This window comes from Pseudomonas sp. G(2018) (genome assembly GCF_005502415.1).
Classification (GTDB): Bacteria; Pseudomonadota; Gammaproteobacteria; order Pseudomonadales; family Pseudomonadaceae; genus Aquipseudomonas.
Genome location: NZ_SCOO01000022.1, coordinates 1 through 55,907, shown reverse-complemented (window position 1 = coordinate 55,907; position 55,907 = coordinate 1). Strand labels below are relative to the sequence as shown.

53 protein-coding genes and 2 pseudogenes (1 of these 55 running past the window's edge) are annotated in these 55,907 nt (G+C 60.9%); 27 read left to right on the top strand and 28 right to left on the bottom strand.

The features are described from left to right. Positions 1 to 487: the 3' portion of a glutathione S-transferase gene (locus FFS64_RS20025; RefSeq protein ID WP_137806851.1), read on the top strand. The gene continues 125 nt to the left of window position 1, outside the view; the window shows 487 of its 612 coding nt (coding positions 126–612); its start codon lies beyond the left edge, outside the window; it ends in the stop codon at positions 485 to 487. A 183-nt stretch (positions 488 to 670) separates the two neighbouring features. On the opposite strand, the gene FFS64_RS20020 is transcribed toward FFS64_RS20025, so the two are convergent. After that, positions 671 to 1,603 carry a hypothetical protein gene (locus FFS64_RS20020; RefSeq protein ID WP_137806850.1) on the bottom strand — a complete coding sequence of 311 codons (933 nt, stop codon included), beginning with the start codon at positions 1,601 to 1,603 and terminating at the stop codon, positions 671 to 673. A gap of 269 nt (positions 1,604 to 1,872) precedes the next feature. On the opposite strand from FFS64_RS20020, the gene FFS64_RS20015 reads away from it, so the two are divergent. Further along, entirely contained in the window at positions 1,873 to 2,556 is a 684-nt protein-coding gene (locus FFS64_RS20015; protein ID WP_137806849.1) for a response regulator transcription factor, read from the top strand. After that, a complete protein-coding gene (locus tag FFS64_RS20010) occupies positions 2,534 to 3,928 on the top strand; it encodes a HAMP domain-containing sensor histidine kinase (protein ID WP_137806848.1) in 1,395 nt (464 codons plus the stop codon). Before FFS64_RS20015 ends, FFS64_RS20010 begins: the two co-directional genes overlap by 23 nt. A gap of 73 nt (positions 3,929 to 4,001) precedes the next feature. On the opposite strand, the gene FFS64_RS20005 is transcribed toward FFS64_RS20010, so the two are convergent. Genes FFS64_RS20005 through FFS64_RS19995 form a run of 3 tightly spaced genes read right to left on the bottom strand, consistent with a single transcriptional unit; the run spans position 4,002 to position 6,257 of the window. Then, complete coding sequence (locus FFS64_RS20005) at positions 4,002 to 4,412, bottom strand: SRPBCC family protein (RefSeq protein WP_137806847.1); 411 nt, start codon at positions 4,410 to 4,412, stop codon at positions 4,002 to 4,004. 28 nt (positions 4,413 to 4,440) lie between these two features. Then, entirely contained in the window at positions 4,441 to 5,238 is a 798-nt protein-coding gene (locus FFS64_RS20000) for an SDR family NAD(P)-dependent oxidoreductase (protein ID WP_137806846.1), read from the bottom strand. 2 nt (positions 5,239 to 5,240) lie between these two features. Next, a complete protein-coding gene (locus FFS64_RS19995) occupies positions 5,241 to 6,257 on the bottom strand; it encodes an aldo/keto reductase (RefSeq protein ID WP_137806845.1) in 1,017 nt (338 codons plus the stop codon). Positions 6,258 to 6,370: 113 nt separating this feature from the next. Here FFS64_RS19995 and FFS64_RS19990 point away from each other — a divergent pair, with 113 nt between their 5' ends. After that, positions 6,371 to 7,273, top strand: coding sequence for a LysR substrate-binding domain-containing protein (locus FFS64_RS19990; RefSeq protein ID WP_137806844.1), 903 nt, complete (start codon positions 6,371 to 6,373; stop codon positions 7,271 to 7,273). A 231-nt stretch (positions 7,274 to 7,504) separates the two neighbouring features. Here FFS64_RS19990 and FFS64_RS19980 read toward each other — a convergent pair whose 3' ends face one another. Continuing rightward, positions 7,505 to 8,848, bottom strand: coding sequence for an MFS transporter (locus FFS64_RS19980; protein WP_137806843.1), 1,344 nt, complete (start codon positions 8,846 to 8,848; stop codon positions 7,505 to 7,507). Positions 8,849 to 9,134: 286 nt separating this feature from the next. Between FFS64_RS19980 and FFS64_RS19975 the strand changes: the two genes are divergently transcribed. Beyond that, positions 9,135 to 10,568 (top strand): aldehyde dehydrogenase, encoded by a 1,434-nt coding sequence (locus FFS64_RS19975; RefSeq protein ID WP_137806842.1) that lies wholly within the window; start codon positions 9,135 to 9,137, stop codon positions 10,566 to 10,568. Positions 10,569 to 10,842: 274 nt separating this feature from the next. Then, complete coding sequence (locus tag FFS64_RS19970) at positions 10,843 to 11,718, top strand: RHS repeat-associated core domain-containing protein (protein WP_256660496.1); 876 nt, start codon at positions 10,843 to 10,845, stop codon at positions 11,716 to 11,718. A 145-nt stretch (positions 11,719 to 11,863) separates the two neighbouring features. On the opposite strand, the gene FFS64_RS19965 is transcribed toward FFS64_RS19970, so the two are convergent. After that, positions 11,864 to 13,129: an OprD family porin gene (locus FFS64_RS19965; protein ID WP_137806840.1), complete on the bottom strand. Its 1,266-nt coding sequence runs from the start codon at positions 13,127 to 13,129 to the stop codon at positions 11,864 to 11,866. A 309-nt stretch (positions 13,130 to 13,438) separates the two neighbouring features. On the opposite strand from FFS64_RS19965, the pseudogene FFS64_RS32235 reads away from it, so the two are divergent. Then, positions 13,439 to 13,831, top strand: a pseudogene (locus FFS64_RS32235) (RHS repeat-associated core domain-containing protein); the annotation flags it as partial. 557 nt (positions 13,832 to 14,388) lie between these two features. Here FFS64_RS32235 and FFS64_RS31750 read toward each other — a convergent pair. Next, positions 14,389 to 14,568 (bottom strand): annotated as a pseudogene (locus FFS64_RS31750) (OprD family outer membrane porin); the annotation flags it as partial. Positions 14,569 to 14,723: 155 nt separating this feature from the next. Between FFS64_RS31750 and gcvA the strand changes: the two are divergent. The 8 genes from gcvA to FFS64_RS19915 all read left to right on the top strand — a co-directional run bounded on the left by gcvA (position 14,724) and on the right by FFS64_RS19915 (position 22,234). Beyond that, positions 14,724 to 15,629 carry a transcriptional regulator GcvA gene (gene gcvA / locus FFS64_RS19950; RefSeq protein ID WP_137806838.1) on the top strand — a complete coding sequence of 302 codons (906 nt, stop codon included), beginning with the start codon at positions 14,724 to 14,726 and terminating at the stop codon, positions 15,627 to 15,629. Positions 15,630 to 15,722: 93 nt separating this feature from the next. After that, positions 15,723 to 16,628, top strand: a complete 906-nt coding sequence (locus FFS64_RS19945; protein WP_137806837.1) for an NAD(P)-dependent oxidoreductase — start codon at positions 15,723 to 15,725, stop codon at positions 16,626 to 16,628. Positions 16,629 to 16,815: 187 nt separating this feature from the next. Further along, positions 16,816 to 17,166, top strand: a complete 351-nt coding sequence (locus tag FFS64_RS19940; protein WP_137806836.1) for a Zn-ribbon domain-containing OB-fold protein — start codon at positions 16,816 to 16,818, stop codon at positions 17,164 to 17,166. Beyond that, positions 17,163 to 18,308 (top strand): thiolase family protein, encoded by a 1,146-nt coding sequence (locus FFS64_RS19935; RefSeq protein WP_137806835.1) that lies wholly within the window; start codon positions 17,163 to 17,165, stop codon positions 18,306 to 18,308. The genes FFS64_RS19940 and FFS64_RS19935 overlap by 4 nt, the downstream gene beginning before the upstream one ends. Before the next feature lie 4 nt (positions 18,309 to 18,312). Beyond that, positions 18,313 to 19,071, top strand: coding sequence for an SDR family NAD(P)-dependent oxidoreductase (locus tag FFS64_RS19930; RefSeq protein WP_137806834.1), 759 nt, complete (start codon positions 18,313 to 18,315; stop codon positions 19,069 to 19,071). A gap of 10 nt (positions 19,072 to 19,081) precedes the next feature. Next, positions 19,082 to 19,888: an enoyl-CoA hydratase/isomerase family protein gene (locus FFS64_RS19925; protein WP_137806833.1), complete on the top strand. Its 807-nt coding sequence runs from the start codon at positions 19,082 to 19,084 to the stop codon at positions 19,886 to 19,888. A gap of 18 nt (positions 19,889 to 19,906) precedes the next feature. Beyond that, complete coding sequence (locus FFS64_RS19920) at positions 19,907 to 21,118, top strand: CaiB/BaiF CoA-transferase family protein (protein WP_137806832.1); 1,212 nt, start codon at positions 19,907 to 19,909, stop codon at positions 21,116 to 21,118. A gap of 195 nt (positions 21,119 to 21,313) precedes the next feature. Continuing rightward, positions 21,314 to 22,234 carry a LysR substrate-binding domain-containing protein gene (locus tag FFS64_RS19915; protein ID WP_137806831.1) on the top strand — a complete coding sequence of 307 codons (921 nt, stop codon included), beginning with the start codon at positions 21,314 to 21,316 and terminating at the stop codon, positions 22,232 to 22,234. On the opposite strand, the gene FFS64_RS19910 is transcribed toward FFS64_RS19915, so the two are convergent. The 4 genes from FFS64_RS19910 to FFS64_RS19895 all read right to left on the bottom strand — a co-directional run bounded on the left by FFS64_RS19910 (position 22,155) and on the right by FFS64_RS19895 (position 26,304). After that, a complete protein-coding gene (locus FFS64_RS19910) occupies positions 22,155 to 22,748 on the bottom strand; it encodes a DinB family protein (RefSeq protein ID WP_137806830.1) in 594 nt (197 codons plus the stop codon). The two genes, FFS64_RS19915 and FFS64_RS19910, sit on opposite strands and share 80 nt — an antisense overlap. Positions 22,749 to 22,866: 118 nt before the next feature. After that, a complete protein-coding gene (locus FFS64_RS19905; protein ID WP_137806829.1) occupies positions 22,867 to 23,970 on the bottom strand; it encodes an NAD(P)/FAD-dependent oxidoreductase in 1,104 nt (367 codons plus the stop codon). A 33-nt stretch (positions 23,971 to 24,003) separates the two neighbouring features. Continuing rightward, a complete protein-coding gene (locus tag FFS64_RS19900; RefSeq protein WP_137806828.1) occupies positions 24,004 to 25,317 on the bottom strand; it encodes an MFS transporter in 1,314 nt (437 codons plus the stop codon). A 198-nt stretch (positions 25,318 to 25,515) separates the two neighbouring features. After that, complete coding sequence (locus FFS64_RS19895) at positions 25,516 to 26,304, bottom strand: SDR family oxidoreductase (protein ID WP_137806827.1); 789 nt, start codon at positions 26,302 to 26,304, stop codon at positions 25,516 to 25,518. Positions 26,305 to 26,464: 160 nt separating this feature from the next. Here FFS64_RS19895 and FFS64_RS19890 point away from each other — a divergent pair, with 160 nt between their 5' ends. From FFS64_RS19890 to FFS64_RS19880, 3 genes are all read left to right on the top strand, one after another. Next, complete coding sequence (locus tag FFS64_RS19890) at positions 26,465 to 27,631, top strand: iron-containing alcohol dehydrogenase (protein WP_137806826.1); 1,167 nt, start codon at positions 26,465 to 26,467, stop codon at positions 27,629 to 27,631. A gap of 28 nt (positions 27,632 to 27,659) precedes the next feature. After that, positions 27,660 to 27,974, top strand: a complete 315-nt coding sequence (locus FFS64_RS19885; protein WP_095192554.1) for an NIPSNAP family protein — start codon at positions 27,660 to 27,662, stop codon at positions 27,972 to 27,974. A 148-nt stretch (positions 27,975 to 28,122) separates the two neighbouring features. Further along, a complete protein-coding gene (locus FFS64_RS19880) occupies positions 28,123 to 29,100 on the top strand; it encodes a cyclase family protein (protein WP_137806825.1) in 978 nt (325 codons plus the stop codon). Here the strand turns inward: FFS64_RS19880 and FFS64_RS19875 are convergent. The 3 genes from FFS64_RS19875 to FFS64_RS19865 form a co-directional block, all read right to left on the bottom strand. Beyond that, positions 29,093 to 30,037: a LysR family transcriptional regulator gene (locus FFS64_RS19875; RefSeq protein WP_137806824.1), complete on the bottom strand. Its 945-nt coding sequence runs from the start codon at positions 30,035 to 30,037 to the stop codon at positions 29,093 to 29,095. The genes FFS64_RS19880 and FFS64_RS19875 overlap by 8 nt on opposite strands. A gap of 69 nt (positions 30,038 to 30,106) precedes the next feature. Further along, the gene (locus FFS64_RS19870) at positions 30,107 to 31,045 is read right to left on the bottom strand and encodes a cyclase family protein (RefSeq protein ID WP_137806823.1); all 939 of its coding nucleotides are present in this window, start codon (positions 31,043 to 31,045) and stop codon (positions 30,107 to 30,109) included. 241 nt (positions 31,046 to 31,286) lie between these two features. Continuing rightward, positions 31,287 to 32,489, bottom strand: coding sequence for an NAD(P)/FAD-dependent oxidoreductase (locus tag FFS64_RS19865; RefSeq protein WP_137806822.1), 1,203 nt, complete (start codon positions 32,487 to 32,489; stop codon positions 31,287 to 31,289). A gap of 190 nt (positions 32,490 to 32,679) precedes the next feature. On the opposite strand from FFS64_RS19865, the gene FFS64_RS19860 reads away from it, so the two are divergent. Both FFS64_RS19860 and FFS64_RS19855 read left to right on the top strand, forming a co-directional pair. Then, a complete protein-coding gene (locus tag FFS64_RS19860) occupies positions 32,680 to 33,699 on the top strand; it encodes a GlxA family transcriptional regulator (RefSeq protein ID WP_137806821.1) in 1,020 nt (339 codons plus the stop codon). 124 nt (positions 33,700 to 33,823) lie between these two features. Next, entirely contained in the window at positions 33,824 to 34,132 is a 309-nt protein-coding gene (locus tag FFS64_RS19855) for a DUF2388 domain-containing protein (protein WP_137806820.1), read from the top strand. 84 nt (positions 34,133 to 34,216) lie between these two features. On the opposite strand, the gene FFS64_RS19850 is transcribed toward FFS64_RS19855, so the two are convergent. Together FFS64_RS19850 and FFS64_RS19845 are read right to left on the bottom strand one after the other, a co-directional pair. Then, a complete protein-coding gene (locus FFS64_RS19850; protein ID WP_137806819.1) occupies positions 34,217 to 35,125 on the bottom strand; it encodes a pyridoxal-phosphate dependent enzyme in 909 nt (302 codons plus the stop codon). A gap of 154 nt (positions 35,126 to 35,279) precedes the next feature. Next, positions 35,280 to 36,071: an SDR family oxidoreductase gene (locus FFS64_RS19845; protein WP_137806818.1), complete on the bottom strand. Its 792-nt coding sequence runs from the start codon at positions 36,069 to 36,071 to the stop codon at positions 35,280 to 35,282. A 124-nt stretch (positions 36,072 to 36,195) separates the two neighbouring features. Here FFS64_RS19845 and FFS64_RS19840 point away from each other — a divergent pair, with 124 nt between their 5' ends. After that, the gene (locus tag FFS64_RS19840; protein WP_137806817.1) at positions 36,196 to 37,143 is read left to right on the top strand and encodes a GlxA family transcriptional regulator; all 948 of its coding nucleotides are present in this window, start codon (positions 36,196 to 36,198) and stop codon (positions 37,141 to 37,143) included. 92 nt (positions 37,144 to 37,235) lie between these two features. On the opposite strand, the gene FFS64_RS19835 is transcribed toward FFS64_RS19840, so the two are convergent. From FFS64_RS19835 to FFS64_RS19815, 5 genes are all read right to left on the bottom strand, one after another. Next, the gene (locus FFS64_RS19835; protein ID WP_256660495.1) at positions 37,236 to 37,904 is read right to left on the bottom strand and encodes an HAD family hydrolase; all 669 of its coding nucleotides are present in this window, start codon (positions 37,902 to 37,904) and stop codon (positions 37,236 to 37,238) included. Positions 37,905 to 37,961: 57 nt separating this feature from the next. After that, complete coding sequence (locus FFS64_RS19830; RefSeq protein ID WP_137806815.1) at positions 37,962 to 38,366, bottom strand: response regulator; 405 nt, start codon at positions 38,364 to 38,366, stop codon at positions 37,962 to 37,964. A gap of 201 nt (positions 38,367 to 38,567) precedes the next feature. After that, positions 38,568 to 38,834: a pentapeptide MXKDX repeat protein gene (locus FFS64_RS19825; protein ID WP_137806814.1), complete on the bottom strand. Its 267-nt coding sequence runs from the start codon at positions 38,832 to 38,834 to the stop codon at positions 38,568 to 38,570. A gap of 52 nt (positions 38,835 to 38,886) precedes the next feature. Further along, positions 38,887 to 39,672 carry a molybdopterin-dependent oxidoreductase gene (locus FFS64_RS19820; RefSeq protein ID WP_137806813.1) on the bottom strand — a complete coding sequence of 262 codons (786 nt, stop codon included), beginning with the start codon at positions 39,670 to 39,672 and terminating at the stop codon, positions 38,887 to 38,889. Further along, on the bottom strand, positions 39,669 to 40,286 hold the full coding sequence (locus FFS64_RS19815; RefSeq protein WP_137806812.1) for a cytochrome b/b6 domain-containing protein: 618 nt from the start codon (positions 40,284 to 40,286) through the stop codon (positions 39,669 to 39,671). Before FFS64_RS19815 ends, FFS64_RS19820 begins: the two co-directional genes overlap by 4 nt. A gap of 211 nt (positions 40,287 to 40,497) precedes the next feature. Between FFS64_RS19815 and FFS64_RS19810 the strand changes: the two genes are divergently transcribed. Further along, entirely contained in the window at positions 40,498 to 41,433 is a 936-nt protein-coding gene (locus FFS64_RS19810; RefSeq protein ID WP_137806811.1) for a class I SAM-dependent methyltransferase, read from the top strand. 7 nt (positions 41,434 to 41,440) lie between these two features. On the opposite strand, the gene FFS64_RS19805 is transcribed toward FFS64_RS19810, so the two are convergent. Continuing rightward, positions 41,441 to 42,232, bottom strand: coding sequence for a helix-turn-helix transcriptional regulator (locus tag FFS64_RS19805; protein ID WP_137806810.1), 792 nt, complete (start codon positions 42,230 to 42,232; stop codon positions 41,441 to 41,443). A gap of 110 nt (positions 42,233 to 42,342) precedes the next feature. On the opposite strand from FFS64_RS19805, the gene FFS64_RS19800 reads away from it, so the two are divergent. After that, the gene (locus FFS64_RS19800) at positions 42,343 to 43,446 is read left to right on the top strand and encodes a polyamine ABC transporter substrate-binding protein (RefSeq protein WP_137806809.1); all 1,104 of its coding nucleotides are present in this window, start codon (positions 42,343 to 42,345) and stop codon (positions 43,444 to 43,446) included. A 105-nt stretch (positions 43,447 to 43,551) separates the two neighbouring features. Beyond that, a complete protein-coding gene (locus FFS64_RS19795; protein WP_137806808.1) occupies positions 43,552 to 44,682 on the top strand; it encodes a P1 family peptidase in 1,131 nt (376 codons plus the stop codon). A 238-nt stretch (positions 44,683 to 44,920) separates the two neighbouring features. Here the strand turns inward: FFS64_RS19795 and FFS64_RS19790 are convergent, their stop codons facing one another. Continuing rightward, positions 44,921 to 45,547 carry a TetR/AcrR family transcriptional regulator gene (locus FFS64_RS19790; protein WP_137806807.1) on the bottom strand — a complete coding sequence of 209 codons (627 nt, stop codon included), beginning with the start codon at positions 45,545 to 45,547 and terminating at the stop codon, positions 44,921 to 44,923. 162 nt (positions 45,548 to 45,709) lie between these two features. Between FFS64_RS19790 and FFS64_RS19785 the strand changes: the two genes are divergently transcribed. Next, positions 45,710 to 46,150, top strand: a complete 441-nt coding sequence (locus FFS64_RS19785; protein ID WP_137806806.1) for a hotdog fold domain-containing protein — start codon at positions 45,710 to 45,712, stop codon at positions 46,148 to 46,150. A 147-nt stretch (positions 46,151 to 46,297) separates the two neighbouring features. Here the strand turns inward: FFS64_RS19785 and FFS64_RS19780 are convergent, their stop codons facing one another. Continuing rightward, complete coding sequence (locus FFS64_RS19780) at positions 46,298 to 47,020, bottom strand: GNAT family N-acetyltransferase (protein WP_137806805.1); 723 nt, start codon at positions 47,018 to 47,020, stop codon at positions 46,298 to 46,300. Positions 47,021 to 47,418: 398 nt separating this feature from the next. Here FFS64_RS19780 and FFS64_RS19775 point away from each other — a divergent pair, with 398 nt between their 5' ends. Further along, positions 47,419 to 50,823 carry an Ig-like domain-containing protein gene (locus tag FFS64_RS19775; protein ID WP_137806804.1) on the top strand — a complete coding sequence of 1,135 codons (3,405 nt, stop codon included), beginning with the start codon at positions 47,419 to 47,421 and terminating at the stop codon, positions 50,821 to 50,823. 74 nt (positions 50,824 to 50,897) lie between these two features. Here the strand turns inward: FFS64_RS19775 and FFS64_RS19770 are convergent, their stop codons facing one another. Further along, entirely contained in the window at positions 50,898 to 51,968 is a 1,071-nt protein-coding gene (locus tag FFS64_RS19770; RefSeq protein ID WP_256660494.1) for a hypothetical protein, read from the bottom strand. 315 nt (positions 51,969 to 52,283) lie between these two features. Between FFS64_RS19770 and FFS64_RS19765 the strand changes: the two genes are divergently transcribed. Beyond that, on the top strand, positions 52,284 to 52,889 hold the full coding sequence (locus tag FFS64_RS19765; RefSeq protein WP_137806803.1) for a M15 family metallopeptidase: 606 nt from the start codon (positions 52,284 to 52,286) through the stop codon (positions 52,887 to 52,889). Positions 52,890 to 52,928: 39 nt separating this feature from the next. On the opposite strand, the gene FFS64_RS19760 is transcribed toward FFS64_RS19765, so the two are convergent. The 3 genes from FFS64_RS19760 to FFS64_RS19750 all read right to left on the bottom strand — a co-directional run. Beyond that, the gene (locus FFS64_RS19760) at positions 52,929 to 53,498 is read right to left on the bottom strand and encodes a YceI family protein (protein ID WP_137806802.1); all 570 of its coding nucleotides are present in this window, start codon (positions 53,496 to 53,498) and stop codon (positions 52,929 to 52,931) included. A gap of 161 nt (positions 53,499 to 53,659) precedes the next feature. Beyond that, positions 53,660 to 54,331, bottom strand: coding sequence for a phosphoribosyltransferase (locus FFS64_RS19755; protein ID WP_137806801.1), 672 nt, complete (start codon positions 54,329 to 54,331; stop codon positions 53,660 to 53,662). Positions 54,332 to 54,566: 235 nt separating this feature from the next. Beyond that, positions 54,567 to 55,907: MATE family efflux transporter (locus FFS64_RS19750; protein WP_218571092.1), on the bottom strand; the 1,341-nt coding region annotated here is incomplete at its 5' end.

Sequence of the window (55,907 nt, the reverse complement as noted above, 5' to 3'; positions counted from 1 at the left end):
AATCAACCCGGTGGTCAAGGCCCCCACCCTGGTGCTGGATGACGGTGAAGTGTTGATGGATTCCACACTGATCATCGATTACCTGGAAGCACTGGCTGGCCCGGAACGCAGTTTGATGCCCGCGGGCATCGAGCAGCGCCTGCGTGCATTGCGCCTGATCGGCCTGGCATTGGCGGCCAGCGAAAAGTCGGTGCAGCTATATTACGAGCGCAACTTGCGGCCGACGGAAATTCAGTATGCGCCGTGGGTTGAGCGGGTCGAGGGGCAATTGGCGGCAGCGTATTCGGCGCTGGAGCGGGAGCTGGAAAAGCAACCGCTGAGAACCGATGGCTTGATTGATCAGGTGGGCATCACCCTGGCGGTGGCGTGGAGCTTTACCAACTATGTGGTGCCGGATCAGGTGTCGACTGAGCGGTTTCCGAGGATCGCTGCGTTCACCGGGTATGCCGAGGGGCTTGAGGTGTTTGTCAGTACACCGATTGATTGAGGGTTCCAGATCAAAAGATCGCAGCCTGCGGCAGCTCCTACGAGGATTGTGCAGGAGCTGCCGAAGGCTGCGATCTTTTTGTCTTGAAGTATCAACTCACGTGAACAACGCAATCAGAATAATGATCGGGATCGGTACGCCGAGAAAGAACAGCAGTAATGAACGCATGATGATTCTCCTGGGTTAGCGAACAGGTGGTGCGGTGACGTAAGTGTCGGTTTCCACATACACCACGGCATCCCGGCGACGACCGCCGAAAGTTGCGGCAAGGCTGGCGAAGAACGCACCGGCCAATAACGCAACAAACATCCACAGGGTGGTCATGGCGGCAACCTTGGCGGCTGTGTCCGCAGCCTGTTGTGCGGCCAGCTTTGCGTCGGCCACGGCTTTTTGCGTGCGGGCGTAAACTTCATCGACACGACGCTCGGCATCCGCCTGAGTGAAGTTGGTGCGTTGCGCTACCAGTTGTGCCAGATAGGTACGGTCTTCAGCAGCCAGTTGACCATCGTTGGCCAGAGAGCGAACGAAGATGCGGGTGACGGTCCCGTGCACCGCGTCATCGCTGACGGCGGCCGGACGATCATCGCGGAACAGGCTGTCGATGTAATAACCGTACTGATCGCTATCGATATTGGCCGCTGCAGTACCGGCCACTTGAGTCACGGCACTGGCGGCACCCCCGGCGACCTGCGCCCCGGCTTGCACACCACCGCTGATGATGCCGCTGACCGAACCGGCCACCAGCGTGGCCGTCACCAGCGTCGCCACGCACCAGGCGAGAAAACCGTGGGCGGTGTCGCGGAAATAGACTTCATCGCTGTGCATGCAGGCCCACTTCACCCGCAACCGGCCAGCTATATAGCCACCGAGCCCGGAGGCCACGATTTGTGTGAAAGCCAGCCAGACAATCGTGGTAATGCCCAGACTCTTGGCGCTGACACCTTCATTGGCCCACGGCGATACCGCGGAAAACCCCAGGCCAAAACCCAGCAGCACCAGAATCAGCGACAACGCCGCCGCAGCCGCGGCCCCGGCAAAGATCGCGCCCCACGACACGCCGGACAGCGTGGTCGATTCATCCAGGGCGGGATAGAAACCATCAGAGGATCTATTCATCGTTGTATCGCTCCAGGCAAAAAGATGGTGTTACAACGCTTCGTAATCAGCAGTTGCAGTCACCGTGCCAGTCGCGGCTTTTGAATAAATCGTTGTCTGTCAGCCAGTTATAAAGATTGAACTTCCTCGGCTCTTGCAATATGCAACCAACACGTATGCTCAGCGGGTTTTCTGCATTGGCAGGTCCATGAAGTTTTATTTAGAAAGCTGGCGAACATTTCTTGGCAAAATGTCGCCTATCGTTGTGAACACCTAATCAGGCCAGCCCTATGACCCGCATCTTGACCATCGAAGACGACGCTGTGACCGCCCGGGAAATCGTCGCCGAACTGAGCAGCCACGGCCTCGACGTCGACTGGGTCGACAACGGGCGCGAGGGGCTGGAACGTGCGGTCAGCGGCCACTACGATCTGATCACCCTCGACCGCATGCTGCCCGAGCTCGATGGCCTGGCGATTGTCACCACGCTGCGGACCATGGGCGTAGCCACGCCTATCCTGATGATCAGCGCCCTTTCCGATGTCGATGAACGTGTGCGCGGCTTGCGCGCCGGGGGCGACGACTACCTGACCAAGCCCTTCGCCACCGATGAGATGGCCGCCCGGGTCGAAGTCCTGCTGCGCCGGCAGAACACCGTGACCGCCCAGGCCACCACGCTGCGGGTGGCAGACCTGGAGCTGAACCTGATCAGCCACGAAGCCAGCCGGAATGGCGAGCTGCTCACGCTGCTGCCCACCGAATACAAGTTGCTGGAATTCCTGATGCGCAACACCGGGCAAATCCTCTCGCGGATGATGATTTTCGAAGAGGTCTGGGGTTATCACTTCGATCCCGGCACCAACCTGATCGACGTGCACATCGGCCGCCTGCGCAAGAAGATCGACCCACCTGGCAATGTTCCACTGATTCGGACCGTGCGAGGCTCGGGTTATGTCATTGCCGAACCCGTCTAAAGGCTGGCGCTCTTCCACCAGTCGCCTGCTGGCGCTCTACAGTGCGTTGTTCGTGGCCTGGAGCGGCATTCTCATGGGTGTCATGTACTACGAGGTGTCCGCTTACCTGGACAACCTGGCCAAGCATTCGCTGATGCAACGTCAGCATCTGTTTTCGCACTTCCAGGGCGAACAACTGGCAGATGCCCTCGCCGTCAGCATGACCTTCGACATTCGCGGCATCGACGCCTATGGCCTGTTCGATGCCGAGCATCGTTACCTCAGCGGCGCCCTGCGCCACATCCCCAAGGACCTGCCGCTGGACGGCAAGATCCACATGCTCAACGATTGCGCCGAATCCGACGACCCGACCCTGCCCATCGACAGCTGCGACGCCGTGGCGACCCAGACGAAAGATGGCCACTGGCTGATCCTGGTGCGGGACAACGGTTCGTTGTTTGCCGTGACCCGGATCATTCTCCATGCCTTGTTCTGGGGCGTGACCTTGACCATCCTGCCGGGCATCGTCGGTTGGCACCTGCTTCGCCGTCGGCCGCTGCAGCGCATTCGCGGGATTCAGGCCAGCGCCGAAGCCATCGTCGCCGGTGACCTGACCCGGCGCCTGCCGCTGTCCAATCGCCGCGATGAACTGGACATGCTTGCCGCCATCGTCAACGCCATGCTCGAACGCATCGAGCGGTTGATGAACGAGGTCAAGGGCGTGTGCGACAACATCGCCCATGACTTGCGCACGCCCCTGACCCGCCTGCGCGCGCAGCTTTACCGCATGCAACAACAGGCCGGCGAAGGCTCGGCGCAAGCGACGCAGCTTGACCTGGTATTGGCCGAAGCCGACACGTTGATGGCGCGCTTTCGTGGGCTGCTGCGGATTTCCGAACTGGAGGACCGCCAGCGCCGCTCCGGTTTCGTGCAGCTGGACCCGGTGCCGTTGCTGCAAGAACTGCATGAGTTCTATCTGCCGTTGGCCGAGGACGATGGCCTGACGTTTCAACTGCAACTGCCCGCATCGTTACCTTCGCTCAATGGCGATCGCGCTTTGCTGTTCGAAGCGGTGGCGAACCTGCTCAGCAACTCGATCAAATTCACCCCGCCCGGTGGCCAGGTGATTTTGCGTGGGATTGATGAGAACGGGCATACCCGCATCGAAGTGCTCGACTCCGGCCCCGGCATTCCCGAGTCTGAACGGGTGGCGGTGTTCCAGCGTTTTTATCGCGCCGAGGCGGGCAATCTGAAAAGCGGTTTCGGGTTGGGGCTGTCGATCGTCGCGGCGATTGTCAGCCTGCATGGGTTTACGCTGGAGGTGGGTAACAGTGAACTGGGTGGGGCGCGGTTGGTGCTGGATTGTCGGGAGAGTTTGATACCTCAAGCCTGATACAAAACTGCAGAACTGACACAGAACCTGTGGGAGCGGGCTTGCCCGCTCCCACAGGGATTTCTGGTGCCTATCAGGCTGGGTAGTTTTTTCGCAACGCCTCAAGCCCACCCTGATAAATCCCGGTAAACAGCGCCACCACTTCCTCGTCACTCACCCCCACCGGCTCAAACCGACCGGACCAGGTCACCCGGGCGCCCTGCCCCTGCGCTTCCACACGAATCGTCGCCAGGTAATCCGTGGCCGGAAACGGCGCCTGCAAGATCGAGTAGCTGTAGGTTTTGCCGTCATTGTCGAACGCTTGCAGACGCTCGATCACCACGCCGCCGTCCGCCGTTTGCAGGCTGCGCACGCGCCCGCCTTCGCTGAGTTCGCTCTTGGGAATGAACGGCAGCCAGTCCGGCAGCGAGTTGAAACCGCCGATCAATTGCCAGACCTGATCGGCCGAGGCCGGGATGTCGATGGATGCTGATGTTGTTGCCATGAAAAATATTCTCCAGATTCAAAAAGGTTCAGATGGCCAGGCTGTCGACGACGCCGCCGTCGACCCGCAGGGCTGCGCCGGTGGTGGCCGAGGATAGCGGCGAAGCGATGTAGGCCACCAGGTTCGCCACTTCCTCGACCTCCGCCACGCGCTGGATGATCGAACTTGGCCGGGCCTTGCGCACGAAGGCGTCGGCTTCTTCCCGGACGCTGCGACCGGAGGCGGCGATGGCATCCTTGAGCATCTCCTCCACACCGTCGGTAAGGGTCGGGCCCGGCAGGATCGAATTGACCGTCACTCCAGTGCCCGCCAGACGTTTGGCCAGGCCATGGGACACCGCCAGGTTGGCGCTTTTGGTCACGCCGTAGTTGATCATCTCGGCCGGGATCGCCACACCGGACTCCGAAGACAGGAAAATCACCCGCCCCCAGCCCTGCTTGACCATGTCCGGCACGTAATGCCGGGCCAGGCGCACACCGGAGATCACGTTGACTTCATAGAAGCGCGTCCACTCGCTGTCCGGGGTCTCGAAGAAGTCCACATCGTTGTAGATCCCGAGGTTGTTTACCAGAACGTCGGCGCGCGGTTCGGCGGCGAACAATTTTTCCGCGCCTTCGGCGGTGCCCAGGTCCGCGGTCAAGCCGCGCAACTGTGCACCCGGCACGCTCTGGCGAATGCTCGCCAGGGCCTGCTCGACCTTGGCTGTGTCGCGGCCGATCACCACCACCGTGGCGCCGGATTCGGCCAGCGCCTTGCTGATGCCCAGGCCAATGCCGGCGGTGCTGCCGCTGACAATCGCCAGTTTTCCACTCAGATCGATTTTCATGTTCAGGCTCCAATCATGGGTAATGGGGCTCGTTCGGACACCAGCTTCGCGTCACGCAATGCCTGCCAGAAAGCTGCGGGAATCACCGCCGACAACGCGGCGACATCTTCGGCAATCCGCTCGGGACGGCTGGCACCTGGAATCACTGCCGCCACCGCCGGGTTAGCCAGGGAAAATTGCAAGGCTGCGGCTTTGATGTCGACACCGTGGGCAGCCGCAATGCGTTTGATGTGCTCAACTTTGGCGATGATCGCCGGGCTGGCCTTCTGGTATTCGAAGTGCGCGCCACCGGCGAGGATGCCCGAGCTGTACGGACCGCCAACCACGATCTCGACGTTTTGCGCCAGCGCTGCGTCCATCAGGCGCTGCAAGGCACGGTCATGATCAAGCAGCGTGTAGCGACCGGCCAGCAAAAACCCGTCCGGCTGCGCTTCGCTCAGGTCCAGGGTCAGTTCGCAGGGTTCGACCTTGTTCACGCCCAGGCCCCAGCCCTTGATCACGCCTTCTTCACGCAAGCGGGTCAGGACTTTGAAGGCACCGGTGCGCGCCTGATTGAAGTATTCCAGCCATTGATCGCCGTAGAAATCCTGGGCGATGTCATGCACCCAGACGATGTCCAGGCGATCGGTTTGCAGACGCTTGAGGCTGTCTTCGATCGAACGCATGGTCGCGTCGGCGCTGTAGTCGTTGACGATCTTGTTCGGGCGGCCGTGTTCGAACACCCCGCTTTTCTCGCCCAGATCGCGGGCGGCGGCGTCTTCGACTTCGTCGAGAATCACCCGGCCGACCTTGCTGCTCAGTACATAGTCGTCGCGGTTGTAGCGGGACAGTGCCTGGCCGAGGCGAATTTCCGACAGGCCCGAACCGTAGAACGGTGCGGTATCGAAGTAACGCACGCCGGCCTCCCAGGCGGCATGCACGGTGGCTTGCGCTTCTTCTTCAGGAATGGCGCGGAACATGTTGCCCAGCGGTGCAGTGCCGAAACCCAGTGCGCCGGGCAGTTTGTCTTTCAAGCTCATGATTCAAATCCTCATCAGTTCAGTGGTCAGGTGACCGTTGAGCAGATCCTAGATTGCGATGATCGGACCGTCCAAGACATAATGCGCAGCACTTGAGTCCCTATAGGTCTGACATGATCGACATCCGTCAATTGCGCTACTTCGTCGCCGTCGCCGAGGAAGAACACGTCGGTCGCGCCGCCGAACGCTTGCACATTTCCCAATCGCCCCTGAGCCGGCAGATCGCCCAGCTCGAAGAGCGCCTGGGCCTGACCCTGTTCGAGCGCAGCCAGCAACGTATCCGCCTGACTCGCGACGGCCAGACCTTCCTCGCCGAAACCCGCGCGCTGCTGACCCACGCCAATCGCCTGGAATCCCTGGGCAAACGCCTGGGTCGCGGCGAAGAAGGCGGCTTGTGCATCGGCTACATCGAAAACGCCATGCATGCCGGCGTCCTGCCCAATGCCTTGCGCGTGCTGCGCGGTGACCGGCCGAACGTGCACGTCGCGCTGTACAACCTCAGCTCCGCCGAACAACTCGAAGGCCTGCGTCAGCGTAGTCTGGATATCGCATTGGTCAGCGAACCGCCGACCAACGACGACCCGGACCTGCTGGGTTTCCAGGTGCTGGACGACCCGATGCTGCTGGCCCTGCCCGAGCATCATCCCCTGGCACAGAAAGCAACACTGGTCGCCGCCGACCTGGCCGATCAGGAATGGATTGGTGTGCAGCATCGCCAGAATGCCAGTTGCCACGACGACTTCGTCAGCGCCTGTATCCGCGCCGGCTTCACCCCGGACATCCGCATGCAAGCCACCGAACCGTTTACCGCATTGGGCTTGGTGGCGTCGGGACTGGGGATCGCGATGATTCAGAAAGGCCTGAGCCGCAACGCACCACCGGGCGTGGTGCTGAGGGAGGTGCCGTGGATTTCCTTCACCACGCCGCTGTGGGCGGCGTGGCACCGGATCAACCTGCGACCTTTGGTGGAGACGTTCAGGAAGGTGTTGACCGAACCGGAGCCGGTTCCGGCCTAGTGCACAAATCTCTGTGGGAGATTCTATGTAGCCTGACACTCCGCCTTCGCGAGCAGGCTCGCTCCCACGCTGGGCCTGCGCCGTACATAGGTTTTTGTGTTCACCGAAGACCAAGTGTGGGAGCGGGCTTGCTCGCGAAGGCGGTGTGTCAGTCAACAAATCTGTTGAATGCTACGACGCTTTCGCGAGCAAGCCCGCTCCCACAGATTCTGCGAAACCTTGCGATCTGACTCAGCGCAGCGGTTGCCCCCGCGTCTCCGGCATCCGCAGATAAACCACCAGGCTGATCGCACTGATCACCGCCAGGTAAATCCAGAACCACCCGCCATACCCCCACCCCGCCATCGCCGCCATCAGGTACGGCGCGGTGCCGCCGAACAGGGTCACCGACAAGGCATAGGGCAAGGCGATACCGGTGACGCGCACTTCGGCCGGGAACTGCTCGGCCATGGTCACTGCCGAGGCAGCGCCGAAGCCGGTCATGATCACCATCGACACGGTCTGGATCAGCGTCACTTCCAGCAGGCTGATGCCGGGGTGCAACAGTCCGAAGCTCGGCCAGGCCCACAGGATCGAGGCGATGGCGAAGGCGATCAGCACCGGACGGCGGCCGACCCGGTCCGCCAGTTTGCCGGCGAACGGCATCAGCACCAGCGACACGCCGACGGAAACCACCCCGGCCAGCAAGGTGTCGCGGATCGACATACCGGTGATCAGGTGCACCTGATTGGGGTAACTGACCATCCACACGTAGTTGAGCAGGTTGCCGGCCATGGCGATGCCGATCACCCGCATGGCATCGCGACGATGGCTGAACAGCAGCTCGCGAATCGGACGCTTCTTGCCGTGGCTGGCGATCTTCGATTTGAAAATTTCGGTCTCGCGCACCGACAGGCGAATCCACAAAGTGATCAGCCCCATCAGCGCCGCGATCACGAACGCCACGCGCCAGCCCCAGTCGTACAGCGCGGTGTCGCTGCCCATCGACGCCAGGGCAAAGCCCAGCAGAAACGATACCAGCGTGCCGGCGTTAATGGCGAACCACTGCCAGGACCCGGCAAACGCCCGGCGATGCGCCGGTGCCGACTCGATCAGGAATGCCGACGCCGAGCCGAATTCGCCGCCCGCCGAAAAGCCCTGAACCAGACGGGCAATCACCAGAATGATTGGTGCGGCAATGCCGATGCTTTCGTAGTTGGGGCAGATGCCGATCACCAGCGAAGCCACCGACATCAGCAGGATCGACAGCGTCAGGCCTTTTTTACGCCCATAACGGTCAGCCAATTGGCCCAGCACCGCACCACCGATGGGGCGCATGATGAAGCCGACGGCGAACACCGCCAGCACTGACAACAGCGCGGTGACGCCGTCACCGGCGGGGAAAAACTGCTTGGCGAGGATCGAGGAAAACGTCGCGTAGATCACCCAATCGGTGTATTCGACGATGGTGCCGAGAGTGGCGGCCACTATCGCTTTTTTCTCGGCGCTGTTGAGTTGTCGACCTTCGGTTTGCACAGGTGCAGTGGCAGTGGATGACGGCGGCAATTGACCGTCCACCGTGTGGTAGTTGCTCATATTCAAGACTCCCGTGGGCGCTATTATTGTTGACCTTCGGACGCGGCCTCAGCGTTGCTACGGGAGCAATATCCGGCGTTGCCAGGGTTTCGTGTAGCGAGTTTTCAGGACGGCTCGGTTGACTAAACCTCAAGTCACTGCCTTGAGATTTTCTCAAGGCATGGCCCTTTAAAACTCGGTTGAAGGGTTCTGCGCGAGCAGCGGTAATGGCAGGCAATCATGGGGCTGCCCACGACCTCCCCCATGCCGCGCATTAACAAGAAGAGCTTCACGAGGAGAACCGGCAATGTTTGACAGAACCAACAGCTTCATCGACGGCCGCATCACGCCGCCGCTGGACGGCCAATACGTCGACAAGATCGACCCGCGCACCGGCGAAAAACTCAACGAAGTAGCCAGCAGCAGTCCGGCCGACGTGGCCATTGCCATCGACAGCGCCGCCAGCGCCTTGCAGGCCTGGCGCGACATGCGTCCGGCGTTGCGCGGGCGCATCCTCAACGATTTCGGCCGCCTGATCCGCGCCAGCGAAAGCACACTCGGTGCCCTGGAGCGGGCCGAAACCGGCAAGCCCGGCCGCGAGATGGCGACCCTGATGGACCTGACCGCGCAGTACTTCGAGTTCTACGGTGGCATCGTCAATGTCATGGACGGCGAAGTGATCAACCAGGGCCCCAACTACCACGTCTACACCCGTCGCGATCCGTTCGGTGTGATCGGCGTGATCCTGCCGTGGAACGCCCCGCTACATCAGGCCGCCCGCGCCATCGCCCCGGCCCTGGCCACCGGCAACACCGTGGTCGCCAAACCCTCCGAACACACCTCGGCCTCGCTGGTGGAACTGGCGCGCCTGGCCATCGAGGCCGGCGTGCCGCCGGGGGTGTTCAACGTGATCGTCGGCAAGGGCAGCGTGATCGGCCCGGCCATGGCGCATAACCCGCACATCCGCAAAATCTCCTTCACCGGCGGCATTCGCGCAGGCCAGGAACTGGGGCACATCGCGGCGGATCGCATCCTGCCGCTGACCCTGGAACTGGGCGGCAAGTCGGCCAACATCGTCTTCGACGACGCCGACCTCGACGCCTCCGCCAAGGGCGCGACCCTGGCCTTCACCTGGAACAGCGGCCAATGGTGCGCGGCGGGCACGCGCTTGCTGGTGCAGGAATCGATCTACGAGCGCTTCGTCGACAAGCTGGTGGCCGAGGTTGGCCAACTGCGCGTCGGCCCACAGGATGAAGCCACTTCCGGCCCCATCACCACCCAGGCGCAATTCGAGAAAATCCAGAGCTACTTCGCCATCGCCGAACGCGAAGGCCTGACCCCGGCCATCGGCGGCAAGGTCGCTACCTTGCCCGGCTTCGAAAACGGCTGGTACATCGAACCGACGGTCTACACCGGCGTGACCAACGACATGACCCTGGCCCGGGAAGAAATCTTCGGCCCCATCGTTTGCGTGATCCCGTTCAAGAACGAAGCCGATGCCCTGCGCATCGCCAACGACAGCGAGTTCGGCCTGGGCGCCGGGATCTGGAGCCGCGACATCGGCCGCGTCCACCGCGTCGCCGCGCAGCTTGAGGCGGGTCGGATCGTGGTCAACGAATACAGCGGCGGCTTCGTGCAAACGCCCTGCGGCGGGTTCAAGCAGAGTGGGTACGGGCGCGAGCAAGGGGTGGATGCGCTGTCGCATTACACGCAGTTGAAGTCGGTGATCATTCGGCTCTGAAGCGACCCGGTTCACCCAAAGGCGCAGCCATGGCTGCGCCTTTTTTTACATCCCCAAAACACCGCCACCCCCTGTAGGAGCGAGCCTGCTCGCGATGGCGGTGTGCCAGACGACGGCAATGTCGACTGACACGCCCCCATCGCGAGCAGGCTCGCTCCTACGCGGGATCTGCGGACATCAGGGACACCGCGAAACTATCAGATCTGCTAGTACCCAATCCCGGCATCACCAAAGATACTCAAGCTCCCAGCCCTTGAAAGCCAGGAGCGCCGCAATGTCCTCAACTACACTACTGGCAACCGATCAGCAGCGCTCCGTGCTGAACACACTCAAAGCAAACCAACCGCCGCAAGCCATTGCCTATTCGCCCTATGGCCACCGACCTGCTGCCTGTTGGTTAGTCAGCATGCTGGGGCTCAATGGCGAACTCGCAGACTCAGTGACTGGGCATTATCTGTTAGGGAATGGGTATCGGGCGTTTAATCCGGCGCTAAAACGGTTTAATAGCCCGGATAGTTTGAGCCCATTTAGAAAGGGGGGATTAAATCCGTATGTGTATTGTTTGGGTGACCCGATAAATAGGCACGACCCTAACGGGCACGTCTCCTTCAAAACAATCGGCACGACAGTTTTTAACTTAAACCGCATTGCAAAAAAAGCATCCTTAACAACAAAACTGCCCCCTAAAGCTCGAATAGAGTATCTATCACGATCCTACATCGAGAAAAAAAACAACCTACGCACCAATATCTTCAATAAAGACTTATTGGCAATCACTAGCGATCCGAAACATGAGGTTGTTCACCCTTTGAATCTAGAACACATCTCAGCCAGGACAGTGAAAAAACACGAACTTTCGCTTGATACCACACCTATACGCTTGAAAAAAATTATTGATAACACTCCAGTCGCAAAAGACTATAAAAACTTATTCAACGAAATTCATTTTTGGGGGCAACCGGGCAACCCGCCATCAAATTTAATCTACGACCACTTTGAACTGCGGGATATCTCGGTCAGCAGTCGAGTGGGTCCAGGCAGCCACCAACGCAGAGTAGCTGCCCAGCTTTACCTAGATAAAATAACCATTGAACCACACATAAGAAATCGACTCGCATCAGAAATAGACAAACTTCGATCCATGACTTAACCCTCAAAATACAACATCCGACTGGACTTAAAATTGAGAATTTAAATTTCTTTCGAACAAGCATAACAAATTCCAGGTCAAACCCCTGAAACTAACCAATCGAATTTCGACTACCCATAAGTGATTATTAAACAAACAGGATCCATTACCACAACGCCAAGGAATAGGTCACGATCAACCGATTCTCATCAATATCACTGGAGAAATTGCTCCGCGCACTGGCGTTCTTCCACTTCACCCCAAGGTTCTTCAACGGCCCGCTCTGGATCACGTAGCCCAACTCCGAATCCCGTTCCCACTCCTTGCCCTGAGAGGTTCGAGTACGCACGGTCACGTCATCCCCCGACAGATATCGCGTCATGAAGGTCAGCCCCGGAATGCCCAGCGCGACAAAGTTGTAGTCATAGCGTGCCTGCCACGAACGCTCATCCTGATTACCGAAATCATTGATCTGCACCAGGTTCACCAGGTAACCATCGGTGCCATTGATGTTGGCAAAACCGGTGTCGCCGCTCATGCGCTGATAACCCAACCCCAGCGAGTGACCGCTGGCGCTGTAGGTGAACATCGCGCCCAACGCCGAGTTGTCGACGTTGCTGCCGCCGTCAGCGAGGCTGCGGGCCCAGCGCAGGTCGGAGCTGAGGGTCTGGCCTTCGCTGATCGTCCATTTGTGGTTGAGGGTCAGGTAGTGCTGGCGGTAGATGCCGTCGAGTTCACCGTAGTGATAGGCGGTGTTCAGCGACGGCGTCCAGCGCCAGGTCGCCCCGGCGAAGTCGAAGCGATCGCTGGTGCTGTGGCGGCCGAGGCGGATGTTGCGCGCGACGCCGTTGTAGACCGTCAGATCCTCGTTGTCGGAAGAATTGCGCAGTTTGGTCTGGTCGAGGCGGCCGAGGTCCAGGGACAGGTTGTCGATGTCGGCGCTGTTGAGCCAGGCACCGCGAAAGGTCTGTGGCAACAGGCGCGAATCGTTGGACATCACCACCGGGATTTTCGGCAGCAGGGTCCCGGCTTTCAGGGTGCTCCTGGCCATGCGCAGCTTGCCGGTGACACCGAGTGCGCCGTACTCGTCCTCGGCGCGCCCGCCTGGCCCGCGCGCGGTGTTGAGCAGGCCGGTGCCGGTGCGATCCGGCGCGGAATCGAGCTTGATCCCCACCAGGCCAATGGCGTCGAAACCAACGCCGACCAAACCCTCGGTATAGCCCGATTCAACCCGCAGGATCAAACCCTGCGCCCACTCCTCGGCCTTGCTCTGGGCCACGCCGGACTGGCGAAAATCGCGATTGAAGTAGTAGTTGCGCAGCTCCAGGTTGCCTTTGCTGTCCTGGAACATATCGGCGCACGCCGGGTTGAGAACAGTGCTCGCTGCAATGCAGACAGCCAGACGTGAAAGCGCTGGGAAGGCGTAGTTCATGGAGGTGTTTCTCTTATTGTTGTCAGGTTCGAACACGCCCCGGACAGGCGCGTGAACATCGATCCTGAAAGCCGGGCCCTGCCCCCGACAATCGAGAAAAACACCCCGCTGCCTTGAGTTTTAATCAAGTGCGATCACATAAAACACCACCGCCCCCTGTAGGAGCGAGCCCGCTCGCGATGGTCGTGAACGATAACTAGATACACCAGACAACCCGCGTCGCCCTCCGGTTCTTCGCGAGCAAGCTTGCTCCTACACGGAACCTGCGGACACCGGGGACACCGCGAAACTATCAAATCTGCTAGTACCCAATCCCGGCTCCACCACAGATACTCAAGCTCCCAGCCCTTGAAAGCCAGGAGCGCCGCAATGTCCTCAACCACACTATTGGCAACCGACCAGCAGCGCTCCGTACTGAACACACTCAAAGCAAACCAACCGCCGCAAGCCATCGCCTATTCGCCCTACGGCCACCGCCCTGCTGCCTGTTGGTTACTCAGCTTGCTGGGTTTCAATGGCGAACTGGCAGACCCGATGACCGGGCATTATTTGTTGGGGAATGGGTATCGGGTGTTTAATTCGGTTTTGATGCGATTCAACAGTCCAGACAGTTTGAGTCCGTTTGGCGCGGGTCTGTTTAATACATACGCGTACTGCCTCGGTGATCCGGTTAACCTGAACGATCCAACGGGGCATGCCGTTGGATGGGCTTTTGTGCGCAAAAACATTCAACGCATTATCCCCCAAGACCGCCCGATTCCTATTTCCAGACCCGCGCCCGGAAACAAATATACTCGTCTCGCATACCATGGCACATCAAATGAGCAGCTACCCTCGCTATTGAATGGCCTGGACAAAAAATTCATGGGGCGTAGAGGTGCCCAAAAATTAGGTGAAGGATTTTATTCGACGGATAGCTTTGAGCAAGCAGTCAGATATGCACGCGAGGCAGCCTATACGGACAAGTCGACCCCTGTCGTCGTAAAAATCTATGTAAAAGATCTTAAAGGAATACCGATAAAAACACCGGAACAAGGTTCAGTTTTTTCAAGGGAAAATAGAATTAACCCACCGATAATAAGGGACGAGTCAGTGTATATGATCCCGCCCGAGCGATATGGAAACGTCGTGCTAATGAAATTTGAAAACCCTGCATGGGTGTCAGACTACCGCATACCCGGTCGTCGCCGGATCAAAGAAGGCGCATACGAAATCAGAAAGCGATAACTAAATTAAACATACTCAAAATATCGGTACAATTAATTTATTCGCAACATTAAAAATAATTCTGTGGACTCTGGCGTTTTCCACTTCACTCCAAGGTTCTTCAACGGCCCACTCTGGATCACATACCCCAACTCGGAATCCCGCTCCTACTCCTTACCCGCCGTCGCACGAGTGCGCACCGTAACATCATCCCCCGACAGATAACGCGTCATGTCTGCACCAGAGTCACCAGGTAACCATCGGTGCCTCCCAGACCCGACAATCGAGAAAAACACCCCACTGCCTTGAGTTTTAATCAAGTGGGTTTAGGCTCTGCTTTACGTACACTGCGCGCCGCACCTCCCATAAGAACAAGAGCCTGCCCACCATGGATCGTCTGCCACCGCTGAATGCCATCCGCGCATTCGAGTCCGTTGCCCGGCATCTGAGCATCACCCTGGCCGCCGACGAGTTGAACGTCACGCCGGGTGCGGTCAGTCGGCAGATCCGCACGCTGGAAGAATTTCTCAAGCTCGATCTTTTCGTGCGCGGCCATCGGCAGATCACCCTGACCGCTGCCGGCGAGCAGTACTTTCGCGCCGTGGCGAAAATTGTCGAAGACCTGCGCGGGGCGACGAAAAAACTCATGTCGCCGCCACGCCGCCGTCAGCTCAAGGTGCGCGCCTACACCACCTTTGCCATGCAGTGGCTGATCCCGCGGCTGGCGAGTTTCCATGCACAGAACCCGAAGATCGAAGTGCTGCTGACCGCCTCGCTGGAGCCGGTGGATTTCTACAAGGAAGACATCGACGCCGCGATCCGCCTGGGTTCCGGCGAGTGGCCCAACTGCAATTGCTACGTGCTGAGCAACAACGTGTTGGCCCCGGTGTGCAGCCCGTCGTTGCTGCAACACGGGCCCGGCCTGCAAACCCCCGCCGACATCGCCGGCTACACCATGCTGCACTCCATCGCCCGCCCCGAAGACTGGCGCTACTGGCTGGAAGCCGCCGGGGTCAGCCGTGAAGTCGATGCCCAGGCCGGCATGTCGTACCAGAGTTCGTCGATGGTCTATGCCGCTGCGGTCGGCGGCCAGGGCATCGCCATGGCGCAGCTGTTTCTGGTCAGCAAGGAGCTGCAGGACGGCAGCCTGATCCGCCCGTTCGAACAGGTGGTGGACATGGGCGTGTACACCTACTACTTGCTCACGCCAAGGCACCGCGAGGAAAGCGATGACCTGCGGATTTTCCGTGAATGGATTCTGGAACAGGCGCGCATGACCGGTGATCAGGCATGAGATTTACTCAACGCATGGCGGCGTAAAACTGCTTTGTCGGTGATTTGCCGACATGTCTAGCATGGGTCTCCAATGACAAAAAAGAGACCCGCCATGACCACGCTCGACTTCCCTTCCATCGGCTTTATCGGCCTCGGCGCCATGGGCCAGAAAATGGCCTTGCACCTGCTGGAAAACGACTTCGACCTGAGCCTGTTCGATCCCAATCCGCAGGCTCTTGCGCCGTTGCTGGCTCGCGGTGCCCGCAGCTTCGCCACGCCTCGCGAAGTGGCCGACCATGCGCAAATCGTGCTGGTTTGCGTGCCGACCCCGGACATCGTCAAGCGGGTGGTACTGGGCGCTGAAGGCGTGATCCACGGCCAACAGATCAACATCCTCGTCGACCACTCCACTACCGGGCCGAGCCTGGCCCGACGCCTGCACGCGGAGCTGGCCGAACGCGGCATCGACGCCCTCGATGCACCGCTGGCCGGCGGTGTTGCGGGGGCGCAGAGCGGCACGTTGTCGGTGATGGTCGGGGGTGATCGCGGCGCCTATGAGCGTTGTGTGCCGGTGTTTGCGGCGTTCGGCAAAAAGGTCGAGCACATCGGCACTGAACCGGGACTGGGGCAGACCTTGAAGCTGGTCAACAACATGATCGTCGCCGCCACGCTGGTCGCCACCAGTGAAGCCATGTTGTTCGGGGTCAAGGCCGGACTCGATGCGCGGCAGATGGTGGAGATGCTCAACGCCAGCACGGCGCGCAGTTTCACCAGCGAACAGATCCTGGCCGGGACGGTGATGCGGCGGGAGTTTGATTTCGGTTTTCGCCTTGATTTGATGCGCAAGGATGTGCGGCTGTTCCTGGCCGAGGCGGAAACTGCCGGGGCGCCGGCGTTTACCGGCTCGGTGGTGAAGCAGTTTTTTGATCAGGCGCTGAGCGAGGGCGACCCGGCGCGGGACATGACCCATGTGGTGGAGGTGCTGGAGCGGTTGGCCGGGGTGAAGCTGCAAGGCTGACTGGATAACACATAGAACCTGTGGGAGCGGGCAAGCCCGCTCCCACAGGTTTTGTGCCGGCCGCACTTTCATTGTTTGATTTTTTCTCAACCCACCCCCGTTTTTATCTCGTTTGTCGGCCCTGCCTTCCCTGCCCGACCATGACCTCCAGAGCTCGCCCGCGAGCCCATAACAACAGGAGGTCATCATGAGTTCTTCCACGCCCGTCTGGGCTGCCACCACGCCGCCGAAGCTGCTCGCTTCGCGCCATCGTCGCAGCGGCGAAATCTTCTTTCCTGCGGTCATTGCCGAGTCGCCCCTGAGCGCGGAATTCGACGACACCGTGCTCAACACCGAAGGCCAGGTCTACAGCTTCACCATCATGCACCCGAGCCCGAAAAGCGGCCTGCCGCCGTTCGTGCTGGCCTACGTCGACCTGCCCGGCCCGGTACGCCTGTTCGGGCGCCTCACCGGCCGCGCCGCCATCGGCGAACAATGCCGGGTGATTGCTCACGAGACCTACGGCTACATTTTCCAGTCCCTGGAGGCACGTCCATGAGCCAGATGCATGTAATGGGCGGCGCGATGACCGTCTTCGGCCGTCACCCCGGCGTCATGGCGCCTGAGCTGGCGCAACGGGCGATCCTCGATGCGGTGGCCGACGCCGGCCTGCAACTGGCGGACATCCAGGCGGTGTACTGCGCCAACGTGTTGGGCGGGATGATTCTCGGCCAGGTGATCCTGCGCGATCTGGGCCTCAAGGGCATCCCGGTCTACAACATCGAAAACGCCTGCGCCAGCGGCGCCACCGCCGTGCACCTGGCCCGCCACGCCTTGCTCGCCGGCCAGTACGAGCGAGTACTGGTGTTCGGCATCGAGCAACTCACCGCCCTCGGTGGCGGCATGATCCCGATGCAACGCAACGACCGCATGACTGATCTGTACGCCACCGCCGGCATGGTCTTGCCTGCGGTCTACGCCATGCGCGGCACCCGCTTCCTCCACGAGCGTGATGCCAAACCCGCCGACCTCGCCGCCGTGGCGGTGAAGAACCGTCGTCACGGGTCGCTGAACCCCTACGCCCAGCAACGCAGCGAAGTGACGCTGGAAGAAGTGCTGGCCTCGCGGATGATCGCCGACCCGCTGACCCTGCTGCAGTGCTGCCCGTCGCAAGTGGACGGCGCCGCCGCGCTGGTGTTGGGCAACAAGCCCGGCCCGCACGGCAAAGACGTGAAAGTGCTGGGTTCGATCATCGTCTCCGGCCTGCGCGAAGGTGGTGACGAGGACATCCTCGACGCGGAAATCACCGCCCGCGCCGCACGCCAGGCCTACGAGCAGGCCGGCGTTGCACCGAGCGATATCGGTGTGGTCGAGCTGCACGACGCCTTCACCATCGCCGAGCTGTTGTACTACGAAGCTCTGGGTCTGGCAGCGCCGGGCGAAGCCGTGGCCTTGCTGCACTCCGGCGCGACGGCCATCGGTGGCCGGGTGCCGGTCAACCCGAGCGGCGGCTTGCTGGCCAAGGGGCATCCACTGGGCGCCACGGGCGTTGCGCAGATGGTCGAGCTGTTCTGGCAACTGCAAGGCCGCGCCGGCGACCGCCAAGCGGGCACCCCGCGCCTGGGCCTGGCGCAATGCACCGGTGGCGGCATCGCCGGGGTCGACCATGCGGCGTCCGCCGTGCACATCCTCGGAGTCTGAAGCCATGAACAACTTTTCTATCGGCCAGGTCGCTGTCGTCACCGGCGCGGCCCGTGGCATTGGTCTGGCCATCGCGCAACGCCTGGCGCAACGAGGCGTGTTCGTTTACCTGCTGGACCGCGACGAGCAGGCACTGAACAACAGCGTCGACGCGCTGCAATCCGCAGATCTGAACGTCGTCGGCATCGCGCTCGACCTCACCGAAGGTGAAGCGGTGAACGCCGCTTTCGCGCAGATACGCGAGGCGCACAATCGCCTGGATTTTCTGGTGAACAACGCCGGCGTGGTGCGCGACAAACGCTTCCTCACCATGACCGAACAGGACTGGGACCTGGTGGTGGACACCAACCTGCGGGCGCAATTCTTGTGCTGCAAGGCTGCCTTGCCCCTGATGCTGGACAACGCCTTCGGACGCATCGTCAACATGTCGTCCCGGGCCTGGCTCGGTGGTTTCGGCCAGGCCAACTATTCGGCGGCCAAGGGCGGCGTGGTCAGCCTGACCCGCAGCCTGGCCATCGAATTCGCCGCCAAAGGCATCACCGTCAACGCCATCGCCCCGGGTATCGTCGACACGCCGCTGTTCCAGAGTTTCGCCCCCGACGTGCAGGCCAGGCTCAAGGACACCGTGCCGGTGAAACGCATCGGCACGCCGGACGACATCGCCAACGCCGTGGAATTTTTCCTCGCCCCGGCCAGCAGCTACGTTACCGGACAAATCCTCTACGTGTGCGGCGGACGCAGCCTGTCCTCGGCCAGTGTGTGAGGGCCATGCCATGACCGTCACTTTCGAAACCTTCGGTGCCGTCGCGCTGATCACCCTCGACCGGCCGCAGGCGCTCAACGCCCTGGATCTGGACTCGCTCCACGCCCTGCGCGGCCATTTGCTGGAGGTGCGCGACCGTCGTGACCTGCGCGCCGCCGTGATCACCGGCAGTGGCGAGCGGGCGTTCTGCGTCGGCGCCGATCTGAAGAGCACCCGCGACTCGAAGGCCTCCTACGCCGAGGCGCTGTTTCTCGCCAATGAGTCGGCGGCGGACGCCGGGCTGTATATCCGGCTGATGGACCTCACCGATCTGGACCTGCACAAACCCTTGATCGCGGCGATCAACGGCCATTGCCTCGGCGGCGGGCTGGAGCTGGCGCTGCAATGCGACCTGCGCATCGCCAGCGACAGCGCCACCTTCGGCTTGCCGGAAGCGGTGGTTGGCTCGATTCCGGCGGTCAGCGGCCTGCATCGCTTAATGCGCGCGGTGCCCCCGGCCCACGCCCTGCAAATGACCCTGACCGGTGCGCGCATCGACGCTGCGCGTGCCGAGTCCATCGGTTTGATTTCCGAACGCCTGGACAGTCGTGAAGCCCTGCTGCAACGCGCGCTGGAACTGGCGCAATTGATTGCCCGGCAAGCACCGCTGGCAATCCAGGCCCTGCAAACCCTGGCACGCAGCACCGCGCACCTGAGCGACCGCGAGGCCCAGCGCCTGACCGAGCTCTACTGGGGCGTGCTGCGCGACACCGAAGACCGCATCGAAGGCCGCCAGGCATTTGCCGAGAAACGCACGCCGCATTACACGGGCCGCTAAAAGCCCGAGGAGGCGAACATGTTACGCAACGCACTGGACGGTCTGACCGTCCTGGACTTCACCCAGATCGCCGCCGGTCCCACGGCCACCATGCTGATGGCCGACATGGGCGCCAAAGTGATCAAGGTCGAACCCCACGAAGGCGAGCTGGGCCGCACCCTCGGCCCGGCCTGGGTCGGCGAGGACAGCGCGCTGTACCACGGATTCAATCGCGGCAAACTGGGCCTGAGCCTGGACCTCAAACACCCGGACAGCGTGGCGGTGATCAAGCGCCTGGTGTTGCAGGCCGATGTGTTGATCGAAAGCATGCGCCCCGGAGTCATGGCCCGACTCGGCCTGGGCTACGAGGCCTTGGCCGAGCTGAAACCGGACCTGATCTACTGTTCGATTTCCGCCTACGGACAGCAAGGGCCCTATGCGGATCGGGCCGGGGTCGACGGTATTTTGCAGGCCGACTCCGGGCTGATGAGCCTGATCGGCACGCCGGGTTCGGCACCGTCCAAGGTGCAGGCGCCAGTGGTCGACGTGGTCACCGGCTACATGGCCTGCATGGCGGTGTTGGCCAAACTGCACGCCCGAAACAACGACGGTCTCGGCGGCCACCTCGATGTCAGCCTGATGAACTCGGCGCTGGCGCTGCAACAAGCGTCGCTGGCCAGCTTTCTCTGCGACGGCAAACTGCCGACCCGCATCGGCAGCGCCGCGCCCTACTCCGCGCCCAACGAAGCCTTTGAAGCGGCGGACGGCTGGCTGATGGTCGCCGCCTACAACGGCAATCGCTGGCCGACGCTGTGCGGCGTACTCGGGCATCCGGAATGGATCGACGACCCGCGTTTCGCCAGTTCCGCGCAACGGGTGGTGCATCGCCAAGCCATGGGCGCGGCGCTGACCGACGTCTTCCGCACCCAACCCGTCGCCCACTGGCTGCAGGTGCTGCGCGAGGCCGACATCCTTTGCTCGAAGGTCAGCGACTACAACGATGTACTGGCTCATCCGCAGATCGCCAGCAACGGCATGCTGATCGACCTGCATCATCCGCAGCATGGTGTGGTGCGGGTGCCGGGGTTTCCGATCAACAGCCTGGAGGCGGCGCAAACCCCTTATGCACCGGCGCCGGACAAGGGTGAGCATTCGTGTGAGGTATTGCGCGGATTTGCGTTTGCCGAAGAAGAGATAGAAGCGTTGCTCGCGTCCGATGCCATGCGTTGTCCGGAGCAAACCTTGGCCTGAGCGGACACCACCTGACCTGTAGGAGCGAGCTTGCTCGCGAAGGTCGTGAACGATAACGCTCGACGCCAGATACCCAGTGGTGCTCTCGGGTTTTTCGCGAACGAGCTCGCTCCTACAGAGAATCGGGTGCATCCGCAAAAGACAGCGGTTTGGTGCTTTACTGAATGGATTCCAAACCCCAGCGAGCCTGCCGCCATGAACCGCAACGACCTGCGCCGCGTGGACATGAACCTGTTGGTGATTTTCGAAACCCTGATGTTCGAGAAGAACCTGACCCGGGCCGGGGAGAAGTTGTTCCTCGGCCAGCCGGCCGTGAGTGCGGCGCTGGCGCGGTTGCGGGATTTGTTCGATGACCCGCTGCTGGTGCGCAACGGCCGGGTGCTGGAACCAACGCAGCGGGCGCTGATGATTCTCAAGGAATTGCAGCCAGCGATGGACACCATTTCCGGCGCGGTCAGCCGGGCCAAGGATTTCGACCCGTCCACCAGCCGCGATGTGTTTCGCATCGGTTTGTCCGACGATGCCGAATTCGGCCTGTTCCCGCCCTTGCTCAAGCAACTGCGCGAAGAGGCGCAGAACGTGGTGATCGTGGTGCGTCGCGTGAATTTCCTGCTGATGTCACCGATGCTGGCTTCCGGGGAAATTTCCGTGGGGATCAGCTACACCACTGAATTGCCGGCCAACGCCAAGCGCAAGAAGCTGCGGGACTTGAGCGTGAAGATCCTGCGCGGCGATAACCGGCCCGGCACCCTGACCCTGGACGAATATTGCGAACGCCCCCACGCGCTGGTGTCGTTTTCCGGGGATTTGACCGGGGCCATCGACACCGATCTGGCCCGCATCGGCCGGTCGCGTCGGGTGGTGCTGGCGGTGCCGCAATTTGCCGGCCTGCGCGACTTGCTCGCCGGCACCGATATGCTCGCCACCGTACCGGATTACGCGGCCTGCGCGCTGGTCAGAGGCAGCAGTCAGTTACGCGCCGATGACGCGCCGTTCGAGATCAACCTGTCCGAACTGTCCATGGTCTGGAACGGCGTCAACGATAACGATCCGGCAGAACGTTGGTTGCGCTCGCGAATTGCGGAGCACATGTCGGCTCCACTGCCGGGGCATTGAGCGAATTGAAATTCGGGTCGGTTTCGCGCATGTAGATCGGCAAGTCCGTCATGGGCGGCATGGCCGGGATTTCGAAGTACATCTGGATGATCCAGCCCCGGTGATAGCTGGCGTGATTGACCACGTGCATCAGCATCGCGCCGGCGCTCATGGTGCCGCTCTCGCCGGAAATGAAGGTAAACCGTACGGGTCTGTCCAGCGAGGCATCGGTTTGCCGTGCGCTCCAGTCGCAGTACCAATGGTCAACGTCCTGTTGTGCCTGGCGCAGGGCCGATAATTCGGGGTACACAACATCGTGAGAAGTGGTGAAACCGTGCCCTCGGCCTTCGAGGTGGGCTTGCCAGAGACAGTCCACCACATAGATGTGGTTGAGTGTGCCGATCATGTTCTTGAAGATCCCGGCGCGTTCCTTTTTGACTTCGCCCGGTGGCAATTGCGCCATATTGTCGAAGAGGCGCTGGTTGGCCCATTGTTTGTAATCGGCGAGCAGGCGGGCAGTGCGTACGTTGATCATCAGATATCTCCGATGGCGATAAGCGCATCTTCCAAGGATAGCGCTATCCACGCGCCACTGCGCGGGTGCTGATTATCGGTCATCCCCCCAAAAAAACTGTACCTATACCTGTGGGGGGTTATGCAAGCTGCTTGATTACGCGCTCGGCCAGCGCCAGGCAACTGGTCAGGCCCGGGGATTCGATGCCGAACAGATTGACCAACCCCGGCAGCCCATGTTCGCTCGGGCCGCTGATTCGAAAGTCGGCGGCGGGTTCGTTTGGCTCGCTGATTTTCGGGCGGATGCCGCTATAGGCCGGTTGCAGGCTGTGATCCGGCAGGCCCGGCCAGTAACGGCGGATCGCTTGGTAGAAGCCGTCGGCCCGGGCTGGATCCACGCGGTAATCGACAGTGTCGACCCATTCCACGTCCGGCCCGAAACGCGCCTGGCCGCCCAGGTCGAGCGTCATGTGCACACCCAACCCGGCGCTTTCCGGCGCCGGGTACACCAGATGACGGAACGGTGCCCGGCCGCTGAAACTGAAATAGCTGCCCTTGCACAATCGCGCCGGCGGAATGTGCTGCGCTGACAGACCCGTGATGCGGCTCGCCACCTCGGGCGCGGACAGCCCCGCGCAATTGATCAATTCGCGACAGCTCAAGGTCATGGGCTCGGCGCCACCCATTTGCAACTCGAAACCTTGCTCAGTACAACGGGCCGACAGCAACGGCGTATGGAAGACCAGCGACGCACCGTGGGCCTCGGCATCGCCCTGCAACGCCAGCATCAGCCCATGGGAATCGACGATCCCGGTGGACGGCGACCACAGCGCGGCGACACAAGACAACGCCGGTTCAAGCGCTCGCGCCTGTCCGGCGTCCAGCCATTGCAGGTCATCGACGCCATTGCGCCGCCCCTGTTCCAGCAATCGTTGCAGGGCAGCGTGCTGCGTTTCATCGGTGGCGACGATCAACTTGCCGAGGCGCTGATAGCTGACGCTGCGCTCCTCGCAAAAGTTGTAGAGGCGTTGCTTGCCCTCCACGCACAACCGCGCCTTGAGGCTGCCTTCGGGGTAGTAGATGCCGGCGTGGATCACTTCGGAATTGCGCGAACTGATGCCCGTGCCGATACCTTCACCGGACTCGACCAGAATCACCTCGCGCCCGCTCATGGCCAGAACCCTGGCCACCGCCAGCCCGACCACCCCGGCGCCGACCACCACGCTGTCGATATCGACGCTCATCTGCGACTTACCCCAATCAAAGCAATTTCCCCATCAAACCAGTCCCCGCTCCCGGTAATCAATCAGGCTGGAGAATATCGCCAGCAGCATGGCCATGACCACGAAGAAGATCAGCACCAGGAAATACGAACCCGTGAACTGCACGATCAAACCGATCAGGATCGGCACGATCACCCCGGCCATGTTGCCGCAGAAGTTCATGGTGCCGGCCAGCACACCGGTTTTCGAAGTGCCGCCGAGGATCGATGGAATGCACCAGTACATGCCGCACCAGCGAATGAAAAACATCGCCACGCACAGCAGGCCGATGGCCTGGCTCGCCTCGGAAGCGTAAGCCGTCCCGAGCATGCACAGCGCCGCCACCAGTGCCGAACCGCTGAACATGCTGCGCATCACCAGGTTCGGCGAGGCGCCGCTGGATTTCCATTTATCCCCCAGGTAACCGCCGACCAGTTCGCCGACGAAGCCGCACATGAAGATCAGGAAGGTCGCGCCGCCCATGCCCGAAATGTTCAGGCCGTGGGTCTGGTGCAAGTAGCTGGGCATCCAGGTCAGCAGGCCGTAGAACACGCTGAGGATGCAGCAATAACCGGCGAACATCGCCAGCACCGAACGGTCCTTGAGCAGTTCCTTGAAGGGGATGCTGGTCACCGCGCCGGGCTGGCTGGCCGTGGCGTTGCCCGCAGTGATGTGCGCCAGTTCTGCAGCGTTCACCCCTGGATGCTCGCTGGGATGGTTGCGGATGTATTTCCACGCCAGCACCCCGGCGAGCATGGTGCCGACGCCGGCAATCACGAAGGCGATGCGCCACGAGTCGAACCAGCCGATCAGCCCGGCAATGATGATCGCGCCGAAGGCACTGCCCAGTGGCGCACCGCCGTCCACCAGCACCGCGCCGCGTCCGCGTTCGTTGGGGGTCAGCCAGGCGCCGTTGAGCTTGGCGCCGGCGGGCATGATCGGCGACTCGGCAACGCCCAGGCCCATGCGGGTAATCATCAGGGTGATCCAGTTGTGCGCGCCGGCGGCCAGGGCCTGGAACGCCCCCCAGGCCACGGTCGCGACGACGATTACCCGGCGGGTGTGGAAGCGATCCAGCAGCATGCCGCCTGGGATCTGCATCAAGGCGTAGGACCAGAAAAACGCGCTGAGCATCAGGCCTTCAAGGGCCGGGGGGATCTGGAATTCGCTGGAGATCAATGGCAACGCCACCGACAGCGAGGCGCGGTCGATGTAGTTGATCGCGGTCAGCAGCAACATGATGAGGAAGATTCGCCAGCGGACATTGGTGGGACGCATCGTTGCGGTCGCGGCTGGCAATACCAGGCTTTCGGCACTCGGATTGTTCATGTGGGGGCTCTTATTGTTGTGGAAACAAGCGGCCCCACTCTAATCAGGCCTCCGGGGGCTGAATAATGATGGGATCTGATTGGGGGATCACTGATTGTCATCCCCTGGAAATGCCTGAAAGATTTGTGTTGGATTCAAGGGCCTCTTCGCGGGCAAGTCGAAGAGGCCAGATGAATCAACACCCAACCGGCAGACTGGTCAGAAGGTCCCCGGATAGCTGCCACCATCGAGCAACAGGTTCTGCCCGGTGAGGAAGCCGGACTGCGCACCGCAGATGAACGCGCAATACGCACCAAACTCATCAGGCTGGCCAAAGCGCTGGGCCGGGACGTGCTTGCGCCGCTGCTCGGCGATGCTTTCAACGCTGGTGCCATTGGCTTGGGCGGCGGCGTCGAGGGTCTTGTGCAGGCGCTCGGTCTCGAACGGCCCCGGCAACAGGTTGTTGACAGTGACGTTGTTCCCCGCCAACCGCGCCTGACGCGCCAGCCCGGCAATGAAGCCGGTGAGGCCGCTGCGGGCGCCGTTGGACAGGCCGAGTACATCGATCGGCGCCTTCACCGCGCCGGAAGTGATGTTGACGATGCGCCCGAAACCGCGCTCGGACATGCCATCGACGCAGGCCTTGATCAGCTCGATGGGCGTGAGCATGTTGGCGTCCAGCGCCTTGAGCCAGTCTTCGCGCTGCCAGTCGCGGAAGTCCCCGGGTGGCGGACCGCCGGCGTTGTTGACCAGGATGTCCACCTGCGGACACGCCGCCAGCACCTGGGCGCGCACCGCAGGTTCACTGATGTCCCCGGCCACGGTGCGCACCTCGATGGTCGGCGCCAATTGGCGCAACTCCACGGCGGCCGCCTGCAGCGTTTCGTCGCCACGGGCATTGATCACCAGGTTCACACCCTCCTTCGCCAAGGCCCGCGCACAAGCCAGGCCCAAGCCCTTGCTGGCGGCGCAGACAATCGCCCACCGCCCCGAAATACCCAAATCCATGACCACGCTCCTGACTGTTGGAAGCGCTCACGTTACCACTGCCTACCCGCTGTCCGGGGGATGACAAAGGGTGATCGCTTGATCAGGCCTTTTCATTATCGGCCGCGCGCGACGCTAATTACTGTTCCGGGACGAACAAGACCAAGAACCGGAGTAACCGATGAACCCCTTCCAGTTTTACTTTCCCACGACCTTGAAAAGCGGCAACGGCCTGGTGCGCCAGGCCGGTACGCTGCTCAAACCGCATGTTCGAAAAAAACTGCTGGTGGTCACCGACCAAGGGCTGATGGCGTCGGGCGTGATGGCACCTTTTTTTGCTTCGCTGGCTGACAGCGAGATTGCCTACGAAGTGTTTGACGGCGTCGAACCCAACCCTACGACCGACGTGCTGGAACGCGCCGTGGCGTTCCTGAAAAACCACGATTGCGATTCGGTGATCGGTGTCGGTGGCGGCAGCAGCATCGACACCGCCAAGGGTGTCGCGGCCATGGCCACCAACCCCGGCAACATCCTCGACTACGAGGGCTATGACAAACTGCTGAACCCGCCGCTGCCGATCTTCGCCATCCCGACCACCTCGGGCACCGGCAGCGAATGCACCGCGTCCACGGTGTTCACCAACACCAAGACCCTGTTCAAGACCGTGATCATCAGCCCGGCACTGTTTCCGAAACTGGCGATTCTCGACGCCGAACTCACCCTCAAGCTGCCGCCATCCATCACCGCCGCCACCGGCATGGACGCCCTGACCCACGCCATCGAGTCCTACGTTTCCAAGCAGGCCAACCCGATCAGCCAAGCCCTGGCCCTGCAAGCGATCAAGATGATCTGCACCTACCTGCCGAAAGCGTTTTTCACAGGCTCCGACCTGCACGCCCGGGAGCAGATGCTGCTCGCCTCGTTCCTCGCCGGTGTCGCCTTCGCACAATCGAAACTGGGCAACGTACATGCGATCTCCCACACCTTCGGCGGCGTGTTCAACATCCCCCATGGCATCGCCAACGCGACGCTGCTGCCCTACGTCATCGAATACAACCTGCCGGCCTGCCCTGAACTGTTCCGCGAGATTGCCGTGGCAATGGGCGAGAACGTGGACGGCCTGAGCGCTGCCAATGCTGGGCGCAAAGTGGTGGAACACGTGATGGCGCTGAACAAAGCCATCGGCATCCCTGACAACATCAAGGACCTGGGCGTGGACCTGGACTACATGCCGCAAATGGTCAGCGACTCGATGCGCAGCGGCAACGTGCTGGTCAACCCTCGCCTGACCACCGCCGCCGACGTCGAGCGAATCATCGGCAACGCCTTCCACGGCACTCATTCCTGAAGAGAACCCTCCTGAAGAGAAGCCTCCCATGTTCTACGAAATGCGCACCTACACGATCCAGATCGGAAAAATGCAGACCTACCTCAAGCACTTCGAAGAAAACGGCCTGCCGGTGATCTCTCGCTACACCACGCTGGTGGGCTGGTGGTACACCGAAATCGGCGAGTTGAACCAGGTGATCCACATCTGGGCCTACGAGAGCCTGGACGAGCGCATCAAGAAACGCGCCGCCCTGTACCAAGACCCGGATTGGCTCGAAGGCTTCGTGCCGATCGCGTTCCCGATGCTGGAAAAAATGGAATCGAAGTTGCTGATGCCGGCGGCGTTTTCGCCGATCAAATAATTCCGCAATCAGCACAAATCCCTGTGGGAGCGAGCCTGCTCGCGAAAGCGGTGTGCCAGGTTCATCAATGGTGACTGACACGCCCTCTTCGCGAGCAGGCTCGCTCCCACAGGGACCGAGTCAGACGCTCAAACCAAGGACAGATCCCATGTGCGACCACAATAACAACACCGCCGACCGCTCTCCCGACATCAAGGCCTTGCTCGAAGGCCTGCCCACCAACTGGGGCAAATGGGGACCTGAGGATGAAGTCGGCGCCCTGAACTACCTGCAAAGCGCGGAAATCCTGCGGGGTATCGCCGCAGTGCGCCAGGGCAAGACCTTCACCCTGCAAGTGCAGATCGGCCACCCCAAGGGCGAACCCTTGTGGCCCGGTCGACGACCGTCGATGCGGGTCAACGTGCTGGACAAGGGCCACTTCCTGGCCGGCAAGTCGCACTTTGACGGTCATGTGGAATATGCCGACGACGTGATCTTCATGCACCTGCAAGGCTCGACCCAATACGACGCGCTGGGCCATGTCTGGCACGACAACAAACTGTGGAACGGCTACGACGCCATGAGCACCATCGGCAGCATGGACAAGGCCAGCATCCTGCCGATTGCCGAGCGCGGCATCGTCGGCCGTGCGGTGTTGATCGACATGGCCCGCCATCGCGGCAAAACGGTGCTGGACAAGGGCGAGACCTTCAATCACCACGACCTGCTGGCCGCCGCCAAAGCCCAAGGCATCGAGATCCACAAGCGCGACATACTGATCATCCGCACCGGCTGGATCGGCTCGTTCTATGAGCGCGAGCCGGATGAGTTCTACAAGGATTTCGCCGAGCCTGGCCTGACCTTCAGCCGCGAACTGGTGGAGTGGTTTCACCAGATGGAGATCCCCAACCTGGTCACCGACACCATGGCCAACGAAGTGGCGGTCGACCCCGCTTCGGGCGTGTTGATCCCGCTGCACAACGCCTTGATGCGCAACCTCGGCGTGACCTTCACCGAAGTGGCGATGCTCGATGACCTGGCCAACGACTGCGCCGAAGACGGTCAGTGGCAGTTCCTTTACACCGCCGCGCCGCTGAAGATCGTCGGTGGCACGGGCGCACCGGTGAACCCGATCGTCATCAAGTAACCATCAACCGTTGCAGTTCGTCGATCAGCAGGGTCGCTGCCGGAGGCAAGTCGGTGCTGGCCCGGCTGATCGCGCCGTAGGGCTCGACCAGCGCGCGCATCGACAAGGGCAGTGTCACCAGCAAATCGAACTGCGCACAGAAGCCGGCGACTTCCGCCGGGATCACCGCCAGCAAAGTTGGGTCCTGCTGCACCAGCAGAATGGTGGTGAAAATCGACGAGGTCTCCAGCGGATAACGCGGAATATCCAGCCCTGCCTCCTCCAGTTCGCGCTCCAGGGCCTGGCGCATCGGCATGTCTTTGGGGTAGACCACCCAGCGATAATCGCTCAATTGCGCCAACTGCAACGAGGTGGCACCGGCCAGTGGATGGTCCTTGCTGGCCACCACCGCCAAAGGTTCTTCGCTCAACTCGATGCAGGCATAGGCGTCCGAACGCTGGCCGACACTGGTGCGACAAATGGCCAGGTCCAGCCGTCCCTGATCCAGCAACCCAAGCAGGTTGGCGCTGGTGTTTTCCACCACTTCGATGGCCAGTTGCGGTTGCTTGAGGCGCAGTTCGGTCAAGGCCCGGGTGAGCAACGGCACCGCGCCCATGATCACCCCCACCGACAGCCGCCCACCCTGCCCGCGCAGGATGCTCAGCATGTCCTCGCGCAAGTGTTCGACGTCGCTGTAGATCAGCCGCGCATAACGGATCATGCAACGCCCCATCTCGTTGGCCACCAGGCCCTGTGGCTGACGCTCGAACAGCGGCATGCCGAGCAGCGACTCGACTTCATGCAGCGCCTTGGTAGCGCCGGACTGAGAGATGGAAATCTGCTCGGCCGCCTTGTGCAGCGAGCCGCGTTCATCCAGCGCAATCAGCAAGCGCAGTTGTTTGAGGCGCAGGCGTGCGGCGATGCTGCCCAGCGAGGGAAACCGGGTGGTCTGGTTCAAAGTGCGTATCCGTCAAAACCCGCGGCGGCAAAGGCCGGCGCGGGTGGGTTATAAACTTGGCGTTGGGTATCAGCGAATCGCCACCGGGTTGATGTTGACCTGGGTCGAGCCCTTGTACAGCGGCTGCCCGAGCACGAACATGAAAGTCCAAGCCTTGTCCCGCACCAGAGCGCGGCTGTCGATCAGTTCAAGATTGTAGATGCCGTTCCTGGCCAGCATGAACTGGTTGACCGGGAACTCCTGGTCGTCGGTGCCGGGGTAGATTTCCGAGGCCCAGGTATCGCCACCGAACGCGACGATCTGCTTGTCCGCCAACCATTTGGCCGCCGCCATGCCGATGCCCGGCTCCACCGCGAGGAACTTCTCGTTGTCCTTGCCCAGCAGTTCCAGCCAACCGGTGTTGAACAGCACCACGTCACCTTTCTCGATGGTGATGCCTTGCAGGTCCAGCGCCTTCTGGATGTCGGCGACCGTGAACTCGGTTTTCTCCGGCACGATGGCGCTGCCGTACACCGCAGTCATGTCCAGCACCACACCACGGGTGACAATTGGCGGGACTTTTTCGATGCCGAGTTTTTGCACCCCTTCCACGGTGACGAAGTCCGCCGCGCGATTACCGTTGTAGTAGACGTTGTCGATACCGATGTGGCCGATACCGTTGAGCTGGGTGCCGACACCGGTCCAGCCCACCACCAGTTCATCGTTGAAGGTGAATTTGTTCGGTCCCATGGTGGTGCCGCCCGCTTCGCCGGGCTGGACGTTGGTCAGGTGAAAACTGCGATGACGGAAGGCCGGCAGATTCTTGTCGATGGGCACCGCCAGCGGGTAGGTCTTGCCGGTCTTGATCAGTTTGGCGGCGTTGAGCACCGAATCGGCATTGAGCAGGTTCAACGCACCGATTTCATCCTGGGCACCGTATTTCGACGGGTACCATTTTTCGCCCTCGGCGGCGTGGGCGGCATTAACGGAGAACAACAGGGCAAAAGGCAGTACCAAGCGATTGAGCATGTGGGGGTCCTTGTCTGGTTTCAGTGAACCCAAGGTACCCAGCCCTTTTGTGCGGAAACAGACAGCTATGAACAATACAATTGTTCTCAATACTCACGAGTGCAAAACCACCCTCCCTGTAGGAGCAGCCGGTCGACGCTCGATTGCTCGCGCTGGTCGTTAACGATGACGCGTTTCTACTGAATGAACGCGCCGGACCTTGAGACCATTGCGAGCAAGCTCGCTTCTACAGTGGGTCTGTCTAGAAGGATGCCAGAGGGTCACCGGCCGCCAGCGCGTCGGCGCGGTTCGCCGCTGGCGGATAGATCCACTGGGTATTGATCATGCGCTTGCGTTCCTTGCCTTCGTCATGGGTCAACACCACCTGACGGTCCCAGCCCTCGGTGTACACCGCACCCCACTCGCCCAGGTCGAGGCAGGTGGCGTAGAAGGGTTGACGGTACGGCAGGGTCGGCACGCCCAGCAGATCGGCGGCCACGTTGTACCCGCCAAAGCGCCCCATGATGATCGCGTGCTGACAGGACATCAGCGCGTAATGACCTTGATCATCGGTCAACGCCCTGGCCACGTCGCCGGCGGCAAACACGTGATCGGTGCCGATCACGCGCAAGTCGTCGGTCACTTCGGCGCGTCCCAGGCGGTCGAGCTGCGATGACACTTGCGAGGTCAGGCCACTGGCCACCAGCCCACCGGTCCAGATCACGGTCAGTGCATCGATGCGCTGACCGTTGGCGGTCTGCACGCCATCGGCATCAATGGCAACCACCCCGGAACCGACCTGAAACTCGATGCCCATCTGCTCCAGCGCTTCGATGATCAACGGTCGTGGATTCGCCCCCAGATCCGGTCCGATGTCATCGGCGCGTTCGACCACGACGACCCTGAACGGGACATTTGGCCCGAGGATCTTGCGCAGTTTTTCCGGCAGTTCGGTGGCCACTTCCAACCCGGTGAAACCACCACCCACCACCACGACCGTATTGCGCTCCGGCGAATCCGGCAGCTGGCGCAACCCGACCAGGTGCTCCTCCAGTTCCACTGCATCGGCCAGTTGATCCGTGGCGAAAGCGTATTCGGCCAACCCTGGCACCGGCGGGCGATTGAGTATGCTGCCGCTGGTCAGCAACAGGCGGTCATAGTCCAGTTTGATGTCGCGACCGTCAGCGCTCCGGGCACGTACCTGACGGGCGGATGTGTCGATGCGTTCAACTTCGGCACCGACGAACTTGACGCCCACCGCTTCCAGCACAGGGGACAAGGGCGCAGTCATTTCATGGGGTGAGGGTTCATACAGGCGCGGGCGAATGACCAGTTCCGGTCGCGGGGAAACCAGGGTCACGTCGACATCGGCGTCCTTGCCATAGATGTCGAGTACGCGCGCCGCGCCGAGGGCGCTCCAGACGCCGGCAAAACCGGCGCCCACTATCACTATGTTCTTGGCCATGATCTCTACCTTCGTTCAAGTTATCGAGGCAGACAGCGAACAAATATCCTACAACCAGGCACTGCTGACAGGGCTAGACTTCGTCGGGCCAACTGACATAAAACCCTGAAATCCTGACAGCCGATCAACAGCCATCACGTTTATACCGTTTGCGAATTATCATTATTCCAACTCGCTTAAACAGAAGCTTATGAACGCAATCCCCAGCCCCTTCGAATCACCCGCCATTCCCGTTGGACAGCCGCGCCTGATCGTCTTCCTCGCCTACCCGGATATGGGCCTGCTGGACCTGACCGGGGCGCAGACTGTGTTCTGGGCGGCTTCCCGGTACATGAACAGTCGCGGCTTGCCGGGCTACACGCTGCACACGGCCAGCCTTGCCGGCGGCTTGATGGCAACCGCGGAAGGCCTGGCGGTGAACACTGTGCCGCTGAGCGACTTCGCCGAAGATTCCATCGACACGCTGATCGCTCCCGGCGCACCGAATATTCTCCACGCCATGAATAAATCGCTGGACCTTGTCGCATGGCTGGCCGGGGCATCGGGTAAAGCCAAGCGCACCGCGTCGGTGTGCAGCGGCACGTTCCTGCTGGCCGAGGCCGGATTGCTCGAGGGGCGCCGCGCCGCCACCCACTGGGCGATGTGCGAGATGCTCAAGGAGCGCTACCCGTCGATCGAAGTCGACAACGATGCGATCTTCGTCAAGCAGGGGCCGGTCTGGACATCCGCCGGCGTCAGCGCCGGTATCGACTTGGCGCTGGCGCTGGTCGAAGAAGATTGCGGGCGTGAAGTGGCGTTGCAAGTGGCGCGGGAAATGGTGGTGTTCCTCAAGCGCCCCGGCGGCCAGGCCCAGTACAGTCAACTGCTGCAATCGCAAACCAGCGAAGGTGCCACCTTCGACGACCTGCACCTGTGGATCACACAAAACCTGGCCGGGGAAAACCTCACGGTCGAGGCCCTGGCCCAACAGGTTCAAATGAGCCCGCGCAACTTCGCCCGGGTCTACAAGCTCAAGACCGGCCGCACCCCGGCCAAGGCCGTGGAAGTACTGCGGGTCGAAGCCGCCCGGCGTTTGCTGGAAGATTCGGAGCGCAACATCGATCAAATCTCCCGGCAGTGCGGCTTTGGTGATGAAGAGCGCATGCGCCTGACGTTCCAGCGCAATCTGGGGGTTTCGCCACGGGAATATCGCAACCGGTTTTCGCGGTGAATTGGCTGAAGATCAACCCGCTCCCACAAGGCACGACGAATCCGGACGGAACTCTCGAGGGCCGCCGCGCATCCTAAAATATGAGGCACTTCCTTTTTGCAGCACACTTTCAGAGGACACCATCATGCGCCGTCTGATTATCGTTTCTTCCCTGCTGTTGTGTTTACCCGTCGGTTCCGCGATGGCCGATGTGGATGCGGGCGACGTCGCCACCTCGGCCGGCGTATCCGCTTCGCTGTACTCGACCTTCAAGGATGACAAACTGATGATTCCCGCCCGGGATGACGCCTCCAGCTTTGTGGCCAGTGGCGGTACGATTCGCGGCGTGTATCTGGAATCGGTACTCAATCAGCTCCGGCAGAATCATCCAGACCTCAATAACGCAAGCGACGAAGACCTGGCCCGCGCCATCCTCGTCCAGGATGGTCAATAAAACACGTCAATCCCAGCGGTGGGGCTTGTGACACCTGGGTAGCGTGCCTGGCCCTGCCTTGCTTGAAATTCAAGATTTTCCAGATCAACGAGCCCAGCCGGCCACCAGCTGCGCACTGATGCTGACGCCGCCACACACCACAATCACCACGTCGTGAGCTTCGGCGATCGCCGGGTGGTCCAGGTAGGCGATGGCCAGCGAGACTCCGCAGGCGGGCTCGACCAGCTGGCGCAAATCACTGGCGTAACGCACCACCCCCATAATCGCCTCTTCATCGCTGAGTACCACGCATTCGTGGGCAAAATCGACGATGTGCTGCACGGGCCATGCGGCCACCAACGTTGCACCGAGCGACCTGGCGACCGTATCGATCCGGGGAAATTTGACCGGGTGTCCGGCACTGACAGCGGCGGCGAATGACGCTGCCCCCTCGGTTTCACAAGCGATGATCCGGCAATCCATGCGCTTGTGCCGGATCAGGCCGGTGAGTATTCCCGCCAGCAATCCACCACCCCCCACCGAGGTCACCAGCGCATCGACCTGCGGACAATCCTCGAGAATTTCATCGATCATCGTGCTGTGTCCTTCCCACAGTACCGGGTGATCGAAGGCCGGCACGAATTCAGTGTCCGCGCCTTTTGCCAGCTCCTTGGCCCGCAGATTGGCCTCGTCCCAGACCTTGCCATGAACAAGCACGTCGGCGCCGGTTTTCTTGATCCTGGCGCGGGTGGATTCAGGGGTCGTGTGCGGCACCACAATGCAGGCTTTCATGCCCAGGCGGGCAGCGGCCACGGCGGTGGCAAACCCGGCGTTACCGCCAGAAGGACAGATCACCTTGCGCTTGCCCTGCGCTGCCGCCTGGCTGCACAAAAGGCCTATGCCGCGCAGCTTGAAGGAGCCACTGGGTTGCAGGTTTTCCAGTTTGAGCCAGATTCGGCGGGACGGCGTCGACAGGTCTGGATGCAGGATCAAGGGCGTTCTGATGTGAAGCATTTTCGGCTCCTGTTGCACGCCACAGGCCCGTCGGGTTTTCCGAGGGGCAGCGGTGAACGGTCCTTGTTCAAGCTTAGTTCACCCAGTCCCGGCACCCCTGCCTATTGAGGTGTCGCCGCATCGCCGCGAAGGCATCCGCAAGAACACCATCGATCTAACGGTAACGCGGCGCCGCCGTGGAGTTGCCGAACAAACCGGACAGCACCTGGCGCTGTGCCTCGTATTGATCCCACTGCCTACCATCATGCAAACCCGGAATGGTCACCACCTCACCACTGGCCAACCCCACCAACGCGGCATCAACCATCTCTGTGGCGGACATCACGATTTCCTGCGGCAGGTTTTCCACCGGATTCCCGGCCTCGCTCCAGAAATCGGTGGCGGTGGCGCCCGGCAGCACGGCCTGGATGCGCACGCCTTTATCGGCCAGTTCGTGGTGCATCGACTGGCTCAAGGCCAGAACGAACGCCTTGGTCCCGCCGTACACGCCGTTGAGGATTTCCGGGGCGATGGCGACAATCGAGGCAATGTTGATCACAGTACCGTTGCCACGGGCGACGAAACCCGGTGCCACGGCGTAGGCCAGGCGCGTCAGCGCTGTAATGTTGAGGGTGATCATGTCTTCCATGTCATCGACAGGGCTGCCCAGCAGCGGCATGACCGCGCCGACTCCGGCGTTGTTGACCAGCAGGGTGATGCTGGCATCGCCGCGCAGGATCTGTTCGACCCGCAGCAAATCAGCCTTGTCTTTCAAGTCGGCGGCAACCACTTCCACATTGCGACCGGTTTCGTCGCTCAAGCGGTTGGCCAGGGCATTGAGTTTCGCCTGGCTGCGCGCCACCAGAATCAGGTCGTAGCCCTGGCGGGCGAGTCGGTCGGCATACACCGCGCCGATGCCTGACGAGGCGCCAGTGATCAGTGCGGTTCCTTTGGTTGAGAGAGCCATGTTCAATGTCCTTCAGGGTGAGGCGAGATATTCGCCGGGTGTGAGTTGTTATAAATAAGCTCGTGCGCGTCGCAAATGACGTTTAAAGTACGCTTTTCGGACATTGCCGTTTGAGGGCATCGCAATGATCAGCGTGGCGTTTGTGGTTTTCGAGGGTTTCCAGTCCATGGCGCTGGCGGCCATGCCGGTGTTCGAATACGCCAACTTCAGCGCTGGCGAAGCCCTGTATGACGTGCGCGTACTGTCCGAGGATGGTCGCACCCTGCGCGCCTCTGGCGGATTGACGGTCGGCACCGAGGCATTCGATGAGCGGCTGATCGATACGGTGATCGTAGTCGGCGGCGATGCCATCCTCGAACAGGCGCCCGAAGCGGTCATCGATTACTTGCGCGCCAGTATCAAAACCGCGCGACGCACGGCGTCGATCTGCTCAGGCGCCTTTGTCATGGCCCAGGCCGGTCTGCTCGACGGTCGGCGCGCCACCACGCACTGGGCCTATGCGCGGCAACTGCAGGAACGTTTTCCGTCGATCAAGGTGGAAGCCGACCGCATCTACGTGATCGACGGTTCGATCTGGACGTCCGCCGGGATGACCGCCGGTATCGACCTGGCGCTGGCCATGGTGGAAAAAGACCACGGCGCCGAACTGGCCCGCTCGGTGGCGCAGAAACTGGTGATGTACCACCGCCGTGCCGGTGGCCAGTCGCAACACTCGGCGCTGCTGGAACTGGCGCCGAAATCCGACCGCATCCAGACCGTACTCGGCTATGCCCGGGAACATCTGGCCCAGACACTGTCGGTGGAGCAACTGGCGGACGTGGCGCGCCTCAGCCCGCGTCAGTTCAGCCGTGCCTTCCGCGCTGAAACCGGGCAATCGCCGGCCAAGGCCATCGAAAACCTGCGCCTGGAAGCGGCGCGACAGATGCTGGAACGCGGGCGCCTGACCCTCGACCAGATCGCCCTGGAAACCGGCTTTACCGACCGCCGCCGCATGCGCGAAGCCTTCCTGCGGGCGTTCGGGCAACCGCCGCAGGTGATTCGACGCAATGCCCGCTCGGAGCTTGCTCTGTGAGCGAGCGGTTATGAGGCGTATTGCGTACGGAGTTGGCGCTTGATTCCCAGGATTTACTGAAACAACACAATTCCCTGTGGGATTGATGTCGCTTAGGAGTTTTGCAAACGAACAAAACCGTCAGCGTCCACCTTCACGCCAACCAGGTCATAACTCGCCAATGTCGCATGCCCCGTCTCCATCGGCTGATCATGGGTCGCCGTGACAATCACCAAATCCGCCCCGGCCGCTTGTGCCGCGAGTATGCCCACCGTCGCGTCTTCGAACACCAGGCAATCCGTTATCTCGACATCCAGCCGCCGGGCAGCCAGCCGATAACCGGCCGGATCAGGCTTGCCGACGCTGACGTCCTCGGCGGTGATCATCACGTCCGGCTCGGGAATTCCCGCGGCGGCCATGCGGCGTAATGCCAGCGTCCTGGGTGCCGAGGTGACGATGGCCCATTGATGGGCCGGCAGTGACCGGAGAAACCGCGCCGCCCCGTTCACCTCTGCAACCCCTTCGACATCCTCGATTTCCGCTGCGGTGATCCACGCGGCTTCAGCCTCGGCATCGACACCGGGCAAGGCCAGGCGCTGGATGGTATCGATGGCGCGGGCACCGTGGATGGTGGGCAGGAAGGTCTCGACATCGACACCGTGGCGCACGGCCCAGTGTGTCCAGACGCGCTCGGCGGCGGCAATCGAGGTAAGGATGGTGCCGTCCATGTCGAACAGGAAGGCACGGTACGGGAGGTTGTAGACGGAGTCTGGAGTAGACAAAAGGGTCCTTCCTGTCTCAAGGAGATGGCAGATGTCTTGAGGAATGTACACGATCATTCATGTACGGCGTGAGTTGAACGCACCATCCACGCAATCGAGCAACTGCCCCAGGGCCCAGGGTTTCTTGATGAACGAGACGTCGTGCCGCACACCGGAGCTTTGCGGGGTTTCGTAGCCGGACATGATCATGATCGGTTTGTCCGGCCAGCGATCGCCGAACAGGTTGGCCAGGTCTGCGCCGTTGAGGGTGCCGGGCATGGTGATGTCCGTCAGCAACAATCCGACGCCCTCCGCATGACGCTGCAAGTACACCGATGCGGCGTCCGCACTGGTCTGCGGTTCCACCACATAGCCTTCTTCCTGAAGAATTTCACAGAGAAATTCCAGAATCAGCGGGTCGTCCTCAACCACCAGAATCAACCCGCCATGAAGGTCTCCACCTGCAGTCGGTACTCGACTCATGACCTTGCCGCTCCCTGTATGCCTCAACGATTTCGCGGGCTCTAATCCGCTACCTACAGGTATGAGCAGCGGCGTCGACGGAAATTCATTTTTGATACAGGGAAACGACGAAATCAGGGGGCATGACTCAAGGTCATGCCGTTGCACAGCAAAAAACTGCGGGAGCAAGCTCGCTCCCGCAGGAATTGTGGTGGTTTGGGGTTACTGAGACATCGCGTCCTTTTTCATCGCATCCTTGGACATGGCGTCTTTTTTCATGCCGTCCTTACCCATGGAATCCTTGGACATGCTGTCTTTCTTCATCGCGTCCTTGGCCATGGCATCTTTTTTCATCGAGTCTTTGTGCATGGTGTCCTTGGTCATGGCGTCTTTGCTCATGCTGTCGTTACTCATGGCATCGGCAGCAAAGACACTGGCGGCGCCCATTGCCAGGCACATCGACAGAACGGCGGTGGCTATCTTTTTCATGATGAAACTCCTTGAAGCTCAGTTTGCGGGTGTTTGAAAGAACCAGGCCCCGTCAGCTGCCACCGAACCAGTTGTAGCCCTGGTCTTCCCAGTAGCCACCGCTGTAGGTGTTGCTGACGAAAATCGCCTGGATGTGTTTGGGGTTCTTGTAGCCGAGCTTGGTGGGCATGCGCAGCTTCATCGGGAAGCCATATTCGCGAGGCAGCACCGCGCCGTCCCAGGTCAGTGCCAGCAGGGTTTGCGCATGCAGCGCGGTGGCCATGTCGATGCTGGTGTAGTAATCGTCGGCGCACTTGAAGCCGACGTATTTGGCATCGGTGTCGGCGCCGATCCGCTTAAGGAAGTCACTGAAGCGCACGCCGCCCCAGCGTCCGATCGCGCTCCAGCCTTCGACGCAAATGTGCCGGGTGATCTGTTCGGTCTGTGCCATGGCCCGCAACTCGTCGAGGCGCCAGCTGCGCTTGTCCGCGACCAGGCCTGTGACTTCCAGGCGATACCCCTCCTCCTCCACCGTCGGCGCGTCCTCGATGCCGTAGAACGCATTGAAGGGAAACGGCCGGGTGATCATCGACGCCGGATAGGTCGGCGCCATGGCCTTGGGGTTGAACAGCCAGCCCTGCACCCGATCGTTGAAGCGCGACATGGATGACAACGCGGTCTCGACGCTGTCGCTGTCGGTCAGGTTGCAACCGGACAACATGGCTACGCCACCCAGGGTCAAGCCACGCAGCAGGAACGAGCGACGGGAGCGGTCCTCGATCTGCGGCGCAAGGATTTTCCGGGCGTCGGTCAGGATGGACGACTCGTCCAGTCCTGAGTCTCGAATGGGCTTTTTCATACGTGTTCCTTACGACCGACGATCATGGCCAGCAGTGTTTTGGGAACCAGCGCGACCATCACCAGATGCACCGCCACGAACGCCACCAACAGCGCCATCGCGATGAAGTGCACATGCCGCGCGGCTTCATAACCGCCCATCAGTTCACGCAACAACGGGAACTGCACCGACTTCCACAACACCAGGCCCGAGATCACCAGCAATGTGATGTCGACCATCACGAACAGGTACGCCACTCGTTGCACCTGGTTGTAATGGCTCAGGTCGGCGTGACCGAGCTTTCCCCGCAATGCGGACCACAGGTCATGCAGCACGCCTTTGGGCGAGACCGGAAAAAACCGTCGTTTCAGACGCCCACTGAGCAGGTTGATGAGCAGATAGACGAGGCCGTTGATCGCCAGCAACCACATCGCCGCGAAATGCCATTGCAAGGCACCGCCGAGCCAGCCGCCGAGGGTGATCGATTTCGGGAAGCTGAAATCGTAAAGCGGCGAGGCGTTGTAGATGCGCCAACCGCTGGTGACCATCACCAGCACCGCCAGGGCGTTGAGCCAATGGGTGAGCCTCAGCCAGCGAGGGTGGCTGGCCTTGGGTGAAGCAGTTGACTGCGACATGTCCGGCTCCCGGTTGTTGTTCGTTAGGGGCAAGTATGGACAGCCGGAGATCGCCAAATCCTCACGTAAAGTTAAATTAATCGTGATAACTCGCAGCCCGAGAAAAAACTGTGGAAGACCCTGTGGGAGCCGGCTCGCTCCCACAGGGTGTAGTCCACCAATGGCGCGAGTATGGTTAAATGCCGCCCCCTGAAATTGCCGACCCAGACCGATGACCCCTGACGCCCTCGCCACGCTCCACGCGCATTTGCTGACCGCCCTGGCAGCCGCCCCTTCCGAAACCCGCCGCCTGTTCCATGGCCGTGGTCGCTGCTGGCCAGGGCTGGAGCAAGTGACGGTCGACTGGTTGCAGGGCGTGATATTGGTGGCGCTGTTCAAGGAGCCGGAGCCTTCGCAACTGGACGATTTGAAGCAGTTGCTGATGGCGATCACCCAGTCAGCGCAGTGGGCACAATCGGGCGCGCATACCCTGTTGCTGCAACATCGCTACCTGCTGCAAAGCACCACCGAATGGCTGCTCGGGGAAGAAATCGACGAATTGACCATTACCGAGGGCGGGCTGAAATACCGGGTGGACCTGGGCCGCAAGCAGAACACCGGTCTGTTTCTCGACATGCGCTACGGCCGCGACTGGGTGCGGGCCAATGCCGAGGGCAAACGGGTGCTGAACCTGTTCGCCTACACCTGCGGCTTTTCGGTGGCGGCCATCGAAGGTGGCGCGACCCACGTGGTCAATCTGGACATGTCCAGCCCGGCCCTGAGCCGTGGCCGCGACAACCACCGGCTCAACGGACATGACCTGGGCAAGGTCACATTTCTCGGTCACGACCTGTTCAAGTCCTGGGGCAAGGTGATCGGCAAGGGCCCGTACGATCTGGTGATCATCGACCCGCCCTCGTTTCAGAAAGGCAGTTTCCTGCTGACCAAGGATTACCAGCGCGTGCTGCGCCGCCTCCCGGAACTGCTCAGCCCGCAAGGCACGGTACTGGCGTGCATGAACGACCCGGCATTCGGTGCGGATTTCCTCATCGAAGGTGTGACCCGTGAAGCGCCGAGCCTGCGCTTCGAGCAACGGCTGGACAATCCGCCGGAGTTTCCGGATGCGGATATCGAGTGCGGGTTGAAGGCTCTGGTGTTTCGGCAGTAAGACCGAATCACCAGGACAATCCTGCCTGACGCGGCTGCAACACCAACGCAAACAACTCGCCATGCCCGTTCACATTGAGCTTGTGATAGAGGTTGCGTCGATGGACCTTCACCGTCTCCGGAGAGATACCCATTTGCTGGGCGATGGCCTTGCTGGAGAAGCCCTGGAGAATCAGCCGTGCGGTTTCGATTTCGCGGGCTGACAGGCGCGCGTCGAAACGGTCGAGCAGGGTTGCCAGGTCGCGGGCAGCAGGTTCGGCAATCGGACCTTCCGGCGGCAGCAGTTGCAGGTGTCGGCGCATGGCGGCCAGCACCCAGTCGCGCACGCACAGCAGGCGGCCCTGCTCTTCAAGGCTGAAGCGGGTCGAGCGTCCCAGGGACAGGCCGAGTACGGCGCCATCGAGGTTGACCATAAACTGCAACTCGTCACCGCCGACCACCGAGCGGAAGTAACTGAGGTAGTACTCGCTTTGCTGGAACTGGTCGGGCGCCACCGAGTCAAGGCTGTGCAAGCCGTCGGCGATGCCGGCGCACACGGCCAGGTAGAACGGGTCGAGCAGGTACATGCCGGCGCTGTAATCGGCCAGTTCCTCGTGCTCGTCGCCGCTGCCTTTTGCGTCGAAATCGATCAGCAGGCGCGGCACTCGACCGGGCCGCATCACCGCGACCAGCGCATTGTCCAGCGGCACCAGCAGGCGCAGGGTGTCGACCAGCGCCCGCCAGAATCCACCCTCGCCCAACGCGCCGAACACCCGCGCCAAGCCCTGGTGTAGCGGCAACTCTTTCAACAACGCGTCCACACACTACCCCTTTCGAGTAACCCATGATGGGAATGGGTAACGGCCACCCCGGTCGATACGCTGCAAGCTCCTGAATATCACCGGCCGCAGCAGGCCAGGAGTGCCGCATCATGAGTGGTCACCGCTCGTATTTCAATCTGGGCTTGGGCGCCTGCCTGGCGGCCTCGCTGTCGGCGGTTGCTGCCGAAGCTCCGACCGTCCACGTGTACAACTGGTACGACTACATCGGTCCCAATACCCTGCAAGACTTCAAGCGTGACACCGGGATCCAGCCGGTCTACGACACCTTCGACAGCGCCGAAGTGCTGGAAGGCAAACTGCTGACCAGCCGCAGCGGCTACGACGTGGTGGTGGCCAGCAACTTCAGCCTGCCGACGCTGATCAAGGCCGGTGCGCTGGCGCCATTACCCCGGGCCCAAATGCCCGACTTCAAGAACATGGACACCGACCTGCTGGCGAAACTGGCCAACAACGATCCGGGTAACCAGTACGCCGTGCCGTACCTATGGGGCACCAACGGCATCGGCTACAACATCGACAAGGTGCGCGCCGTACTCGGCGACAAGGCGCCGGTGGATTCCTGGGACCTGGTGTTCAAGGAAGAGAACCTGGCCAAACTCGGCGAATGCGGCGTGGCGATGCTCGACTCCCCTGCGGAAATGCTGCCGGTCGCCCTGCACTACCTCGGCCTGCCGCCCAACAGCACCCACCCCGAGGATTACAAGAAGGCCGAAGCGTTGCTGCTCAAGCTGCGTCCGCATATTGCCTACTTCAACTCGTCGAAGTTCATCAGCGACCTGTCCAACGGCAACATCTGTGTGGCGGTAGGTTGGTCCGGGGCGATGCTGGAGGCCAAGGCCACCGCCGAACAGGCGGGCAACGGCGTGAAGATCGCCTACAGCCTGCCCAAGGAAGGCGCGCCGGTGTGGTTCGACACGCTGGTGTTGCTCAAGGACGCACCGCATCCGCAACAGGGCCTGGCCTTCATCGATTACTTGATGCGCGCCGAAGTCATCACCCCCGTCAGTAACCACCTCAACTACCCCAACGGCAACCGCAATGCGACTGCGTTGGTGGCCGAAGCGACCCGGACCAATCCTGCCGTTTATCCATCGGCCGAGGCGCTGGCCACGTTGTTCACCTTGCAACCTTTACCGCCGGCGACCGAGCGCGTGCGCACGAGGATCTGGAGCAAGGTCAAGAACGGACAGTAATCCAGACACTGCAATCCACCTGTGGGAGCGAGCCTGCTCGCTCCCACAGTTTTTGCGCCCAACCAGACAACTTTTTCCTGCCACGAATTGAAGATGAGAATCCCCATGAAACCACGTGCCCGCGACCTGAACATTCAGTTTGGCCAACTGCAACCCGGCCCGCTCAACGCCATCACCGATGTACCCGGCGTGCGGGTCGGCCACAGCAATGTGCGAGGTCGCACCGCCCAGGGTCGTGACATCCTGACGGGTGTCACCGTGATCGAACCCCGTGCCGGTTCCACTAGCCAGCAGCCGTGTTTTGCCGGTGTCCATGTACTCAACGGCAACGGCGACGCCACGGGACTGGAGTGGATTCGCGAGGCCGGCCTTCTGACCAGCCCGATCGCTTTCACCAACACCCACAGCCTCGGTGTGGTACGTGATGCGCTGATCGTTGTGGACCGCGAGCAGCAACCGGATGACGGACGGCTCTACTGGAACATGCCGGTGGTGCTGGAGACCTTCGATGGTTTGCTCAACGACATCAACGGCTTTCACGTAAAGCCCGAACACGTGGCTGAAGCAGTGCGCACGGCGGTAAGCGGCCCGGTGGTCGAAGGCAATGTGGGGGGTGGCAGCGGCATGATCTGCCACGAATTCAAGGGTGGCATCGGCACCGCGTCGCGGCGTTTGAACAGTGCCCAGGGCGGCTGGACCGTCGGCGCCATCGTCCAGGCCAACCATGGCATCCGCAATGAACTGCGCGTCGACGGTTACCCGGTCGGGCGCTACATGGAACAGGTCGACTCGCCGTTTCTCAAAGCGTCGCTGCCGCATCCGGGCATGGGTTCGATCGTGGTCTGCCTGGCCACCGATGCACCGTTGCTGCCGCATCAATGCACGCGCCTGGCGCAACGGGCCAGCCTTGGTCTGGCCCGCACCGGCGGCGGTAATGAAGACCACAGCGGCGACATTTTCATCGCCTTCGCCACCGGCAATGCGCACGTGCCACCCGCGGCCTACGAGAGCAAACGCGCGCCGACCACCGGCAACCTGAGCATGGTCAATAACGATCACATCAGTGAATTGTTCCTGGCGGCCACCGAAGCCGTGGAAGAGGCCATCATCAATGCTCTGCTGGCCGCCGAGACGACCGAAGGTAACGGGCATGGGGTACCTGGGTTGGACGCCGAGACATTGCTCAAGGCCTTGAATCAGGCGGGTTGGCCGGGTCAACACCCTCGCAGAAGCTGACCGTTTTGGGGGGATTCGACTAGCGGTACTTGAGGGCGAACCCCCATCTTTCTACGATGATTATGCGCAGCCGCTTGCTTGCTCAAGCCGTTGCGTAGGTGGTGAGTGCATTGAACCCCTATCAAGCTCACCGCCTGCTTCATGCGCATCTTGAGCCTCAATGGCTCCACTTCCTCCCCATCAAAGAGCTTTGAGGCTCTTTTTTAACCTCTGAAAACCAACACGTCCCACAGGGTCGTCAGTGATTTTCGGAAGCAGCAACCGACCGCCATGCCGCCTCGGCCAGCATCTCCCGGTAGGCCTTCGGGCTACCCTTGACCCGGCCCGACAACCAGGCGCGGCAGTAGCTGTCGGCCTGGCCGATGATCAGCGACGGCATCAACTCGGCCGGAAAGCCCCCCAATTGATCCCGATGCGCGGGATCCGACAGCCATTCCAGCAGCATCTTGTTGCGCGCCTTGTTGCGGGTGGCAAGTTCGTCCTTGTGCGGTCCCCTGGTCACGGCGAATCGCGCGTGATACTGGAAGCGCGCCCATTCGGGCTGGCTGTCGACCCAATCCACGTAGCTGTGTACCAGGGCCTGCACACCTGCTTGCGTGGTTTCGGCGTCGGCCATGTAGCTGTCGCGCAGCCTGGCCTGGTCATCCAGCGCGGTGAAAAACAACGCAGCCACCAGGCCCTCTTTGTTGCCGAAATGATGGTAGATCGCGCCGACGCTGGTATCGCACTGCGCGCGGATCATCTCGATGGTGGTCGCCTCGATTCCCTGTTCGTTGAACAGCTTGAGGGCCTTGCGAAAAATGTCGCGCTTGAGTTCGGCGCGGCGGCCGGGGTAGCAGCGCTCGAGTAAATCTGAAGTTTCCATACTCAACACAGACCAAAAAAACGTGGGTAATGGCTGGCGGTTGCCAACGGACAAGTGGCGCTAGGTTGACAGATTTTCCGCCAACAGAATACTGTTCCGCAACAGAACAATATTCTGTTACGGAAAAATATTCCGAAAACCATCATCCAGAGAGGCTTCTACATGAGTCAGTTCCTCAGCCTGTTCAACAGCGCAGGCCCGCAAGCGTTCAGCCAGATGGCCTGCAAGGTGGCGCCGTACTTCTCCACCATCAACCCGCTGGTCACGGACTTGCGCAAAGGCTCGGCCAGCGTGCAGGTGCCGTTCGCCCGGGAGATCACCAACCACTTAGGCACCGTTCACGCGATTGCGATGTGCAACGCCGCCGAACTGGCCGCCGGGATGATGACCGACGTGTCCATCCCCGCCGGCGCACGCTGGATTCCCAAGGGCATGACAGTCGAATACCTGGCCAAGGCCAAGAGTGATGTGACGGCGGTGGCTGACGGCGAGGCGGTGGACTGGACGACGGAGGGTGACAAGATCGTGCCGGTGGACATTCACGATGTTGAAGGCAAGAAGGTATTTACGGCGCGGATTACGATGAATGTGAAGCTGTCCTGATTACAAACGCGGACAACTGTGGGAGCGGGCTTGCCCGCGATGAGGCAGTGTCAATCGACATTGAGGTGGCTGACCCACCGCTATCGCGGGCAAGTCGAATCGTCGCACCGCCGCTCCCACAGGGTTCCCTGGTGTCAGCTCAAGTTATTAAACCAACCGCAACCGCGGCCCACTGACCGGCACCGCCCCTACCCCCAACCGCTCGCGCACAAACTCATTGGCCTTGCGCGTCAACTGGTCCAGATGCCGATCCCGCTGTTTCTCCGCATCGAGCATGGCCCGCTTGCCGTGTTTTTGCAGCAGATACGTATGGATCTGCCGCACTTCCAGCGAGCTGTAGATCGATGCCACGTCCAGCAGCGCCATCAAGCCATCGCTGCCGTGGTCGCGGGTGTTCATCAGCACCTGGGTGGCGCGCGCGCCTACCACTTGAAAACCCATCGCCTCGAAAAACGGCACCTTGCTCACTGCACAGGTCAGCTCGGCATGGGGATAACGACCGACCATTTCCCGCAGCATCCGGCGCGCGATGCCCTGGCGCCGATGGCTGCCGTGCACCGCCATGTACGCCACCCCACAGGCCTCGGGATCGTCCTTGACCGGCAGGTACAGCACAAAGCCGATCACCTGTTCCGGGTCATCCAGGTCGGTGGCAACGAGCAGTTCCACATCGATCCCTTTCGCCCCGTTCAACGCCTCCAGATACAGGTGCACCTCATAACCGATCGCGTATTGGTAAACGTTGTACAGCAGGTTGCTCGGCGGTATCGCAACCATGCTGATGTCAGTCAGGTTGTCGACCACCATCTGCAGGATCTGGCTGTTGATGTGCTCGGGGCACGGTGTTTTGAAGTGGGTGATCTGGGGCATTGCAGGGGATGACTCCGAGGGGGCGATGGCTGCCTATCATATCGTGCTGCGAGGTTTGCTCGTGCGCCCTGATTAACCGCAAAGAACTGATACAAATTTATTCGATAACAACTCTCACTTGCTTTAAAGCGGTCATGTTCAGTAAACAACCACCCATGAATGGTGACAGTAACCCAATGAAATAAAGGCATTTCCCCGCAACTGAGGAATATCCCCCACTGCTCATTGAATCAACCACGAAACAATTAGAAACAACCTGCTGATTAATCAGAACGTTATCTGCCCCTGCCCGATGATGGCGCAACAGTTGCACCGGCGCTGGTACCGCAACGCAGTCGTCCCCTCTGCATCGGGGATGGCGGGTTTCGCCAATTTGGCACGTCTGCAGGGGAAACCAAATGAAAACCGTAGCACCAGCGTTCAGTTCGCTCAGCTTCATGTGCAGGTCAAGCGTGGCCTCGGTCATGCTGATTACCGCCAGCCTGGCCTCGGTCAGCGCGGCGCCGATGGACGACGAAAGCCAACCGTCACCGACCGACCCCTCGGCCTACTACAACCCGCCCGCCGACCCGGCAGCCGCGTTGGAAGCCTTGAAAACCATGCCCGAGACCAACCAGGGCGCACTGGCCTTGCCCAACGGTGCGTATGGCGACCGCAACACGCCACGGGCCGACAACGTGCTGCCACCGAGCTTGCAGACCTCATTCAACTACCCCACCAACGGCAAACCCAGCCCGTTGTTCGGCGCCGAACCGTTCACCCAGCAACTGCTGCTGTTCGAAGAATTCGGCAAAGAAAAACTCGACCCGACGATCCCGGCGCCCCCCCTGACGTTCCCCGTTCCCACCCTCGGCCCGGCACCGCAGCAGGACCCGAACAGCGTCGCCCGCAGTGGCCCTTCCAGTGCCGCGCTGGATGCCTTCATGCGCCAGCCAGGGCTGTTCCCGTTTCCGTCGCAATACTCCAATGTGCTGGACCGCAACCCCTGGAAAGCCCAGATCGAAACCTTCCTCAACCGTCACCCGGTGGGTTCGCCCGCCGAAGGGCGGCCACCGGGAAAAGGCTGGTCGCACCAGCGCTGGAACGAGTTCTACCCACAGGTGGATTTCAAGACCGTGCAAGCCGGCGCGCGGACCAACCTCGGCCTGCGCGACCGCAAGCAATTGCACAACTACGCCGTCGGTGAGTTCGCCCCCGGCGGGCTCTACTACCAGACCTCCGACATTCCGGAAACGGCGGGCACCACCAAGGGCATCGACGTGCGCTTCCATTCGAAAATGCCGGTGCAGAATCACAACTCGCTGTGGACCTTCGACGGCACCGTGCCGCCCAAACTGCTCATGGTCCGCTACGGCCAACCGCTGCTGATGCGTCACTACAACGCCCTGCCGATCGATCCAGCCGCCAACATGGGGTTCGGCCTGCACACCATCAGTACCCACGAACACAACGGCCACTCCCCCGCCGAAAGCGACGGCTACACCAACGCGTTTTTCTTTCCGGGGCAGTACTACGACTATCGCTGGCCGCTGCAACTGGCCGGTTACGACACCATCAACACCAAGGCTGAAGACCCACGCGCGGCGTTCCCCTGCGCAGCGGGCGAGAAACTGTTCGTCAACGATGCCACCCCCGGCCTCAAAACCTGCGATAACGGCACGATCAAGATCCGTGGCGACTGGCGCGAAACCATGAGTACCCACTGGTTCCACGACCACATGCTCGATTTCACCGCGCAGAACGTCTACAAGGGCAACGCGGTGATGATGAACTACTACAGCGCCCTGGATCGCGGCAACGAAGCGATCGAGGACGGTGTCAACCTGCGTTTGCCCAGCGGTTCGGCAATGCCCTGGGGCAACCGCGACTATGACGTCAACCTGGTGGTCGCCGACAAGGCCTGGGATCAAAACGGTCAACTGTGGTTCAACCCGTTCAACACCGACGGCTTTCTTGGCGACCAGATCCTGGTCAACTGGCAGTACCAGCCACGCCTGAAAGTACGGGCGCGCAGTTATCGCTTCCGCATCCTCAATGGCTCGGTGTCGCGCTATTTCAGGATTGCCCTGGTACGTGAAGTCGCCGGCAACGGCGGCGAGTTTCCGGGGCCGTCGGGTTCCGGGGTGTCCTACACCCGCGTGCCTTTCCACATGATCGGCAACGACGGCAACCTCATGGAACACGCGGTGCCGTTCGACGGCAGCATGGACCTGGACGGCGATGGCGATAAGCAGAACCACAATGCCATCCTGCCGACCCAAGGCATCGCCGAACGCTTCGACATCATCGTCAACTTCGCGAAAAACGGGATCAGGACTGGCGACAAGCTGTACTTCGTCAACCTGATGGAACACCAGACCGGCAAGGGTCCGAAAGATGACCCTCTGAGCCTGGCCGACGTGCTGTCCGAGAAGTACAAGGCGGTGATCAAGCAGGGCAGCAAAGGACCTGAGTGGGACAACGGCGACCCGGTGGTGGGCAAGTTCATGCAACTGGTGGTTCAGCCTTACAGCGGCCAGGACGTCAGCATGAACCCGGCGGATTACGAGCCAGCGAAACCGGGCAAGGCGGCGGGCAAGACCATGATTGCGCTGACCCTCGACCGTAACAGCCCCACCGACCAGGCCAAGCTCAAGGTGGCGCGGCATCGCGAGTTCATTTTCGGCCGCTCCGACGGCACCGACGAAGCCCCCTGGACCATCAAGACCGATGGAGGTTTTGGCTACCAGATGGACTCACGGCGACTCAGCGCCGCCCCGCAACTGGCCAACGGCCCGACCGATGGCGGCTACGCCGGCGACGGCACGCTGGAAGTGTGGAAAATCAAGAACGGCGGTAACGGCTGGAACCATCCGGTGCACGTGCATTTCGAAGAAGGCATCATCCTCAGCCGCGACGGCAAGGCGCCACCGGAATGGGAAAAAGGCGCGCGCAAGGACGTGTATCGCATCGGCGAAGGCATCGACAGTTCAGTGGACGTGGAAATGGCGATCCACTTCCGCGAGTTCGCCGGAACCTACATGGAACACTGCCACAACACCCAGCACGAGGACACCTCGATGCTGCTGCGCTGGGATATCGAGCATCCGGGTCAGTTCCAGTTGATGCCAACGCCCCTGCCCGGCTGGGACGGTGTCACCTACGTCGCCTCTGCCGCGCTGCCGACCTTCCGCAATGGCGATGGCGGCAATGGTGATGACGACGAAGACCAGAACAAAAAACCCGTGGCCAACCCTGACAGTGCTGCCAGCAATAATGGGCAACCGGTGACCATCAACGTTCTGGCCAACGACACCGACCCGGACGGCAACCTGCCGCTCAAAGTGGTGGGTCTGGCCCAGCCGGATTCGGGCATGGGCACGGTCAGCACCGACGGCGTACGGGTGATCTACACCCCACCCTCCACCATTACCGCACCGTTCACCGCAGCCTTCACCTACCAGGCCAGCGACGCCAAGGATGCCGTCTCGGAACCGGCAACGGTGTCTGTGGCGGTAACGCCCGCGGCGGTCAACGAAGACCTGGTGGTCACCAGCGCTTCGGTTTCGGTCCGCAGCAACAGCCGCTACACCTGGGAGCTGGCCGGCACCACCTCGCGCGGCACCGGCAACACACTGACGGTGACCGCATCAACCACCGCCGGGCCACTCAACCTGGGTAACGCGATCCTCACGCCAACCGGCACCGGCGCGCGCTGGCGGGTATCGGTCACCACCACCGGCGCCGGCCCGGCTCCGAACCCGACCGTCACCATCAGTTCGACATTCGGCAAGTCCGTGACGGTACCGATAACGGTGAAATGAGGTAACCCGACTGGCGCCCGGTTCATGCAACGTGGACCGGACGCCAATGCAGCACCAAACGTCATGGGACAATGTCACTGTGCAGCCGGCAGAGCCACCTCGGACAGTGGCTCTGGCACCACGACCTCGATCCCCGGAAGCGTACGCTTGATTCTTTCGATCATCTTGAGCGGGGTTTGCCCCGGTATCGTCTGCGCGGGCTCCTCAAGATTGTTGCCGAAGAAGTTTTCCCAGTGCCCGACCAACACCAATCGAGGCCGGGTCACTCTCAGCAGCGAATCGGGATACGACGACACCTGCTGCCAGTCGCCGGCTGAAAGAATCTCCACATCGTAAGGTTTCGAGTCGGCAATGAGCGGCGGAAAACCAAAAGGCGGATCTGCGGCACTGTCCAGGTAGTGGATGCGGTACACCGGCTTTCCATCCTCACCCAGCAGATCGATAACCCACGCCAGGGTTTTATGGCCCAGTTTCCAGTTCCGGATGTAAATCGGTACTTTCTCCAGCTCATCGTCATAGGCGCCTGGTAGCAGGTTCTGGCCAAGAATGTGACCGGCATGCATGCTTTCCAGCGGCATGGCCCGGATCAAACCTTTGGGCGGCAATCCCGTTTTTTTTGCCAGGCGCTCACCATCGGTCATCCGGTCTCCCGACGAGTAGAACCAGGTTCCCTTCACTGTCGGATCATCGTATTTGGTGATCTCTGCCCTGTCGGGCACGATGACCGGGATGCGAGGTTCTACAGCGAGGATATGCGCGACAGTCTCGGAGCCGACTACTTTCGCATTGGGCGTGTGCACTTCCATCACCCGCCGGACATCCATCAGGTGATCATAGTGGGCATGTCCGACCAGGAGCATTTTCACGTCATTGGCCGGCGGCATGTAGATATCGATCTTGCGATTGTTCGCCCGTACCCGCAACGGCGGAATGCCCTTGATCCCAAGAAAGGCAGGGTTACTGAACGAGGGCGCCAGCAACAGGCCTTCGCCTTTCCAATGCAGCAGCCAGCCACCAACGCCCAGAAATGCAATTTTCGGTTCAGGGAGGTTGTGATGCTCGGTGACGTCCAACTTGATATCGGCCGGGTTTTGCACACAACCGACAAGAACCAAAACGCAAAGCAGGGAGAGTCTTGAGTTCATGGGTTGATCCTCCTGGATGATGCTCTGAAGCGTAGATCAGATTGCCCTCTCGCCAACACTTCAGCCAACGCATGAAAAGGCCTGGCGAAGTCCCACGTTATTTCAATTAATTAGAACAAAACCCTGCCATCCAGCTAACTTATAAATAACTAGCACACCTAATAACACCTCAATATAAACAACTGTAAAGCAAGCATTACAAAAACCGTAACACCCATAAAACACACACTTAAGGCAACCGTTATAGCTTGTTAATTTATTGAAATAACGACATCTAACGCTCATTTGATCTTTGACTGCTACTGGAGCACAAACATGGACATTGAAAAACTGATCCGCTCTGTCCAGAAGGAACTTGGTGTCGAGGTCGACGGCAAAGCCGGCCCGCAAACCTGGACGGCAATTGCCAAGCGGTTGATACCCGATCAAGCACCGTCACTGGTGAGTACGGCGATGACAGGGCTCGATGCCAGAAGCAAGAAAAACATTGAAACCTTGCTGCCGGAAGTCCAACCCTATGCCGTCGCACTCATTCAGAAAGCTGCACTCAACGGCATTCAAGCCAAAGTCATCAGCGGACACCGAACTTACGCCGAACAGGATGCACTCTACGCCAAGGGTCGTCCTGACAATGGCCCAAAAGTCACCAATGCCAAAGGTGGGCAATCCAACCATAATTTCGGCATTGCGTTTGACATCGGCATTTTTGAAGGCACCGATTACTTAGGCAGTTCACCCAAATACAAAGCCCTCGGTTTACTGGGAATGGATCTGGGCCTGGACTGGGGAGGCAACTGGAAGAGCTTCAAGGATCAACCTCATTTTCAACTGCGCCCTTCCTGGGCTAATGGAATGAACGAAAAAGAGATGCTGGCCGAACTCAGAAAACGCAAATCGGAAGATCAAAAAGTCTTTGTATGATGCTAAGTTGATCTGTCTGCATCGCAACGGCCGACAATATCAGCGCTGCGGCGCAACCATCCGGAACCGGATGTTGATGCCGTCGGAGACCATCGTGTCGGCCCACTCACCGTCGCCGATCTTGAAGTCGCTGCGTTTGAGTACCAGTTCGCCGTCGAAAATGCCAATGGCGTTATCCGCCTTCAGCAATACCGGCACCGTCACTTCCCGGGTCAGCCCCCTGAGCGTGAGATTGCCAGTGATCCGGTAACGGTTGTTGCCAAGGTCTTTAAACCGGGTCGACTCGAAAGTCGCCACCGGATAACTGGCGGTGTCGAACCAGGCAGGTTTTTGCAATTCCGTATTGGCGTCTTCACTGCCGGCATCGATGCTGTCGAGGTCAATGGTCAATCTGGCGCGGGCCGCTTCGGGATGACGGGTATCGAAATCGAGTTCGCCCTCGAACTTGCCGAAGGTGCCATACACCCTCGACCCCATCTGGTTGTAGGTGAAACTGATGGTGCTTGCCGTGGCGTTCACGTCGGTGTATTCGACGGCATGGGCGCCGGGCAAAACGCCCGGCACAAGGATGACAGCCAACGCGATGAAACGTGAAAATCGAGAGTTCATGGGACTCTCCGGGGCGAGGCCCCTCATGGTTTGAGGTGTCGAGCGCACGGTGGACTAAAGCAAAGAACCGCCGTTTATTCCACCCCTGAGCGGACTGCGACTATCTGACGGTAAGCCGACCGGGCCATGGGATAGCCAGCGAGGGCGTCGATCTTTATCCGCTACTGCTCCAGCTCACGCTGCCACGCTCGCTGCAACAGATCCATGACTTCCTTATCCGTCGTCTGGGAAAAATCCATGTAGAAATAACCAATCGACATCAGCCATTCGGGGATCAGCGGGCAGATCAACTCATCCACCTCTCTGCGCAACGCCTCGGCCGTTTCAATCGGCGCCACTGGCACGGCGACCACAAGGCGTGACGGCGCATGCACCCGCACCGCATGAATCGCCGCCAGCATCGAGGCGCCGGTGGCCAGGCCGTCGTCGATCAGGATCACCACCTGATCCTTGAGCTGCAGCGGCGGACGCGACCCGCGATACACCTGCTCACGACGCTTGAGCTCTTTCGTCTCCCGGTCGACCACGGCATCGAACGCGGCCTTATCGATCGGGTGCACCCGCAGCGCCTGTTCATTGAGAATCTGAATACCGCCACTGGCAATCGCGCCCATGGCGAACTCCTGATGCGACGGCACCCCGAGCTTGCGCACCAGCATCAGGTCCAGGCGCACCTCCAGCGCTTGGGCCACTTCATAAGCCACCGGCACCCCGCCACGGGGCAAGGCCAGGACAATGACATCGGCGCGATGGGCGTATGGGAGCAGCGGCTCCACCAGGCGTCGCCCGGCGGCGGCGCGGTTCTGCAGGATGGTTTGTGATGAGGGGCCCATTTGAAAACCTCCTCAGGCGATCACGCCTGTCGGATATCAATTCCCCCACCCATGGATTCTCGGCGCGACGGTGGCCGGCAGCAAGTCCGGTCATGCCTGACTTTCAACTTCACCACCAATTCCTGTGGGAGCGGGCTTGCTCGCGAAGACGGCAGCCCAGTCAACATTCATGCAAGCTGGCCCACCGCTTTCGCGAGCAAGCCCGCTCCCACATTGATCTCAGATACTCTCGCCCCTACACCAACCGCTCAATCTTCTGATGCTGCCAAACCCTCTTGTAGTACAGCACCTGCAACGCCAGCATCCCCAGATACGCCACCGGAAAAGCCATCCACACCCCTTGCAGCCCGAACCGCGCATCCAGCAGATACGCCACCGGCAATTGCACGCCCACCACACACACAATCGAAATCGCCACCGGCACCATCACCGTACCGCTGGCACGCATGATCCCGCCGATAATCGCCTGGAAGCCAAACACCAACAGGCTCCAGAGCATGATGTGCAACAAATGCTCGGCCATGCTCCGCGTCGCCTCCTCGGTGAGGAACAAACCCAGCAACCAGTGCGACAGCAAATACCCCAACACCACCAGGCCACCGGTCAGGCACACATTGATCATCAACCCCGTGCGCAAAATCGGCCCGATGCGCTCGATACGCCCTGCCCCGATTGCCTGCGCCCCGAGGATCGACGCGGTAATGGCAATCGACAACGCCGGAAACTGCACGTAATTGACGATCTGCGTCACCGCCCCATACGCCGCCGTCGCCTGGGAACCGTGCTGGTTCACCAGCGCCAGAATCACCAGCTCCGACAGCGACAACACCACCATCTGCAACCCGGTGGGCAAGCCGATGCGCAGCACCTTGCCAAGGATCGCCATGTCCAGCTTCATCGCCGCCAAAAACTCCCGGTCCGGCGCCAACGGATGCCCCTTGCGAATCAAGCGCCACGCCAGCCAGCCCATCGCCGCCAGGTTCCCCGCCAACCCGGCAAACGCCGCACTCTGAATCCCTAGCATCGGCAACCCGAACCAGCCGCGAATAAACGCCGGCGTCAGCGCCAGGCCGACGACGGTCGACACCACCAACGCCAACAACGGTGACATCGTGTCACTCACCCCGCGCAGCAACTGCGTGAACAACACAAAAACCAACAGCGACGGCATGAACCACAACATCACATGGGCATACGAAACCGCATCGTCCAGCACATCCCCCGGCGTCCCCAACCCCACCAGCGAAGACCGCGCAAACACACTCCCCAACACCGCCGCTGCCAACCCGATCAACAACCCCAACATCAACGTCGCCCCGGCGATGGCCTTCACCAGATGCGGCTCCCGCGCACCCCAGGCCTGGCCGATCAACACACCGGCACCCGCGCCGAGGCCGATGACCAGGGCGATGAAGAAAAACACGATAGGGAACATCCCCGAAACCGCCGCCAGCGCTTGAGTGCCGAGCATCTGGCCGATGTAGATGCTGTTGACGGTGCCGGACATGGATTGCAGGAAGTTGGAGAGGACCATGGGGGCGAGGAACAGGAGGTAGGTTTTCCAGAGGTGGGGTTG

What these genes read in the sequence shown, in the direction of transcription:
- FFS64_RS20020 (WP_137806850.1), bottom strand. Translation starts at nt 1,603, where the DNA reads ATGAATAGATCCTCTGATGGTTTCTATCCCGCCCTGGATGAATCGACC.
- FFS64_RS19775 (WP_137806804.1), top strand. Translation starts at nt 47,419, where the DNA reads ATGAAAACCGTAGCACCAGCGTTCAGTTCGCTCAGCTTCATGTGCAGG.
- FFS64_RS19840 (WP_137806817.1), top strand. Translation starts at nt 36,196, where the DNA reads ATGATCAGCGTGGCGTTTGTGGTTTTCGAGGGTTTCCAGTCCATGGCG.
- FFS64_RS19850 (WP_137806819.1), bottom strand. Translation starts at nt 35,125, where the DNA reads ATGCTTCACATCAGAACGCCCTTGATCCTGCATCCAGACCTGTCGACG.
- FFS64_RS19865 (WP_137806822.1), bottom strand. Translation starts at nt 32,489, where the DNA reads ATGGCCAAGAACATAGTGATAGTGGGCGCCGGTTTTGCCGGCGTCTGG.
- FFS64_RS19755 (WP_137806801.1), bottom strand. Translation starts at nt 54,331, where the DNA reads ATGGGCCCCTCATCACAAACCATCCTGCAGAACCGCGCCGCCGCCGGG.
- FFS64_RS20010 (WP_137806848.1), top strand. Translation starts at nt 2,534, where the DNA reads ATGTCATTGCCGAACCCGTCTAAAGGCTGGCGCTCTTCCACCAGTCGC.
- FFS64_RS19885 (WP_095192554.1), top strand. Translation starts at nt 27,660, where the DNA reads ATGTTCTACGAAATGCGCACCTACACGATCCAGATCGGAAAAATGCAG.
- FFS64_RS19860 (WP_137806821.1), top strand. Translation starts at nt 32,680, where the DNA reads ATGAACGCAATCCCCAGCCCCTTCGAATCACCCGCCATTCCCGTTGGA.
- FFS64_RS19880 (WP_137806825.1), top strand. Translation starts at nt 28,123, where the DNA reads ATGTGCGACCACAATAACAACACCGCCGACCGCTCTCCCGACATCAAG.
- FFS64_RS20015 (WP_137806849.1), top strand. Translation starts at nt 1,873, where the DNA reads ATGACCCGCATCTTGACCATCGAAGACGACGCTGTGACCGCCCGGGAA.
- FFS64_RS19980 (WP_137806843.1), bottom strand. Translation starts at nt 8,848, where the DNA reads ATGAGCAACTACCACACGGTGGACGGTCAATTGCCGCCGTCATCCACT.
- FFS64_RS19780 (WP_137806805.1), bottom strand. Translation starts at nt 47,020, where the DNA reads ATGCCCCAGATCACCCACTTCAAAACACCGTGCCCCGAGCACATCAAC.
- FFS64_RS19975 (WP_137806842.1), top strand. Translation starts at nt 9,135, where the DNA reads ATGTTTGACAGAACCAACAGCTTCATCGACGGCCGCATCACGCCGCCG.
- gcvA (WP_137806838.1), top strand. Translation starts at nt 14,724, where the DNA reads ATGGATCGTCTGCCACCGCTGAATGCCATCCGCGCATTCGAGTCCGTT.
- FFS64_RS19995 (WP_137806845.1), bottom strand. Translation starts at nt 6,257, where the DNA reads ATGAGCTTGAAAGACAAACTGCCCGGCGCACTGGGTTTCGGCACTGCA.
- FFS64_RS19925 (WP_137806833.1), top strand. Translation starts at nt 19,082, where the DNA reads ATGACCGTCACTTTCGAAACCTTCGGTGCCGTCGCGCTGATCACCCTC.
- FFS64_RS19815 (WP_137806812.1), bottom strand. Translation starts at nt 40,286, where the DNA reads ATGTCGCAGTCAACTGCTTCACCCAAGGCCAGCCACCCTCGCTGGCTG.
- FFS64_RS19810 (WP_137806811.1), top strand. Translation starts at nt 40,498, where the DNA reads ATGACCCCTGACGCCCTCGCCACGCTCCACGCGCATTTGCTGACCGCC.
- FFS64_RS19795 (WP_137806808.1), top strand. Translation starts at nt 43,552, where the DNA reads ATGAAACCACGTGCCCGCGACCTGAACATTCAGTTTGGCCAACTGCAA.
- FFS64_RS19820 (WP_137806813.1), bottom strand. Translation starts at nt 39,672, where the DNA reads ATGAAAAAGCCCATTCGAGACTCAGGACTGGACGAGTCGTCCATCCTG.
- FFS64_RS19905 (WP_137806829.1), bottom strand. Translation starts at nt 23,970, where the DNA reads ATGAGCGTCGATATCGACAGCGTGGTGGTCGGCGCCGGGGTGGTCGGG.
- FFS64_RS19920 (WP_137806832.1), top strand. Translation starts at nt 19,907, where the DNA reads ATGTTACGCAACGCACTGGACGGTCTGACCGTCCTGGACTTCACCCAG.
- FFS64_RS19845 (WP_137806818.1), bottom strand. Translation starts at nt 36,071, where the DNA reads ATGGCTCTCTCAACCAAAGGAACCGCACTGATCACTGGCGCCTCGTCA.
- FFS64_RS19990 (WP_137806844.1), top strand. Translation starts at nt 6,371, where the DNA reads ATGATCGACATCCGTCAATTGCGCTACTTCGTCGCCGTCGCCGAGGAA.
- FFS64_RS19790 (WP_137806807.1), bottom strand. Translation starts at nt 45,547, where the DNA reads ATGGAAACTTCAGATTTACTCGAGCGCTGCTACCCCGGCCGCCGCGCC.
- FFS64_RS19785 (WP_137806806.1), top strand. Translation starts at nt 45,710, where the DNA reads ATGAGTCAGTTCCTCAGCCTGTTCAACAGCGCAGGCCCGCAAGCGTTC.
- FFS64_RS19910 (WP_137806830.1), bottom strand. Translation starts at nt 22,748, where the DNA reads ATGATCAACGTACGCACTGCCCGCCTGCTCGCCGATTACAAACAATGG.
- FFS64_RS19870 (WP_137806823.1), bottom strand. Translation starts at nt 31,045, where the DNA reads ATGCTCAATCGCTTGGTACTGCCTTTTGCCCTGTTGTTCTCCGTTAAT.
- FFS64_RS19825 (WP_137806814.1), bottom strand. Translation starts at nt 38,834, where the DNA reads ATGAAAAAGATAGCCACCGCCGTTCTGTCGATGTGCCTGGCAATGGGC.
- FFS64_RS19900 (WP_137806828.1), bottom strand. Translation starts at nt 25,317, where the DNA reads ATGAACAATCCGAGTGCCGAAAGCCTGGTATTGCCAGCCGCGACCGCA.
- FFS64_RS19760 (WP_137806802.1), bottom strand. Translation starts at nt 53,498, where the DNA reads ATGAACTCTCGATTTTCACGTTTCATCGCGTTGGCTGTCATCCTTGTG.
- FFS64_RS20000 (WP_137806846.1), bottom strand. Translation starts at nt 5,238, where the DNA reads ATGAAAATCGATCTGAGTGGAAAACTGGCGATTGTCAGCGGCAGCACC.
- FFS64_RS19940 (WP_137806836.1), top strand. Translation starts at nt 16,816, where the DNA reads ATGAGTTCTTCCACGCCCGTCTGGGCTGCCACCACGCCGCCGAAGCTG.
- FFS64_RS20005 (WP_137806847.1), bottom strand. Translation starts at nt 4,412, where the DNA reads ATGGCAACAACATCAGCATCCATCGACATCCCGGCCTCGGCCGATCAG.
- FFS64_RS19890 (WP_137806826.1), top strand. Translation starts at nt 26,465, where the DNA reads ATGAACCCCTTCCAGTTTTACTTTCCCACGACCTTGAAAAGCGGCAAC.
- FFS64_RS19970 (WP_256660496.1), top strand. Translation starts at nt 10,843, where the DNA reads ATGTCCTCAACTACACTACTGGCAACCGATCAGCAGCGCTCCGTGCTG.
- FFS64_RS19800 (WP_137806809.1), top strand. Translation starts at nt 42,343, where the DNA reads ATGAGTGGTCACCGCTCGTATTTCAATCTGGGCTTGGGCGCCTGCCTG.
- FFS64_RS19855 (WP_137806820.1), top strand. Translation starts at nt 33,824, where the DNA reads ATGCGCCGTCTGATTATCGTTTCTTCCCTGCTGTTGTGTTTACCCGTC.
- FFS64_RS19765 (WP_137806803.1), top strand. Translation starts at nt 52,284, where the DNA reads ATGGACATTGAAAAACTGATCCGCTCTGTCCAGAAGGAACTTGGTGTC.
- FFS64_RS19965 (WP_137806840.1), bottom strand. Translation starts at nt 13,129, where the DNA reads ATGAACTACGCCTTCCCAGCGCTTTCACGTCTGGCTGTCTGCATTGCA.
- FFS64_RS19945 (WP_137806837.1), top strand. Translation starts at nt 15,723, where the DNA reads ATGACCACGCTCGACTTCCCTTCCATCGGCTTTATCGGCCTCGGCGCC.
- FFS64_RS19770 (WP_256660494.1), bottom strand. Translation starts at nt 51,968, where the DNA reads ATGAACTCAAGACTCTCCCTGCTTTGCGTTTTGGTTCTTGTCGGTTGT.
- FFS64_RS19895 (WP_137806827.1), bottom strand. Translation starts at nt 26,304, where the DNA reads ATGGATTTGGGTATTTCGGGGCGGTGGGCGATTGTCTGCGCCGCCAGC.
- FFS64_RS19830 (WP_137806815.1), bottom strand. Translation starts at nt 38,366, where the DNA reads ATGAGTCGAGTACCGACTGCAGGTGGAGACCTTCATGGCGGGTTGATT.
- FFS64_RS19935 (WP_137806835.1), top strand. Translation starts at nt 17,163, where the DNA reads ATGAGCCAGATGCATGTAATGGGCGGCGCGATGACCGTCTTCGGCCGT.
- FFS64_RS19915 (WP_137806831.1), top strand. Translation starts at nt 21,314, where the DNA reads ATGAACCGCAACGACCTGCGCCGCGTGGACATGAACCTGTTGGTGATT.
- FFS64_RS19930 (WP_137806834.1), top strand. Translation starts at nt 18,313, where the DNA reads ATGAACAACTTTTCTATCGGCCAGGTCGCTGTCGTCACCGGCGCGGCC.